Source organism: Glutamicibacter sp. NPDC087831 (assembly GCF_044742845.1).
In the GTDB taxonomy this organism is placed as follows: domain Bacteria; phylum Actinomycetota; class Actinomycetes; order Actinomycetales; family Micrococcaceae; genus Glutamicibacter.
The window spans coordinates 281,041-337,031 of sequence record NZ_JBIUVH010000004.1; the positions used below are offsets into that span (position 1 = coordinate 281,041).

The 55,991-nt window shown below is 58.9% G+C and carries 53 protein-coding genes, 3 tRNA genes and 1 pseudogene (2 of these 57 only partly in view); 30 read left to right on the forward strand and 27 right to left on the reverse strand.

What is annotated here, in order from left to right:
- The 4 genes from ACIOJF_RS14290 to ACIOJF_RS14305 form a co-directional block, all read right to left on the reverse strand.
- Positions 1-482, reverse strand: the 5' portion of a protein-coding gene (locus ACIOJF_RS14290) for a hypothetical protein (RefSeq protein ID WP_146112969.1). 301 nt of this gene lie to the left of the window's left edge; the window shows 482 of its 783 coding nt (coding positions 1-482); its start codon is at positions 480-482; the stop codon falls past the left edge of the window.
- A gap of 397 nt (positions 483-879) precedes the next feature.
- Positions 880-1,791 carry a GT-D fold domain-containing glycosyltransferase gene (locus tag ACIOJF_RS14295; protein WP_105662468.1) on the reverse strand — a complete coding sequence of 304 codons (912 nt, stop codon included), beginning with the start codon at positions 1,789-1,791 and terminating at the stop codon, positions 880-882.
- Between the two features lie 1,383 nt (positions 1,792-3,174).
- Positions 3,175-3,570, reverse strand: a complete 396-nt coding sequence (locus tag ACIOJF_RS14300) for a hypothetical protein (protein WP_146112352.1) — start codon at positions 3,568-3,570, stop codon at positions 3,175-3,177.
- Positions 3,531-4,457 carry a hypothetical protein gene (locus tag ACIOJF_RS14305; RefSeq protein ID WP_133833153.1) on the reverse strand — a complete coding sequence of 309 codons (927 nt, stop codon included), beginning with the start codon at positions 4,455-4,457 and terminating at the stop codon, positions 3,531-3,533. The genes ACIOJF_RS14300 and ACIOJF_RS14305 overlap by 40 nt, the downstream gene beginning before the upstream one ends.
- A 344-nt stretch (positions 4,458-4,801) precedes the next feature.
- Here ACIOJF_RS14305 and ACIOJF_RS14310 point away from each other — a divergent pair, with 344 nt between their 5' ends.
- The gene (locus ACIOJF_RS14310; RefSeq protein ID WP_402741783.1) at positions 4,802-5,113 is read left to right on the forward strand and encodes a transposase; all 312 of its coding nucleotides are present in this window, start codon (positions 4,802-4,804) and stop codon (positions 5,111-5,113) included.
- Between the two features lie 11 nt (positions 5,114-5,124).
- Positions 5,125-6,102: an IS3 family transposase gene (locus ACIOJF_RS14315; RefSeq protein ID WP_402741806.1), complete on the forward strand. Its 978-nt coding sequence runs from the start codon at positions 5,125-5,127 to the stop codon at positions 6,100-6,102.
- Between the two features lie 598 nt (positions 6,103-6,700).
- On the opposite strand, the gene ACIOJF_RS14320 is transcribed toward ACIOJF_RS14315, so the two are convergent.
- Both ACIOJF_RS14320 and ACIOJF_RS14325 read right to left on the reverse strand, forming a co-directional pair.
- Entirely contained in the window at positions 6,701-7,396 is a 696-nt protein-coding gene (locus tag ACIOJF_RS14320) for a fasciclin domain-containing protein (protein ID WP_105659206.1), read from the reverse strand.
- Between the two features lie 158 nt (positions 7,397-7,554).
- On the reverse strand, positions 7,555-9,417 hold the full coding sequence (locus ACIOJF_RS14325) for a long-chain fatty acid--CoA ligase (RefSeq protein WP_105659205.1): 1,863 nt from the start codon (positions 9,415-9,417) through the stop codon (positions 7,555-7,557).
- 551 nt (positions 9,418-9,968) lie between these two features.
- Between ACIOJF_RS14325 and ACIOJF_RS14330 the strand changes: the two genes are divergently transcribed.
- The gene (locus ACIOJF_RS14330) at positions 9,969-10,838 is read left to right on the forward strand and encodes a DUF1295 domain-containing protein (protein WP_105659204.1); all 870 of its coding nucleotides are present in this window, start codon (positions 9,969-9,971) and stop codon (positions 10,836-10,838) included.
- A 394-nt stretch (positions 10,839-11,232) separates the two neighbouring features.
- Here the strand turns inward: ACIOJF_RS14330 and ACIOJF_RS14335 are convergent, their stop codons facing one another.
- The 7 genes from ACIOJF_RS14335 to ACIOJF_RS14365 form a co-directional block, all read right to left on the reverse strand.
- The gene (locus tag ACIOJF_RS14335) at positions 11,233-11,973 is read right to left on the reverse strand and encodes a type 1 glutamine amidotransferase domain-containing protein (RefSeq protein WP_105662471.1); all 741 of its coding nucleotides are present in this window, start codon (positions 11,971-11,973) and stop codon (positions 11,233-11,235) included.
- A 237-nt stretch (positions 11,974-12,210) separates the two neighbouring features.
- Positions 12,211-12,399, reverse strand: a complete 189-nt coding sequence (locus ACIOJF_RS14340) for a CsbD family protein (RefSeq protein ID WP_105659223.1) — start codon at positions 12,397-12,399, stop codon at positions 12,211-12,213.
- Between the two features lie 36 nt (positions 12,400-12,435).
- Positions 12,436-12,984, reverse strand: coding sequence for a hypothetical protein (locus ACIOJF_RS14345; protein ID WP_402741784.1), 549 nt, complete (start codon positions 12,982-12,984; stop codon positions 12,436-12,438).
- Positions 12,985-13,019: 35 nt separating this feature from the next.
- A complete protein-coding gene (locus tag ACIOJF_RS14350) occupies positions 13,020-13,571 on the reverse strand; it encodes a DUF6286 domain-containing protein (protein WP_105659221.1) in 552 nt (183 codons plus the stop codon).
- The gene (locus ACIOJF_RS14355; RefSeq protein WP_402741785.1) at positions 13,568-13,948 is read right to left on the reverse strand and encodes an Asp23/Gls24 family envelope stress response protein; all 381 of its coding nucleotides are present in this window, start codon (positions 13,946-13,948) and stop codon (positions 13,568-13,570) included. The genes ACIOJF_RS14350 and ACIOJF_RS14355 overlap by 4 nt, the downstream gene beginning before the upstream one ends.
- Entirely contained in the window at positions 13,945-14,121 is a 177-nt protein-coding gene (locus tag ACIOJF_RS14360; RefSeq protein ID WP_105658843.1) for a DUF2273 domain-containing protein, read from the reverse strand. Before ACIOJF_RS14360 ends, ACIOJF_RS14355 begins: the two co-directional genes overlap by 4 nt.
- A gap of 37 nt (positions 14,122-14,158) precedes the next feature.
- On the reverse strand, positions 14,159-14,665 hold the full coding sequence (locus ACIOJF_RS14365; RefSeq protein WP_286134380.1) for an Asp23/Gls24 family envelope stress response protein: 507 nt from the start codon (positions 14,663-14,665) through the stop codon (positions 14,159-14,161).
- 211 nt (positions 14,666-14,876) lie between these two features.
- Here ACIOJF_RS14365 and ACIOJF_RS14370 point away from each other — a divergent pair.
- The 3 genes and pseudogenes from ACIOJF_RS14370 to ACIOJF_RS14380 all read left to right on the forward strand — a co-directional run.
- Positions 14,877-15,320 (forward strand): annotated as a pseudogene (locus tag ACIOJF_RS14370) (RNA polymerase sigma factor); the annotation flags it as partial.
- Positions 15,321-15,583: 263 nt separating this feature from the next.
- Positions 15,584-15,886 (forward strand): hypothetical protein, encoded by a 303-nt coding sequence (locus ACIOJF_RS14375; protein WP_105658840.1) that lies wholly within the window; start codon positions 15,584-15,586, stop codon positions 15,884-15,886.
- A 525-nt stretch (positions 15,887-16,411) separates the two neighbouring features.
- The gene (locus ACIOJF_RS14380) at positions 16,412-17,002 is read left to right on the forward strand and encodes a GNAT family N-acetyltransferase (RefSeq protein ID WP_105658839.1); all 591 of its coding nucleotides are present in this window, start codon (positions 16,412-16,414) and stop codon (positions 17,000-17,002) included.
- 14 nt (positions 17,003-17,016) lie between these two features.
- Here the strand turns inward: ACIOJF_RS14380 and ACIOJF_RS14385 are convergent, their stop codons facing one another.
- Both ACIOJF_RS14385 and ACIOJF_RS14390 read right to left on the reverse strand, forming a co-directional pair.
- A complete protein-coding gene (locus ACIOJF_RS14385; protein ID WP_402735357.1) occupies positions 17,017-18,210 on the reverse strand; it encodes a M20 family metallopeptidase in 1,194 nt (397 codons plus the stop codon).
- 202 nt (positions 18,211-18,412) lie between these two features.
- Positions 18,413-19,372: a YafY family protein gene (locus tag ACIOJF_RS14390; protein WP_105658837.1), complete on the reverse strand. Its 960-nt coding sequence runs from the start codon at positions 19,370-19,372 to the stop codon at positions 18,413-18,415.
- Between the two features lie 104 nt (positions 19,373-19,476).
- Here ACIOJF_RS14390 and ACIOJF_RS14395 point away from each other — a divergent pair, with 104 nt between their 5' ends.
- A complete protein-coding gene (locus ACIOJF_RS14395; RefSeq protein WP_105658836.1) occupies positions 19,477-20,022 on the forward strand; it encodes a DinB family protein in 546 nt (181 codons plus the stop codon).
- Here the strand turns inward: ACIOJF_RS14395 and moaA are convergent.
- Positions 20,019-21,059: a GTP 3',8-cyclase MoaA gene (gene moaA, locus ACIOJF_RS14400; RefSeq protein WP_105658835.1), complete on the reverse strand. Its 1,041-nt coding sequence runs from the start codon at positions 21,057-21,059 to the stop codon at positions 20,019-20,021. The two genes, ACIOJF_RS14395 and moaA, sit on opposite strands and share 4 nt — an antisense overlap.
- A 137-nt stretch (positions 21,060-21,196) precedes the next feature.
- Here moaA and modA point away from each other — a divergent pair, with 137 nt between their 5' ends.
- The 8 genes from modA to ACIOJF_RS14440 all read left to right on the forward strand — a co-directional run bounded on the left by modA (position 21,197) and on the right by ACIOJF_RS14440 (position 28,297).
- The gene (gene modA, locus ACIOJF_RS14405; protein ID WP_105658834.1) at positions 21,197-21,976 is read left to right on the forward strand and encodes a molybdate ABC transporter substrate-binding protein; all 780 of its coding nucleotides are present in this window, start codon (positions 21,197-21,199) and stop codon (positions 21,974-21,976) included.
- Complete coding sequence (locus ACIOJF_RS14410; RefSeq protein ID WP_332499125.1) at positions 21,969-22,775, forward strand: ABC transporter permease; 807 nt, start codon at positions 21,969-21,971, stop codon at positions 22,773-22,775. The genes modA and ACIOJF_RS14410 overlap by 8 nt, the downstream gene beginning before the upstream one ends.
- Positions 22,772-23,524, forward strand: coding sequence for an ATP-binding cassette domain-containing protein (locus ACIOJF_RS14415; protein WP_332489267.1), 753 nt, complete (start codon positions 22,772-22,774; stop codon positions 23,522-23,524). The genes ACIOJF_RS14410 and ACIOJF_RS14415 overlap by 4 nt, the downstream gene beginning before the upstream one ends.
- On the forward strand, positions 23,521-24,768 hold the full coding sequence (gene glp / locus ACIOJF_RS14420; RefSeq protein ID WP_105658831.1) for a gephyrin-like molybdotransferase Glp: 1,248 nt from the start codon (positions 23,521-23,523) through the stop codon (positions 24,766-24,768). Before ACIOJF_RS14415 ends, glp begins: the two co-directional genes overlap by 4 nt.
- Positions 24,765-25,643: an NTP transferase domain-containing protein gene (locus ACIOJF_RS14425; RefSeq protein ID WP_105658830.1), complete on the forward strand. Its 879-nt coding sequence runs from the start codon at positions 24,765-24,767 to the stop codon at positions 25,641-25,643. Before glp ends, ACIOJF_RS14425 begins: the two co-directional genes overlap by 4 nt.
- Before the next feature lie 602 nt (positions 25,644-26,245).
- Positions 26,246-26,401 carry a hypothetical protein gene (locus ACIOJF_RS14430; RefSeq protein WP_166650883.1) on the forward strand — a complete coding sequence of 52 codons (156 nt, stop codon included), beginning with the start codon at positions 26,246-26,248 and terminating at the stop codon, positions 26,399-26,401.
- 53 nt (positions 26,402-26,454) lie between these two features.
- A complete protein-coding gene (locus tag ACIOJF_RS14435; RefSeq protein ID WP_105658829.1) occupies positions 26,455-26,997 on the forward strand; it encodes a YaeQ family protein in 543 nt (180 codons plus the stop codon).
- 97 nt (positions 26,998-27,094) lie between these two features.
- Positions 27,095-28,297, forward strand: coding sequence for a glycerophosphodiester phosphodiesterase family protein (locus tag ACIOJF_RS14440; RefSeq protein ID WP_105662481.1), 1,203 nt, complete (start codon positions 27,095-27,097; stop codon positions 28,295-28,297).
- 1,272 nt (positions 28,298-29,569) lie between these two features.
- Here the strand turns inward: ACIOJF_RS14440 and ACIOJF_RS14445 are convergent.
- Positions 29,570-29,800, reverse strand: a complete 231-nt coding sequence (locus tag ACIOJF_RS14445) for a tyrosine-type recombinase/integrase (protein ID WP_402741786.1) — start codon at positions 29,798-29,800, stop codon at positions 29,570-29,572.
- Positions 29,801-30,039: 239 nt separating this feature from the next.
- Here ACIOJF_RS14445 and ACIOJF_RS14450 point away from each other — a divergent pair, with 239 nt between their 5' ends.
- From ACIOJF_RS14450 to ACIOJF_RS14460, 3 genes are read left to right on the forward strand one after another with little or no spacing between them, the layout of a single operon-like run.
- On the forward strand, positions 30,040-30,789 hold the full coding sequence (locus tag ACIOJF_RS14450) for a hypothetical protein (RefSeq protein WP_146112334.1): 750 nt from the start codon (positions 30,040-30,042) through the stop codon (positions 30,787-30,789).
- Between the two features lie 12 nt (positions 30,790-30,801).
- Positions 30,802-31,494 carry a hypothetical protein gene (locus tag ACIOJF_RS14455; RefSeq protein ID WP_105658824.1) on the forward strand — a complete coding sequence of 231 codons (693 nt, stop codon included), beginning with the start codon at positions 30,802-30,804 and terminating at the stop codon, positions 31,492-31,494.
- Positions 31,495-31,515: 21 nt separating this feature from the next.
- Positions 31,516-31,731, forward strand: coding sequence for a hypothetical protein (locus ACIOJF_RS14460; protein WP_133835086.1), 216 nt, complete (start codon positions 31,516-31,518; stop codon positions 31,729-31,731).
- A 386-nt stretch (positions 31,732-32,117) separates the two neighbouring features.
- Here ACIOJF_RS14460 and ACIOJF_RS14465 read toward each other — a convergent pair.
- A tRNA-Ser gene (locus ACIOJF_RS14465) sits at positions 32,118-32,208 on the reverse strand.
- A 94-nt stretch (positions 32,209-32,302) separates the two neighbouring features.
- Positions 32,303-32,779 carry a tRNA adenosine(34) deaminase TadA gene (tadA, locus tag ACIOJF_RS14470; RefSeq protein WP_402741787.1) on the reverse strand — a complete coding sequence of 159 codons (477 nt, stop codon included), beginning with the start codon at positions 32,777-32,779 and terminating at the stop codon, positions 32,303-32,305.
- 169 nt (positions 32,780-32,948) lie between these two features.
- On the opposite strand from tadA, the gene upp reads away from it, so the two are divergent.
- Positions 32,949-33,596 (forward strand): uracil phosphoribosyltransferase, encoded by a 648-nt coding sequence (gene upp, locus ACIOJF_RS14475; protein WP_105658822.1) that lies wholly within the window; start codon positions 32,949-32,951, stop codon positions 33,594-33,596.
- Positions 33,597-33,631: 35 nt separating this feature from the next.
- On the opposite strand, the gene ACIOJF_RS14480 is transcribed toward upp, so the two are convergent.
- Together ACIOJF_RS14480 and ACIOJF_RS14485 are read right to left on the reverse strand one after the other, a co-directional pair.
- Positions 33,632-35,143 (reverse strand): cell wall metabolism sensor histidine kinase WalK, encoded by a 1,512-nt coding sequence (locus ACIOJF_RS14480; RefSeq protein ID WP_105658821.1) that lies wholly within the window; start codon positions 35,141-35,143, stop codon positions 33,632-33,634.
- The gene (locus tag ACIOJF_RS14485) at positions 35,140-35,880 is read right to left on the reverse strand and encodes a response regulator transcription factor (RefSeq protein WP_105658820.1); all 741 of its coding nucleotides are present in this window, start codon (positions 35,878-35,880) and stop codon (positions 35,140-35,142) included. The genes ACIOJF_RS14480 and ACIOJF_RS14485 overlap by 4 nt, the downstream gene beginning before the upstream one ends.
- Positions 35,881-36,494: 614 nt before the next feature.
- Between ACIOJF_RS14485 and ACIOJF_RS14490 the strand changes: the two genes are divergently transcribed.
- From ACIOJF_RS14490 to ACIOJF_RS14505, 4 genes are all read left to right on the forward strand, one after another.
- A complete protein-coding gene (locus ACIOJF_RS14490) occupies positions 36,495-37,280 on the forward strand; it encodes a winged helix-turn-helix domain-containing protein (protein ID WP_105658819.1) in 786 nt (261 codons plus the stop codon).
- A gap of 69 nt (positions 37,281-37,349) precedes the next feature.
- Positions 37,350-37,877 carry a SixA phosphatase family protein gene (locus ACIOJF_RS14495; RefSeq protein ID WP_402741788.1) on the forward strand — a complete coding sequence of 176 codons (528 nt, stop codon included), beginning with the start codon at positions 37,350-37,352 and terminating at the stop codon, positions 37,875-37,877.
- 227 nt (positions 37,878-38,104) lie between these two features.
- The gene (locus tag ACIOJF_RS14500; RefSeq protein WP_402741789.1) at positions 38,105-39,232 is read left to right on the forward strand and encodes a DUF1611 domain-containing protein; all 1,128 of its coding nucleotides are present in this window, start codon (positions 38,105-38,107) and stop codon (positions 39,230-39,232) included.
- An 8-nt stretch (positions 39,233-39,240) separates the two neighbouring features.
- Entirely contained in the window at positions 39,241-40,854 is a 1,614-nt protein-coding gene (locus ACIOJF_RS14505) for an ABC transporter transmembrane domain-containing protein (RefSeq protein WP_402741790.1), read from the forward strand.
- Here the strand turns inward: ACIOJF_RS14505 and ACIOJF_RS14510 are convergent.
- The 3 genes from ACIOJF_RS14510 to ACIOJF_RS14520 are packed head-to-tail and all read right to left on the reverse strand — an operon-like array spanning position 40,851 to position 44,575.
- Entirely contained in the window at positions 40,851-41,462 is a 612-nt protein-coding gene (locus ACIOJF_RS14510) for a TetR/AcrR family transcriptional regulator (RefSeq protein WP_105658815.1), read from the reverse strand. The two genes, ACIOJF_RS14505 and ACIOJF_RS14510, sit on opposite strands and share 4 nt — an antisense overlap.
- Positions 41,459-43,789 (reverse strand): YhgE/Pip family protein, encoded by a 2,331-nt coding sequence (locus ACIOJF_RS14515; protein ID WP_402741791.1) that lies wholly within the window; start codon positions 43,787-43,789, stop codon positions 41,459-41,461. The genes ACIOJF_RS14510 and ACIOJF_RS14515 overlap by 4 nt, the downstream gene beginning before the upstream one ends.
- A gap of 3 nt (positions 43,790-43,792) precedes the next feature.
- On the reverse strand, positions 43,793-44,575 hold the full coding sequence (locus ACIOJF_RS14520) for an ABC transporter ATP-binding protein (RefSeq protein ID WP_105658813.1): 783 nt from the start codon (positions 44,573-44,575) through the stop codon (positions 43,793-43,795).
- A gap of 221 nt (positions 44,576-44,796) precedes the next feature.
- On the opposite strand from ACIOJF_RS14520, the gene ACIOJF_RS14525 reads away from it, so the two are divergent.
- The 6 genes from ACIOJF_RS14525 (at position 44,797) to ACIOJF_RS14550 (ending at position 53,041) form a co-directional block, all read left to right on the forward strand.
- Complete coding sequence (locus ACIOJF_RS14525) at positions 44,797-46,713, forward strand: ExeM/NucH family extracellular endonuclease (protein WP_402741792.1); 1,917 nt, start codon at positions 44,797-44,799, stop codon at positions 46,711-46,713.
- Positions 46,714-47,040: 327 nt separating this feature from the next.
- The gene (locus ACIOJF_RS14530; protein ID WP_332727510.1) at positions 47,041-48,369 is read left to right on the forward strand and encodes an extracellular solute-binding protein; all 1,329 of its coding nucleotides are present in this window, start codon (positions 47,041-47,043) and stop codon (positions 48,367-48,369) included.
- A 96-nt stretch (positions 48,370-48,465) separates the two neighbouring features.
- Positions 48,466-49,629 (forward strand): carbohydrate ABC transporter permease, encoded by a 1,164-nt coding sequence (locus ACIOJF_RS14535; RefSeq protein WP_402741793.1) that lies wholly within the window; start codon positions 48,466-48,468, stop codon positions 49,627-49,629.
- Positions 49,622-50,509, forward strand: coding sequence for a carbohydrate ABC transporter permease (locus ACIOJF_RS14540; RefSeq protein ID WP_041648380.1), 888 nt, complete (start codon positions 49,622-49,624; stop codon positions 50,507-50,509). The genes ACIOJF_RS14535 and ACIOJF_RS14540 overlap by 8 nt, the downstream gene beginning before the upstream one ends.
- A complete protein-coding gene (locus ACIOJF_RS14545; protein ID WP_402741794.1) occupies positions 50,509-51,927 on the forward strand; it encodes a GH1 family beta-glucosidase in 1,419 nt (472 codons plus the stop codon). Before ACIOJF_RS14540 ends, ACIOJF_RS14545 begins: the two co-directional genes overlap by 1 nt.
- Before the next feature lie 100 nt (positions 51,928-52,027).
- Positions 52,028-53,041 (forward strand): LacI family DNA-binding transcriptional regulator, encoded by a 1,014-nt coding sequence (locus ACIOJF_RS14550; protein WP_402741795.1) that lies wholly within the window; start codon positions 52,028-52,030, stop codon positions 53,039-53,041.
- A gap of 76 nt (positions 53,042-53,117) precedes the next feature.
- Here the strand turns inward: ACIOJF_RS14550 and ACIOJF_RS14555 are convergent.
- From ACIOJF_RS14555 to ACIOJF_RS14565, 3 genes are all read right to left on the reverse strand, one after another.
- Positions 53,118-53,194 (reverse strand) — tRNA-Arg (locus ACIOJF_RS14555).
- A 101-nt stretch (positions 53,195-53,295) separates the two neighbouring features.
- Positions 53,296-53,871 (reverse strand): GNAT family N-acetyltransferase, encoded by a 576-nt coding sequence (locus ACIOJF_RS14560; RefSeq protein WP_332488285.1) that lies wholly within the window; start codon positions 53,869-53,871, stop codon positions 53,296-53,298.
- Between the two features lie 59 nt (positions 53,872-53,930).
- Positions 53,931-54,007: transfer RNA gene (locus ACIOJF_RS14565), tRNA-Arg, on the reverse strand.
- A gap of 317 nt (positions 54,008-54,324) precedes the next feature.
- On the opposite strand from ACIOJF_RS14565, the gene ACIOJF_RS14570 reads away from it, so the two are divergent.
- On the forward strand, positions 54,325-55,991 hold the 5' portion of the coding sequence (locus ACIOJF_RS14570; RefSeq protein ID WP_105658807.1) for a phosphoenolpyruvate carboxykinase (GTP). The gene runs 166 nt beyond the window's last position; the window shows 1,667 of its 1,833 coding nt (coding positions 1-1,667); it begins with the start codon at positions 54,325-54,327; its stop codon lies beyond the right edge, outside the window.

The window sequence follows — 55,991 nt, forward strand, 5'->3', positions numbered from 1 at the left end:
GAGGCGAGAGAGTTGAGAACATCGTCAGAGAAAGCATTCTTATGCCCAGACAGTACCTCGACCGAAATATCCCGTCTATTCTCATTCGTCTCAAGTCCAACAACTCCACTTAGGCCCTCTGATGGGAGCACACCGGAATTGAGATTCTTTAGCTGTTGGAGCGGAACGGCAAAATCAACATGTGCTAGAGGACTAGAACTTGCAGATCGAAAAGTATCGGCTAAAACAGTCAATGCGTAGCATGGAAGAGTTGCGTTAGCCGCAGCAGCTCGGACACCTACCTGGAACCAATAATCCGGCGCGTTCACCGAGCTGTGAAAGTCATCCCGGCTACCCGCATCGTTGACCAGCCATGCACGTTCCACTGACTCATCTTCAACGCCCCACAGTAACTCGGAGTAGTCGTTGAGGAAACCAACTGGGTCGGATAAAGACCTATCGGCCGGCACGCTCGATTTGGCTTCCCAAATGCCAATGAACATCGGCTCTGAATAATTTGACGAGAACAAACTTGAACCCTAAGTGTGTGAATAGGATCTAACGGTTTAGTTAGAGAACACGGCAGTTCACATCGGCCTGCATGCGCTTGATCTCAGTGGTACCGATTCGGCCATCAGCATCTACATCAACATGGTCCCTCCACGAAACCCACCACCAGGATTCAGCTTTGTCTTCTTGGAACAGTTTTACGTTCCCAGTATCCCGAGCCCTTGTAATTGGTGTAGTACTCGTAAAAGCATGAGATCACGTAAGAGAGTGCAAGTGCGATCCGTTGTCCTCAAGTCAGCTCGATTTATGCACGAAATTGGATGGCGTTCCAGCAAGTGCAAATGGGGAACGCGCTGCTTCACGGAGGCGGCATTGGGGCAACGGTGCGGGCTATTTGCGTAGTTGCCGCGTTGCGGGAGTATGTTCCGGACGTGCGTGTCCTTGCACCACGTTGAGGTAACTGCTGCTCAAATGGCCAATATCAAGAGCTCGGATCCCGCGTTCGGAGAGTTTTTTGGCCAAAACGGTTCCGGCCGGGCCCAGGGAAATAATGGCAAGGTCCGGATTCTTTTCCAGGGTCTCGGAGACAACTCGCTCCAGATCGGTAAATGCGTCCTTGGGAGTTGAATGGATAAAGTCTGCGGTTTTCAGGTTATCGAAAAGTGCCGGGACCAAATCAAACCGTGAGCCCTCGCCGGTGATGATGACGGCATCTTTCCGGTCCCAGACTTTGCGCCATAGCTCTACTGCTTCCTGGCCCAGGACTTCAAACACTCGGGGCCTGGTGATATGGGCATTGATGTATTTTTGCTGAGGGTTAACCAGTGGCTTCAAGCTGGGCCACAGCTCGGCATACACGTTGGACCAGTGGGCATCTCGGAATAAGAAGGGGAAACCGATGAGCAGGTCTTCGGATTGAGTTTCAAAGACTTCCCGGAGCTGATACTGGAGCTCCTTGGAGTTGCTTTGGAAGCCTAGGTTGAACTCTGGGCGGAGCATGAGCCGGAATTCGCCATCTCCGAATCGTGCGATGGAGGCGTTAGACGCGGCCAGTAGCTCCAGAGACTCCTTAAAGGGCAGGACTTGGTGCGCGTAGACTTCTGCCACTTCGTCCATGAACCGGCCAGTGGTGGCAGTGCGAATCGCGGTCAGCTCGTTGCGATTTTTCTTCAGTTCGGCGATCACTTGCTTGAGCAGTGCCGGCAGTTCCTCGTGGCCGCCCATCTTGACAGGAATGGGTTTCTTATTCCGGATCTCCACGTGGAAGGTGCGATTCGCGATTTCTTTGATCTTTGACAGCAAAACTAGTATCCGTTCTCGCGGAGGAGCCGCGTTATCCCGCACTGCAGGGCCGCAGGGTGATGCGCAGAGGCTGCAATGTATTGCATTGATTCTATGCGTCTGGATTCATCTTACGATGCGCGTCGATGCCAGGTCAGGGCTGTGGTCGTGTCGCTCAAACAATTAGATGGATGGATAAGCGAAGTGTCTGCGGTTCAAATGTGGGCAATTATCCTTTTACGAGTCTGCAGTGGACGCGCAATGTTAAAGCGATTCCAGGGGCGACGCGCGTCTTACCGTCTAGCTGGGAAGGATCGAATGCTGTGATCGCGGTGGACTACTCGACCAATCCGATGCGGGAAGATTCGGTGTACTGGGTTCCTGCGGTCAAGGTAATTGCAAGGTACGGGATGCCTATTGCTACTAGCGTGAGAGCCATTTCGAAGCCCCATGTAACGGGAAGCAAGATCGCGACTGAGAAGCTCACTGCCAAAATCGATGCTATCTATTTCCCATGCAGAGTTTCCAAGGTATGCCCAGGGGAGCCCTAATGCTGGTGCCACCGGGTCAACGTTCATTCCCGGTGCTGAGTTCGTTGGTCAGAACTGTCACGAGTGAGTCTACGGGCAAGGTCGTTCCAGCGAAGCTGAAAGTAGCAAAGCCGCCTGCGACTACTGGCAAGCCACTGGCAGGGAGATCAAAGTAAGCGCTGGTACCTAAAAGGCGAAGGACGTGAAATTTTCGTATCAGTGCCCGCGCTCGGAAAAGATTATCGGCGAGGCCCCCCGGACTATTGGCTAAGCGGGGGCAAGACACCATGCCGAGATTGGTTGGCCGACAGCTCCTATGCTCCTCGGAGATAAGGAGCTGTCAACAATATAACGGGTCTTTGGTGAAGTTGATACCGGCACGGGAGAGCAACTGCATGCGTAATCCGTCGATGTTCCAGCTCACCCATCGGGCGAACTTGCGTGATCGGCTCAACGCGAGGGAGAAGTGGGTGTAGTCGATGACGGGAGAGCCGTCGAGCTGCACGAGATCTTCGGCAATCTCGGCGTTGGCGGTGGGGAGGTCAAGGCCGTGGTGAGGAAGTGCAGGTGAAATCCCGCGGACTCACTGGACAATTCTTTCTACCGACTCATGGATGGCACGTGCGATTTTTCTGGATTCGGCATTAAACATGGAAGCATCCTGCAAAGACCGCGGGATGCTTCCATGCGAAAGAGTCTGTTGAGACATGAACAATCATTGCCACCCTTGTTGCAGATGAGGTCTCTCCCTCATGGGGATTCAGCAATCCTGGACGGCTCCGACGATATCAACCATCACCAGCACCGCGACAGAAACCTCAGCCGTGTGATGCAGACGATCAGAATAATCAGGGGTTTGACCTCAGACTTTTCTCTATAGTTCGGTTACTCTCGCTATTTCATCAAACTTGATGGTGACTGACTCCGCTGATCCATCACTTATCATCAGATCGGCTGTCTTCTCAAACGAATTCCAGCGTGCCGTCACTTGAACAGCACCGACAGATTCCAAAGCCACTGTCCCAGACCCGTTGGAAGATGGAATGCTCACTTCATGGCCGTTGACCGTTACTGAAAGGTTCGCAGGAACTTTTACGGTAAAACAATCATTTTTTGCACAAACATCCATGACGGCATCCACAGATAGTGACTGGGATGTATCTGAAGTTGAGCAACCAGCTGCGATCAGAACAAATGATGCAAGGGCTAATCCCTTTGCCCAGGTGCGTCCTAGCATCGGTAAGACCCGGCTTGGCTTGATTTCTGCCATAGATTTGAGCTCGTATTCCATGAGATTCCGATTGAAGACTTACCTATACTAAAACCGGTCAGCTTTGTAGAGTTCCAAGAATGCCCATATTTCGCAAAAGCTTGAAGGCATTTAGTTGAACTCGTGGTTAGCGTATAGGTCAAAGTTCCTTTATATGTAGGACTGTGTCCGTAAAGCGCGCCGTAGCCCCAATCCTGGAACGCCCAACCCGCACCATATTGATTGTTGGTTTCCAGCCATCCAGTTTTCTCACACTTGTTATAGCTGTTGCACCCCACAAAGGAAACGCCCTTGTTGGTGACGGCGCGGTTGAACGTAATTGCTAGCCCGTCGGGTCCACCGATCTGAGATTTGCCGCGTGGACACTCGGAAAAGGGTGCATTCTTCCAATTGTATCGAGCATACGCATAAATCTTTGTCCCAGATTTTACAATCTGGGGGCGAGAAATATTTATGTCACCTGCACTCGACGAAGGCTTGGTAACACGGCACCCGAGCTTGGCCGGTTCAGCTACCCCAAGAAGAAAATCGCTGGGTTTTACTGTCACTGGGATTGTCGCCAGAGTTTCTGCCGGCTCCGAAAGGCCCAGCTCATTCATCTTGGCTGACGTTAGCTGATCGAGAGTTACCAACAATGACACTTCACTGCGGAATGCTTCCTCTTCAGCACTCGTACGGTCGTCTGCACTGAAAGGTACAATCACCCCGTTTGATAAAGTGATCGTCTTCGATGACGGATCGTCTTTCAGAAGAGACGCAGATTCGGCTGCTGGAATAGGCGAAGCGCTCTTGACATCGCTTAGGTTTAGATCCGTATCTTGTGATGCGTAAGAAGGCATCGCAGCCATGGTCAGCGCCAATGTCAGCCCAGAGACAAGCATCGTCATTAGTCCCTTCAAAGGGCCCTCTTTCAATTGATAGCCAATTCCAAGTAGGGACCACGTCCGCTAGTGCAAGTTCTGACTGCAGGTGGCGCCTCGGAATACGAACGTATTAATGCATTCTGATTTATATGCATTGCATATGATCATATCTAGTAAATTCGCTTTTCACTTCGATGTTGCCAAAAAGTTAGAATTAGACGCATTCGCGCCTCGCTCTCGTGGCTGCAACCTCACGATCCGGGATCCACGCTGTGTCCACAACGGGTTTGGAGCAGGAGTGGGCAAGAGCCCCCACAGATTGAATCGTCCCGGGTTTTATGCCGCTTTCTATTGAGAGAATGGAAAGCATGCCCAAGCAGTACACCCCCGAAGTCAAAGCCCGCGCAGTGGACTACATCATGGAACGACTTGACCGCTATAAGTCGGTCTACGCAGCCTGCAATGACATGGCTCCAAAGCTGAACGTCGGTAAAGAAACCCTGCGCCGCTGGGTGCTCCAAGCCCAGGTTGATTCCGGTGAACGAACCGGACCGACCAGCGAAGAACTCGCCGAGATCAAAGCGTTGAAAGCCAAGGTCCGGGACCTTGAAGAAGCCAACGACATCTTGAAGTCATCAGCGATTTTCTTCGCGAGGGAGCTGGACCCTCGCCGGCACTAATCACCGAGTTCATCGACCAGCAACGCGAACACGGCTACGCAGTCCAGCAGATCTGTCAGGCCCTGAATACTCAGGGCCTGAAGGTTTCTGCCCGCACGTATCGCAGTTGGAAAGCAGCTGAACCAGCACCATGGGTCGTCACGGACGCACTCATTTTGAACGTTCTTCATGACCTGCAGAAACCTGATGAAAAGACGGGGAGACCGAAGCCCGAGGTTCTTTATGGGCGGAGGAAAATGCTGGTCTGGTTGCAGCGCAACGGCTTCCCTGACATCTCAAAACACACCGTGGATCGGCTGATGCGTGTGGCTGGGATGAATGGGCTGGTGCGGGGTCGGAGAACGACTACAACGATCCGCGCTAAAGATAAAATCCGGGCGAAAGATCTATTGAATCGGAACTTCTATACTGATGCACCTAACAAGGTGTGGGTCACTGATTTCACTTATGTTCCGATTCGTGGCGGGTTCGCCTATGTGTCCTTCGTGATCGATTTGTTCTCACGCCGGATCTTGTCCTGGGCTTCGTCGACCTCGCATGACACCGAGTTTGTGGAGGAAGCTCTCCAACTGGCCCTATGGCAACGCCGGATTGAGCAAAAAGCGCATGTGAGATCGGCCTTTGGCACCATCCACCATTCAGATGCGGATAGTGAATATACCTCTCAGAGGTACACGCAGACGCTGGCGATGGAGGGGCTGGTGCCGTCGATCGGAACGATTGGGGACGCGTTCGACAACGCGGCCGCCGAAATGGTGATGGGGTTGTTCAAGAACGAGGCGGTTGCTAAGGATTCACCGTTCCGCACTGGAGTCTTGGCTACCAAGGCGGACGTGGATGACGTGGTCGTGGAATGGGTGCACTGGTACAACAACGACCGGTTGCACTCGACCCTCGGATATCGGGCTCCGGTTGAATTTGAAGAACTCTATTATGATGAAATGAGCGGCTCGTTACCCGATGAAGCCGCCAGTAAACTGGCGGCGTAATTTCCGGGACGGTTCATTGCGCTTCAGTCAGTTGGTAGAGAGCTTCGATCATGCGTTTGACCTCATCAGGACGTACCGCTCTTCCCTGCAATGGTTGATGCCTTGCTTAAGAGGTTTCAACAGCGATTCCCAGCACAGGTTTCGGGCGCTCTGAAGTGAAGCGGATCTGTCCAACGGCAGACTGGTGGACGATCTTCAGCAGCCAAGTTAGTGCGGTAGTTCGCACAGTGGCGAAGCCATCAACATGTCGTTAATCGTCTGAAAATATTCATTGTGCGGCTTCCTGCCTTTGGACTTCATCGCTCAGTTGACGGGCGTCAAAACCGAACACCCTTGGGACAAGTCCGCCATAAGGCTGCGTAGCTGCTTCATCTCCTTGTGCGGCTTGAAGCAAGAGAGCCTCATCCGGCGCTGAACCGTCGGTGATTTCGACTGCCCAATTCGGGATCTTGGGTTCAACGACCCCATACCGTCAAGGACATTGCTCTCGTTCAGGGCAGTAGCTGCAGGTCAAATCTTGGGTAGACGGAAGCCAGGGAACGGGCCCCCAAATCGTGCATCGCCCGTCCCCTGGCTTCTTCAGCTTGATGCTGTAGTACTACTTCTTTGCCGGTGGCATCAGCACCGAATCAACGAGGTAAACGGTGGCATTGGCAGTCTGCACGCCACCGCAAATGACCTTGGCATCGTTGACCATCAAGTCATCGCCGCTGCCGCTGATCTTGACCTTGTCACCTTCAACGGTTTCCAGATCACCCTTCAACTCATCGGGAGTTATCTGGCCTGGGACCACATGGTAGGTCAGCACCTTGGTCAGCATGTCAGCATCCGACACAACAGCGTTCAGGTCTTTTTCTGGAATGGCCTTGAATGCGTCATCCACAGGTGCGAAGACGGTGAACTCATCGCCGTTGAGCGTGTCCACCAGATCCACGTCCTTGTTCAGCTTTCCCGACACGGCCTTGGTCAGGGTGGTCAGCAACGGGTTGTTGGACGCTGCCACGGCTACCGGATCCTGGGCCATGCCAGCAACGGAGCCGTCACCTTCGGGCACTGCTTCTGCGTACGCCGCACATCCTGAACCAACAAGGTTGGCGGCTGGATCCATGGCCGATTCGCTGGCCATGCCCGAATCCTCAGATGCTTCCGGGCTGCTAGAAGCCATGCTCGATGCCGAACTTTCGCTGCTGGGAGTGGACTCGGCGCTGTTGTCCATCGAGCAGGCGCTCAATCCGAACGCGGCTACCGCGGCAATCGAGAGCAGTCCTACCGTCTTGCGCTGCATGGTTTTCATGTCGAACTCCTTACCTGGCGACCCCGTTGGGCCAGTTGGTTTTCCAAACCTCTTGGTTTGGGTTTTCACAGGGCATTCGGGGCAAAGTGGTTCGCGGATTGGAACTTATTTAAAGATTTTCTGTTCCGCACATTAGGGGCTCATATCATGACTGATTGCTAGCGCTTAGCCGAGGCATAGAGCTCGTTGACGAAGCCGTTTGCTCTCTCAAGAAACTTACTTCGCTTGAGTTTCAAAGTCGGTGTCAGCAGTTCACTGTTTTCCCCTAAATCGGTAGAAAGCATAAGAAACTCTTTGACTTGTTCACTTCTTGCTACCCGCTTATTGGCTGAGCTGACGGAGTCGAGGACGACTTGAAACAAGAGCCCGTTTCTAATCCTGTCAATTGACCCTTCTGTGCGAGGCTGAAAAAGGGATGCGTCTGTAATCCCTTGGCTAGAGGCCCACTGTTTGACTGCTTCCGGGTCAATCAGTACGAGGCATCCCAAGAACGGCTTACCTTCTCCAACCATTACCGCGTGGGCAATCAATGGCTCAGTTTCGACGTATCCTTCCCATATGCTGGGGGATATTGTCTTCCCTCCCGCAGTTACTATGACATCTTTGATTCTTCCCTTCAGCGTGATGCGCCCAAGGTTGTCCAAGGATCCCAGGTCTCCTGTGCGGAAGAAGCCATCGGTGAAAGCGTCGGCGTTGTCGTCGGGATTGGTATATCCAGCAAATACGCCGATTCCTTGTGCGAGCACCTCACCGTCGTCCGATATTCGTACAGTGGTCCCAGGCATCGGAACTCCCACGGTTCCAGACTTGATCGACCCGGGCATATTTCCCGTTAGCGGCGCTGTAGTTTCTGTCAGCCCATAGCCCTCGATTACTGGCAAGCCAATACCCCTGAAAAAGAGGGAAACTTCTCTATCTAGGGTTGCAGCTCCTGATAGCAGGTACTCAAGACGACCGCCGACTACTTTTCTTAGACGCGAGTAGAAAATCCGATCAAAAATGAAATGTCTCATCCTAAGGCTAGGAGAAGCTTGCTTCGACGAAGCGGTATCGTGTCCCTCAGCCATCGCGCCCCACTGCGTTGCCGTGTCGCTGGCCCACTTCCAAATACGATTCAGGCGTTTCTGATTGGCGGCCTGTGCTGCGGAGTCTTGGATCTTCTGTAGCACCCGTGGCACTACTACGAGAAATGTGGGTTTGAGGAATTCCAAAGACGGTATTACTTCTTTGGGTTCTGAGAGATGCGCGATGCGCATCCCGTTAGCCAAACAAATCAGCTGTAGACCACGAGCCAGAACGTGGGCCATGGGAAGGAAAATAATCGTATTTCCTGTCTCCTTAACCACTTCAGTGTAAGCGGCAGCAACATTGAGTACTAAGCCAACGAGGTTACCGTGCGTAATTAAAGCGCCCTTGGGTGCTGCCGTCGTTCCCGAAGTGTAGACGATAGTCGCTATCGTCTCTGACGTTGCCAACAATCGTCGTTCTTCAACAGCACCATCGGTGATAGATTTCCCTTCGTCAACAAGATCCTCAAGATCGAGATCGTTCCGGGTGTCCATTGTCCAGATTCTCGACCCGCATATTCCCGCGCCACTTAGCCCGCGCTCGAGAATCGAGGCGTGGTCGGTGCTTCCAGCAACTATAAATTTTGGGGAGCAATCGGCAAGTATGGCTGTGACCTGATCAAGCGACGAAGTTTCATAAATAGGGACCACGACCGCACCTGCAAACCATGCCGCCATATCCACCTGAGCCCATTCGTAGCGTGTAGGTGACATAATCACAAGCTTGTTTCCAGGTTGCAGCCCACTAGCGATGAGCCCCTTAGCCAATGCCTGCACTTCGAGAAAAAATTCTCGAGTAGTTATTTGCTTCCAGGGGGCAGCAACGGGACCATCAGCAGATCGAACTTCGAATGCTATATGTTCAGGCGAATTCTTCAGGCGCTCCATCAAGAGATCGGTGGCATTCCTGTGCATGTGCGAAGTGGCCAATAGCGGCGTCGCAAATTCCCTCATAGCTCGTCCTTCCGGGCAGGGGTAACGGTGGATATCAAATACGGACAGGACTAGCCTGCTGTGGACTACTTCTCGGTCAGGCGTCATTCAAGGTAGGCATTGTTGGGCGCTATCATCTCAGATAGGCAGCATAAGCAGGGACGAGGCAAGGTTCGCATAGCTTGGTTTCAAGCTTGTTTAATGTGGGGCTTGAAGCCAAGCTATGCGTTCCGTTTCGACGTAACAACTAGTCAATCGAGATTAGAACGGTTTTCGTCCAGCATTCAGAATGCTTGATTTGTTCAGTCCGGCCAATTTACAGGTCGTGAACAGTTCTGGGGACGAAAGCTGTTTCTGCGATCCTCCGCCAACAGTAAGCATCTCTTAGACGATAGCCCCGCGAAGAGATGCCATGAGAAGCGTCAAGCCGCGATTCCGTCAAAAGCTTTGGCTCAACCTGTGTCCAATAGTATTGCCCGGTCCCAGAGAATATGATGAGGCGACTCTTGGATAAAAGTATCGCAGGATCCCTGGATTGTCTCTGAGGGAAATTTAACGGAGGAAACCTCATAATGAAGAGCAAGGAACGCAAGGCGCTGACCGCTATGCCTGTAGTGCTTCTGCTAGGTGTGCTGCTTGCATTGTCCGGTAGTGATGGCGGGATTACATGGGGTTCGATGCCCCTCTTCGCTCTGGCTGTACTGGCGTCCTTTATAGCCCAATGGATCGCATTCATACCTTCATTCCTAAGGCAAACAGAGAGATTCTACGACCTGACCGGAACCCTGACCTATACAGCAGTCACATTGCTCCTGCTTCTCTTAGTCCCTGAAGTTCATTCAAGATCGCTACTACTGGCATTCATGGTCCTGGCCTGGACTCTTAGGCTGGGAATCTTCCTCTTCAGCCGTGTCACTAGGGACGGCAAAGATGATCGCTTCGACCAGATCAAACCGTCTTTTATCCGGTTTCTCAGCGTCTGGACCATTCAGGGTCTCTGGGTCTCTTTCACTGCTGCTACTGCTTGGGCTGCTATGACCTCGGAATACTCTAGTGAATTGGACGGATTCGCACTGGTCGGACTCGTCATCTGGGCGATTGGGTTGGGTGTGGAAAGCCTAGCCGATCACCAGAAATCAATTTTCAAACGCGACCCGCAAAATCAAGGGAAATTCATCTCCTCCGGACTCTGGTCCAAATCTCGCCATCCCAACTATTTCGGAGAGATTCTGCTTTGGATCGGCGTGGCTGTTGTGGCCGCTCCGGCGTTGCAGCACTGGCAGTGGGTTGTGATGATCTCACCGGTATTCGTCGCCGTGTTGCTCATCAAGATCAGCGGAATCCCGCTGCTTGAAGCGAAAGCTGAATCAAAATGGGGAGGCCGCGCCGACTATGAAACCTACAAGGAAAACACGCCGGTGCTTATTCCTAAGTTCTGGTAGGAAACGGTTTGCTGAAATAGTTGCTGATGCTCTCTAGACTCTGGCACTTCTAGAATTTGCTCTATGTGAAGTCGTCGAGATGCAAAACGAATCTAGACCAGATAAAGCGGGCTGCGCATCGTCGACAGGCGTAGGTTGCCCTGCATCGCAGGTGACAGCGCGGGCCAACCTGGCCAGTGCGAATCTGCCAACCGGCCATGCTGGATAGTGGGTCTGATTGCCACTGCGATGCTGAGCCTCGGAAATTTATGATGCTTCCGCCACTAAGCGGAAGGCGCGAATGCTTTAACGGAAAATTCCTCGTAGGCCTCTGTCGACCTACGAGGAATTTTGGCCGGATGCAGCCGCTTATGAGATATCCGCAGGGGTAGGGAAGCGCTACCCACAGATGTTTTTAGTCTTCCTCGGACTGGGCAGCGTCATTTTCTGAGGAAGCTTCCTCCCTGGCCTTTTCTTGATGGATCACCGCGGCCAGCAGTTTTTCCATTTCCTTTGCAACACCGGCAGCCGAGGCAGGGTTCTGACCGGTGACCAGACGCTCGGATACCTGGACATTTTCCTCGAAATCATCGGCGGCGATATGGTTGGCCCCCTGCTCAACAAGTTTGTCGGCCAATGAGAATGGAATGATCTTGTCCTTGCCGACCGCGACTTCTTCATCGTTGGTAAAGACAGCAACATCCTTGCCGCTCAGCAACTTGATTCCGTGGTGCAGTTCTACATCCAGTAACCCTGCCGGACCGTGGCATACTGCGCCAACTATGCCTCCACTGTTGTAGACGGTCCCGATGAGCTTTTGCAAGAATTCGTTGTTGGGGAAGTCCCACATGGTGCCATGACCACCGACAAGATAGATGGCATCGTACTGGTCCGGATCAACTACCTCGACCCTGGCCGTGTTGTAGAGGCCTGCTCTCGTGGTTTCGTCTTGGGTGAACTGCACCTGAATCGGATCATCGGTATCGACCGTATCTTGTGGCGGCTGCCCGCCCTTGATGGAGGCGAAGTCGACGAAATGTCCCGAATCCCGGAAAACCTTCCAGGGATGAGCCGCTTCTGCGACGTTGTATCCGGTGGGTTCCCCTCCTGCACCGAGTTCGGAAACGCTGGTGAGGACCATGAGGATTTTCTTCACGTTAATGACCTTTCATAAATTTCGGCTCCCCAGTTTCCATTTCCTATGCTGAGGGGGAATCTGTGGAAGATATCGTGAATCTTGTTCTGAATCGTGGTCTCGCTCCGTGCTGTAGTCTTGCAGACCGCGGAAGACTTGCAGATCTGCTGCTGGCTTCTCACGCTGTCAAGCTACACGCATGAGGGCTGATTCTCGAAGTGTTTTAGCGCTTGAATCAGCGATCACAGTTTCTTTAGCCTAAGATTGTTTTTTGGCATCTTTGATAGAGTCCTTGACGTCCTCCGCCGATTGCTTCGCCTTTGCTGCGGCTTGGTCCTTGAGCCCTTCGGCTTGCAGGTCCTTGTTGTTGGTGGCATCGCCCATGCTTTCTTTGGCTTTGCCGGATACTTCCTGGGCTTTGTTCTTGATTTTGTCTCCGAGTCCCATGATGCTTCCTTTCGATTGGGTGACTAATACAAACTATTAGGTCAGGGTCGTTCTAGCGGATGGCCCGGATTTTTTGGGTTGGAAATCAATGTTCACGTGTTTCTCCGCGAACTGGGCACCGAGAGCTTGCTCCGTCTGAGGAATAAGAACGTCCCGAATCAGGCCTATGCCATCGATTGGCCGGGCATCTGCACGCAAAGTGAAGCGTGCGTAGAGTACGGGGTTCTTCGCTGTTCCATTGATGCGGATATCTGCGCTGTCGACCTCGGGGGTGCTTTCAGCTGCTTCCTCGGCGGCCATGGAGACGGTCCTCGAATCAACGGTGGAGACACCAGTGCCATTATCGGAACGGTAGATGAAAGTTGGTTTGCCTGGTTTCTTAGGTAGAGCTGACATCATTACAAAGAGCAAGATGATCGTCATCATGGCTAGTGCGCCGGCTAAGTAAATGCCTAATTCTGGCATTTGTGCAGGGAAAGTATCGATTAAACGCGTCTGTGCGAGTCCGTTTCGAGTTGAATCCCAGCTTAGCCAGGCCACGGCAGCACCACTTGCCATAAGAAGCAGCCCGAGAAGCGCCAGCATGACTCGTTGCCGAATACTGTTGGGTTTCCACAAATCTACTGCCCTCCTCGGGTAGTTGCTTTGACGCTGACTCTTATCGAATGTGCCAGCGGGATTGCGGATAGCTTTTTTTGGACGTTCGCTTGCACCGACTGTGAAATATCGCTGGTTTCATGCACCGGAGTGAAAACGCTGACATGCAGCTTCTTACCCCGCAATGTCGGCGAGGCGCTACCCACCCCATCAGTGCGCTCTGCTTCATAGCGGGCCAGGTTGGCCAAGCCGCGGTTTTCCGCAACCCACTCTTCTTGTTCGTCGACTGAGTCCCATTCAAGCAACGCTGTTCTGTGCTTTCCCGGGACTAAGGCAACAATGAACAGAAGCAGTCCGAGAATTGCAACGCCCACAGCTACGGCGATCAAATTGTTATTCGCCCAAACAATGTTCTTGGCAGAATCCAGAAATCCGGTTACCCAGCTCGGCCAGGAACCGCTGTCCAGTCTGATCAGGCAAATCACCAGGGACGTAGTTGAGATGCCTAATAGCACTATGCAGGTACTGAGCAGGGTTGCAGTTCTGGCACTGCGGACATGCCAAAATCTGCTCATAACAGACTCCTCTCCCCAGCGTTTGCTGAAACTGCATGAAGCCAAGCAACGTCGATGTCGACTTGGACAGACGAGACCCCCAAGAATTGAACGAGCTCATCTGTCACTTGTTGACGTATGGCCTCGCAAGTTTGCTGCAGGCTCAACGGATATCGGATGCCGACTTTCAGCTTGACTGCTACGGTACCCCCGAGAACGTCGGCCGTAGCAGCAGGCTTCCCTGCGATAGCGCGAGGTTTGCCCAATTGCAACAGGCCGCCAGAGCTGGCTCCGACTCCAGGGATCTTGGAGGCGGCTTTGGCTGCGATCTTGGAATAGATCTGGTTATCCACAGTAGTAGCACCCACAGTGGCACTTTTTGTTTCCACCCTGGTCACCGCCTACGGGTAATGAATACACGCTCCCAATCGACGCGGGTCTGCAGGAACCAGCCGACCACACCACCGATGAGCACGAAGAATGCTACGACTATGAACTGGGTGAATGAGCCGAACGCTATGAGCAGTCCGGCCACTAGCCCTATTGCCAGTCCCCACCTGAGCTTATCCATGGGTATTCCTTTCGTTGCCCATCGGCAGTGTTGTGGCCTACTTCAAGTCTTCGCGCGGCTCGTCGTCTTCGTCATCTTCTGGCAGGTGGACGTCGGTGACATCGATGTTCACTTCGATGACTTCCAGTCCGGTGGCACGTTCCACCTGGGAAACAATGTTCGCGCGGATGTCCTCGGAGACCTCCACAATTGAGAATCCATAGGAGACGACGATGGAGACGTCGATCGCGGTCTGCTGCTCGCCCTTTTCCACGCTCACCCCGCCTGAGGTGTTCGCCGAGGCACCTGGGATGCGTTCTGCCAGGGAATTGAAAGTTCGGCGCGCAGCGTTGCCCATTGCGTATACCCCGGGCACTTCGCGTGCTGCGATGCTGGCGATCTTCTGAACAACCCGGTCTTCAATGGTCGTCTTGCCCAATTCGGTGTGCAGTGGGCCCGTAAGGTGCTCTTCCTGAGCATCCTGGTTCCCCTGGCGCTTGGCTTGACGTTCCAGTTCCTCGCCAGTTGGCTTGATTACCTTGTCGTTCGACATTGGCTGTGCCATGTTCTTCACTCCTATATCGAGGGAAACTTTTTCGCTTACACTCATACAGACGAGGTCCGTACCAATATCCTCACACATAATTTAAGTGATCTACATCACAATAGGGGGATTGTGTGGATGAATTAAAACGGTTAGCGGTCGTGGGCCGGTCCCGTGAGGGTGATTCAGAAGCTTTCGGAATGCTCGTTGCCGAACTGACCCGGGGCTTAGGAGATACTGCCGTTCCTTTTTTGAGAATTGGCAAGATGCGGATGACGCGGTGCAGGAAGCTTGGATCAAAGCCTGGAGAAGCATGCACACCCTCCAGCAGAATGGCACCTTCAAGACGTGGCTTTTTCGAATGACAAGGAATATTTGCCTGGACCGAGTTCGTTCAGCCCAAAGTCGTGTTCACGTAGTTGATGCCGAAGAATTCTCCGGGCAGCCGGCAGCGGAGCACCTTTCGCCCGAATACCTAGCTGTGCAGCGAAGTGAGGTTGATAGGGCGTGGAATATCGTCGCCAAGCTACCATCGACCTTGAAGCAGGCTTTTGTTCTGGTATGCCTTGAGGACATGACCTATGAGCAAGCAGCTACAATCGCCAACACGTCAGAATCAACTATTCGAGGACGGGTCGCGCGGGCCCGCAAGGCAATTATCGAGGCGGTGTCATGAAAACCCTTCCCTGCGGACGCACGATAGAAGACATACTCCACAAGCTAGATGACTCACCAGACCCTCATGAGCTCGAATGCCGCTGGTGCCATCAAGAACGGCGCCACTTAAAGGACCAAACCAGAATCGTTCTGGATCAGCTTAGAAGCGAAGATTACTCTGCGGGCAGCAGAGACTTAAGTAGCAATGTTCTGAACAGGATTTCCAAACTACGACCCACGCAGAGGACTTGGGAAGCAGTCGTACGAGAAACAGGAGACGATGTGCGCATTTCCTCAAGCGAGATTATCAGCGACATCAGGCAGCAGTTCTCGCGATCCCAAACTGCGCAATTGAACTACGCCGAAGTCAAGGCCACGGACGCGAGAATCCCCCATGTTCAGTGGCTGGTCCGATGCACCATCAGCATGCTCAGCGAAGCAACTGTCCAGCAGATCGAGCAAGAGATCTTGGAATATGTTCAGGTCGGCCTCAGTACACGTTTGCTCGTAGAACAATTACGAGTTGAGATAACGGTGGAAGATGTCCATGGAGAAATTCTCAGTTATACGGAAATTACACGCTGATTCCCTCGGCCCAAAGGTAGACCGCGGATCCTAATATAGCTGCCCCCGATGTTACGTCTCAGTGCCCGACAAGCAGCGCTTCGGCCGAAGCGCAAAAGTTCACCTATCCGGCGAATCATCAGGAGAGTTTCTTCGATGGCGCTGTAGAAAGTGGATCGCGCGGGACACACGAAATCGCCAACGAGCTGAGCCAGGGCTATCTGGTAAATGCGACCACTTATCTTGACACCGGAACTAGATCAGGCTGATGTCTGCATAGCTATAGAGAACCCAGCTGAATTAGTTTCGGCGTAAGGCTAACCCCGTAGAGCGGGACGTTACCCGAAGCTTCGTTATGTGCGGCAGAAGCAAATTGAGTATTTACTGCTTTACAGAACTCCAATTGAATCGTCCCGGGTTTTATGCCGTTTTCTATTGAGAGAATGGAAAGCATGCCCAAGCAGTACGCCCCTGAAGTCTAGGTACGCGCAGTCACCAGGGGGTGAGGACCGCGTTTATCGCGAGAAGAACGATAGCTCGGTACTCATGTTCGTTTCATTATTTGGCACCGGGGTTTTGGTTGCTCCTTCATGGGCGTTAGAAGCTGGCAGAGAGCTACCCGATTCTGAACTGGCCAGCCACGCGAAACTTTTGGAACTCAGCACTCCCTATGGTGGGCGGGCTCTGGGGGTGGCGAAGCTGTACTTCAGTGATTCAGCTCCATCATTGCCAAACCCAAACCCAAACCCAAACGCCGAGCTGAGCCGTGCACGAACGGACGCTGTTGATCTAGAAACAGCCTGCCCAGACGAGGACACCGCGGAAGTCGGATTGAGTGAGATGGAGAATACCTTCATATTGCTCAGCGAATCAGAACGTGATTCGCTTCCTGTGGCGGGTGCTGGCTATGACGTGTGGGAAGAAAAGCTGGCCCACCTCGGCGCGCTCGTAGCACCTACCAATCGTCGAAGTGGACTCGGTTTTCAATCTGTCGCTTTTGCTCAGAAGCATGCAATGGACGCCGGCCTGAGTCCTCAATGGCGCGTGCACGTTGATAATGCAGCGTCAATCAGAACGGCGCTGCGCGCCGGGTTTAAGTATGCGGGGACCCAAACCACCGTAATTCTCAAGAACTAGCGCAGCTCCTATGTTCAGTGGGCGGTGCGTTTGAAAGCGATGGCAGCCAGAGCTGCGGCCTGAACTGCGAGCACCGCGTCATCAAAGACGACACGTGGCGAGTGATTCCACTCTGCTTCCGACGCGCTCAATTCCGGTGGAGTGGCCAGTAACGCGATGAATGTGCCGGGAACTTCATCGAGCACAAAAGCGAAATCCTCAGATCCCATCATTGGTGATGGCATGATCGCCACACGCTGTTCGCCGTAGATTTCGCGCATCGTTTCCAGTGCCGCTTCGGACTCAATCGGATCGTTCACGGTCACCGGGTAGAGCGTTTCAAAACTCACGTCTGCGGTGAGCTCATGGGCTGCTGCCACACCATTGATGACACGTGGCAGGCCTTCCTCCAAAACAGCCAGCGATTCGTGGGACATGGTGCGGATAGTGGCCGCCAGCTCGACACTTTCCGGGATGACGTTGATTGCACCGTCTCCGGTGGACAGTCGGGTGATCGAGAGGACCACCGGGTCGAAGGCATTGAACCGTCGAGTCACGAAGCTCTGCAGGGCCAGGACGAGCTCGGCCGCGGCAGGAACTGGATCCAAGGTGTGGTGGGGTTGTGAGCCATGTCCGCCGCGCCCTTTCAGCTTCACGGTTAGCTGATTTGATCCAGCAGCTACGGGGCCGCTTCGTGTTGCAAAGACTCCTCGCGGGCCGGGGCCCACATGGATCGCGTAGGCGGCAACTGGAGGTTCTCCGGCTGCGGAGAGCAGTCCCTCTTCGAGCATGATCTTGGCGCCGCCGTGGCCTTCTTCGCCTGGCTGGAACATGAAGATGACCGAGCCACGAAGTTCACTTTGGCGAGATGACAGCAACTTAGCTGCGCCAACTAGTCCTGCAGTATGCAGATCATGGCCGCAGGCGTGCATGTTGCCGTTGGCAGAGGCAAAGTCCAGATTGGTTTCTTCGGTGATCGGCAATGCGTCCATGTCGCCACGAAGCAACACCGTCGGGCCGGGCCGTTCTCCTCGAAGTACTGCGGTGACCGAGCTGGTGCGCGTGCCGGTGGTGATTTCCAATGGCAGCCCTCCGAGCGCGTCGAGCACCTTTTGCTGGGTGCGGGGCAGATCGAGCCCGAGTTCGGGGTCCGCATGCAACGCGCGGCGCAGTTTAATCAGTTCGGGAAGTATGGTTTGCGCATCAGCAGTAAAGTCGGCAGTGGTCATGAATCAGCCTTTCGTAGGCGTCGTCGACGGACGGGCAGGGCGCCTCAGGATGCGAAGAGTTGACTATGCTGATTATTCAAAATTTAAGTATTCACTAATCAAAGCGTTTATTCCGAACGATTTGAATGTTATTAGCACGCGAGTGAGTATACGCCTCGCAGTTGTGCCATCGTCAAGTTGCCAAGACGCTTTTTGCTGCATCTCACAACTTTCCAGATTGAGAGGAAAAATTGAACGACCATAAGTCGAGCAGTTTCCGCAGTTCCCTCGGATACACCTCGCTGACCCTGGCCTCGCTCATCGCAAGGCCGAACGCCGCCCAGCGCAGATCCATATTCTCGGTGCGCACGAGGCAGCTGTTCTCACCGATCTGCTGGATCTGGAACCAGCGGCCAATGAGCGGCTCCAGCTTTTCGGCGCTTGCCTGAATCCGAGCGCTCACTTCTGGTTGCCCGCTGCCGCGCAATCCTACGCGCACAAAGGCCGCCGCATCGCCACCTGGCACTTCACGCGGCGCAAACCGCAATGCCCTGGGTGAGGGGTTCAATGCGCGATCCACCCGGAAACTGCGCCAGTCATCGCGGTCCAGATCAAAGGCCACCAGATAGTAGCGGTTTCCCACGTTCACTAGCTGGACCGGTTCTACGCGGCGCGAGGTTTCTGCTGACTTGGCATCCTTGTAGTCGAAGGCGATTCGTTCATGATCGCGGCACGCCTGGGCCAATGCCACCAGTACCGCCGGATCCACCGGATCCGTTGCGGAGGACTGGGAATTGAGCGGGACAGTGCTCGCGGTCAGCGCCTGCGCCCGCTTCCTCAATCTGGCTGGCAGCACGGGCACAACTTTTCCCATGGCCCGCAACGCGGCCTCGGCCAGCGCAGAAGAACCGCTGTGCACGGTGGATTGCAATGAGACTACCAGCGCGACGGCTTCCTCATCGTCGAGCACCAAGGGAGGCAGCGCGGTGCCGGAGGCCAGCTGGTAGCCGCCGCCCACGCCGCGATCAGCCTGCACCGGATAACCGAGATCGCGCAGCCTGTCGATGTCCCGGCGAACGGTGCGCAGGCTGACATCCAGGCGTTCGGCGAGCTCGTCTCCTGACCAATAGCGATGGGTCTGCAGCAGCGAGAGCAGGCGCAAGAATCTGGTGCTGGTACTCATGCAACAAGTCTGCCTTGATTTAGGACAAAAACTGGCACTTTTCACTTCTACTCTGGTTACTACCAGCTGGAAATACCGGCTGCAGCTTATGCCAGGAGGCAATCATGAGCACCATGTCCATCACCAACACCACCCTCACCGGGGAACGCGCGGACCTGCTCCAGGCTCTGGCCAACGCGAGGCATTTCCTGCGTTTCACTGTCCAGGGCCTGAACGACGAGCAGGCATCGCAACGCACCACGGTGAGCGAGCTGACCCTCGGCGGGTTGATCAAGCACGTGACCGCGGTCGAAAAGCAGTGGCAGGGATTCATCGTCATGGGCCGGGCGGCCATGGCCTGGGACGGAGCGGATTTCAGCCAGATGCCGCCCGAGGCGGTCGAAGCCTTCCTCAATGAATTCCGCATGCAAGACGGAGAAAGCCTGGAAGAGCTGCTGGAGAACTACGCGCAGATTGCCGACCGCACCGACGCGCTGCTGGCAGAGGTGGACCTGGATACCGTGCATGAGCTGCCCTCGGCCCCGTGGTTCACCGACAAGCAGTGGTCGGTGCGCCGCGCCTTGCTGCACATCATTGCCGAGACCACCCAGCATTCGGGGCATGCGGACATCATCCGCGAATCCCTGGACGGGCAGAAATCGATGGGCTAGCCCCCGATGTAGGACATCTCGATGCGCTTGCGGTTGCCTGGGGTCAGCGCGGCGCGCAGCTCCGAGTAGTTGTCATCGCGCTTGCGCCAGTGCCCGGTCAGTGCCTTGGCAAGATCCTCATCGCTGATCCCGTCGCGCATGAGCTGGCGCAGGTCGTAGCCGGAGCCGGCGAACAGGCAGGTGTAGAGCTGGCCTTCGGCCGAGACCCGGGCGCGCGAGCAGTTGCCGCAGAAGGCGTTGGTGACGCTGGAGATCACACCGATCTCTCCGGCGCCGTCCTTGTAGCGCCAGCGGTTGGCCGTTTCACCCGGTTCGGTTTTAGTCACCGGTTCCAGCGCCCAGCACTTATTGACCATGGCCACGACCTCGGAGGAGGGCAGCACCTCATCCAGCTTCCAGCCGTTGGTGGTGCCCACATCCATGTATTCGATGAAGCGCAGGATCGCCCCAGTGCCGCGGAAGTGCTCGGCCAGCGACAGGATCTCCGAGTCATTGACCCCGCGCTTGACCACGGTATTGATCTTCACCGGGCCCAGGCCCACTTCACGGGCCACGTCGATGGCGTGCAGTACCCGGGAGACCGGGAAGTCCACGTCGTTGATGGCCTTGAACTTCTCGTCATCCAAGGAATCCAGGGATATGGTCACGCGGTTCAGCCCGGCTTCCTTCAACGCAGGTGCGAGCACCGGCAGCGCCGACCCGTTGGTGGTCATTGCCAGATCCACCGGCTGGCCCTCGGGGGTGCGCAGCTTGGCGAGCATGCCCACCAGGTCCACGATGCCACGGCGCAGCAGCGGCTCGCCGCCGGTCAACCGCAGCTTGGTGACCCCCAGCGAAACGCTGACGCGGGCCAGCCGCTCGATCTCCTCGAAGCTGAGCAGCTCGGAGCGCTCGCGGAAAACGAAGTCGCGGCCGAAGATCTCCTTGGGCATGCAGTAGACGCAGCGGAAATTGCAGCGGTCTGTCACCGAAATCCGCAGGTCATGCAGGGGCCGTCCACGGGCATCGCCCAGGGTGCCGGCCGCTTGTGCTTTCATACACTCCACAGTAGCCCCCGGCACCGTTGCGTGGAAGACGGTTAACCTGAAAGTAACAAATCAAGTACGCAAAATGGATCGGCCCCGGTTGGCTCGACGGTAGCATTGGCACCAGCCCCCGATTTCAAGGAGATCCCATGCAGCACCGCCCGTTTCCACGGTTCCGAGCCCTTGCCGGGCTCGCGGCGGCCGTGCTGGCTTTGGCGGGCTGTTCGGCCAGCGGCTCTTCCGATCAGGCCGCGTCCGAACCCATCACCATCTCCGCGGCAGCCTCCTTGCAGAGCGCCTTCGAACAGATCTCCGAGGAGTTCACCGCAGAACATCCGGAGGTGCAGATTGCCGGCATCTCCTATGACGGCTCTTCGACCCTGGCCACGCAGATCCTTGAAGGCTCAAACGTGGATGTCTTCGCCTCGGCAGATGAACGCAACATGCTGGAGGTGACCGAGGCCGGGTTCGGCCACGAGCCGGTGATCTTCGCCAGCAACACCATGGTGATCGCGGTGCCGCAGGAGAACCCGGCGGATATCGATTCGCTGGAAGACCTTGCCGGGGCCACCACGGTGCTGTGCGCGCAGCAGGTGCCGTGCGGCTCGGCCTCACGCCAGCTGCTCCAGGCCCAGGGCGTCGAAGTGGTCCCGGCCAGCGAGGAGCAGAATGTCACCGCGGTGCTGCAGAAGGTGGCCGCCGGCGAAGCGGATGCCGGACTGGTCTACGCCACCGATGTACTGGGTGACGAAAACGTCGCCGCGATCGTTCCGGAAGGAGCCGACGAGGTCGTGAACACCTATCCGATCGCCACGCTGGGCCAGAACCCCGGCGCGCAGGCGTTCGTGGACTTCGTGATCAGCGAGCGCGGCCAGGAAATCCTGGCAGAGCACGGTTTCGGCACCGGGGCTGCGCAGGCCAATGGCTAGCGATACCGGGGTACGGGTTCCAGGCTTCGCCATTGCCCCGGCCTTGCTGGGCGTGGGATTGCTGGTGCTGCCGCTGCTGGCGCTTCTCACCCGTGCCAGCTGGTCCACGCTGGTGGCCGATGCCACCAGCCCCCAAGCCCTCTCGGCGCTCTGGCTGAGCTTGCGCACCGGGGTGGCTGCCACCGCCCTGTGCGTGCTGCTCGGCGTGCCGCTGGCGGTGCTGATGGCCCGCAGTTCGGCCCGGGTTGCCCAGCTGTTGCGGGCCTTGATCGCCGTGCCGCTGGTGCTGCCGCCCATGGTCGGCGGCGTGGCCCTGCTCTTCCTCTTCGGGCGCACCAGCCCCATCGGCCAGTTCATCGATTCCCTGTGGGGGATTACCCTGCCCTTTTCCACCGCCGCGGTGGTCATTGCCCAGAGCTTCGTGGCCCTGCCCTTCCTGGTGCTCTCCGTGGAAGGATCGCTGCGGGCCGCCGGCGCCGGGTACGAACAAGCCGCCGCCACCCTGGGCGCCGGGCGCTGGATGGTGCTCACCCGCATCACCTTGCCGCTGGCCGCCCCCGGACTGGTGGCCGGCGTGATCCTGTGCTTCGCGCGGGCCATCGGCGAATTCGGGGCCACCGCGCTATTCGCCGGCAACGCGCCGGGGGTTACCCAGACCATGCCGCTGGCCATCTACACCGCGTTCAACGGGGCTGGAACTGGACGCGACTCGGCCGTTGCCCTGTCGATCCTGCTCCTGGCCACCGCGGTAGTGGTGCTGCTGCTGGTGCGCGCCTGGCGTCCGGGGGCCTTGAAATGACATTGAAGGTTGCGCTGCGCGTGCCGCGCACCGGATTCGACGTGGCCGTTGAATTCGAAGTGCCTGCCGGCAGCACGCTGGCGATGATGGGCCCTAGCGGCTCGGGCAAGTCGACCATTGTGCATGCGATTGCCGGGATCCAGAAGATTGCCGAGGGGCGCATCGAGCTTTCCGGTTCCCTGCTGGCTGACGCGAAGCAGCACCGCCCGCCGCACCTGCGCGAGGTGGGCCTGCTGGGCCAAGACCCGCACCTGTTCCCGCACCTGGATGCGCTGAAGAATATCGCCTTTGGCGCCCGGGCCGGGGGACTGGACAAGGCTGCCGCCAAGGCCGTGGCCGCCGAATGGATCGGGCGGCTGGGACTGGAAGAAATCGCCACCCACCGGCCCGAGGCCCTCTCCGGCGGGCAGCGCCAACGCATTGCGCTGGCCCGGGCCTTGGCCGCCCAGCCCAAGATCCTGCTGATCGACGAGCCCTTCGCCTCGCTGGATGTCGAAGCCGCCATGGACATGCGCGCATTGGTGCGCGAAGAGCTGGAACGCACCGCGACCAGCGCCATCGTCGTCTCGCATTCGGCCGCCGACACCTTGGCGCTCGCCGATGACCTGCTGGTGCTGGAACGGGGAAGCATCATTGCGCAGGGAACCGTCGAGCAGGTCTTCGCCGATCCGGCCAACCGTTTTGTGCGCGCGGTGGTGGCTACCTTGCCAGCGCAGCACCCCAGGAGCATCCAGGGAGAGCAGCCATGAGCACCGTCAATGAACCCGTGGAACTTGAAGTGCACCGCGCGCGGCTGCTGTCGCAGGTCGTGCCGTTGGCCCCGCAGCAGATCGAGGTGGCAGGCGGTTTCGCCCTCCTGCACGGCGCGGTGCTGGCCGAGGATGCCACCTCCACGCACCCGTTGCCGCTGTGGGACAACTCGGCGATGGACGGCTATGCGGTGCGCTCCGAGGATACCGCTGAGGCGCCAATTGCCCTGGAAGTCGTCGGCGAAGTGCCCGCGGGCAGCGGCTGGGACCCGAAGCTGGAACCGGGCCAGTGCGTGAAGATCATGACCGGTGCTCCGATCCCGACGGATGCCGATGCCGTGGTGCGCATCGAGGACACTTCAGCCGCTGCAGATGGCTGGGATGCCGCCACCGTGCAGATCCATGGGCCGGTGCCAGCAGGCAAGGACATCCGCCGCAGCGGCGAGGACAAGGCCGCCGGTGACCTGGTGGCCTATGCCGGCGAGCAGCTCACCGCGGCCCGTCTTTCCGCCTTGGCGGCAGCCGGTGCCAGCAAGCTGTCGGTGCGCACACGGCCCAAGGTGGCCGTGCTGGTCACCGGGGCGGAATTGCTTGCGCCCGGTGAACGGCTCTCGCGCGGGCAAATCCCGGAAACCAATTCGCTGCTCATGGCAGGGCTCCTGGCTGAATCCGGCATACAGGCAGCTACCGTGGTGCACTGCGTGGATGACACTCAAGCGGTCCGCGAACAGCTGGAGGTGCTCGGCTCCACGCATGATGCCATCCTGAGCACTGGGGGAGTAGGCCCCGGCGCCTACGATGTGATGCGCCAGGTGCTGGAAGCCGAACCGGCAGTGCAGGCGGCCCGGGTGAAGATCCGCCCCGGCCAGCCGCAATGCGCGGGCCGTTTGGAGGCCGGTGCGATGGTCTTCGCCCTGCCCGGCAACCCGGTCAGCGCAGCAGTCAGCTTCGAGCTGTTCGTGCGCCCGTGCCTGCGGGCCATGCAAGGCCACCGCGAGGTGCTGCGCCCGACTTTGCGCGCCATCGCCGCGGTGGGATGGAAAGCCGCGGCCGGACGCATGCAGGTCATCCCGGTAGTCTTCGAGCCTGGGGAGCAACTGCGGTGCGCCCCGGCGGTTCACGCCAGCAGCATTTCCCACTCGGTGGGCGGGTTCGGCGCTGCCCAGGGCTACGCGCTGGTCCCGGCTGGCGTCAACCAGATCCACCCCGGCGATGAAGTCGAGGTACTGGGGATGATCCCATGAGCACGCGGCAGCTCGCCAACTTCAATGCCCTGGTGCTCGCCGGCGGCAGGGGCTCTCGGCTGGGCGGCGAAGGCAAAGCCGAAATAGAGCTGCACGGACAGCGCCTGGTTGACCGCGTGGTCGCCGCGGCCCGCACAACCGGCGCACTACGCGTCGTTGTGGTCGGCCCGGATTCCGCTGGTGCCAAGGCCGATTCCGTTCTCCGGGAGGATCCGCCATTCGCTGGTCCCTTGGCAGGCATCGCTGCCGGGCTTGCAGAACTAGCTGCCAGCGCAGGCAGTGAATGGACCATGGTTCTGGCCTGCGACCTGCAACGGCCGGTCGCGGTGGCCACTGCGTTGATCAACGACTTTGGGCAACGCGCAGCCGATGGCTTGCTGCTGGTTGACGCGCAAGGCCACACCCAATGGCTGGCTGGAATCTATCGCACCTCGGCACTGGCTTCGGTCTGCGCAGAGCTGGGCGGGAACCTGGTCAATGCCCCGGTGCGCCGAGCCTTGAATCAGCTGCAGCTGGCGCGGGTACCGGTGGATGATGAAACCAGCAGCGACATTGATACCCCGCAGGCACTGGAAAGCGCCCGCCAGAATGAAAGGAAAGCCATGGCACAGCATCTGCCACCCGAAGCACTGAACGATTGGCTGGAAGCAGCCGCCAAGGAATTGGGTCTGGACTCCGGCGAAGTGGATATCGCTACCGTGCTTGATGTTGCCAAGCATGTAGCTCACGAGGTGGCCCGACCAGCAGCACCCCTGAGTACCTTCCTGCTCGGACTTGCGCTGGGCAGCGTCAAGGGAGACTTGTCCGGGCTGTCGGAGCAGCTGGTTTCCCGGGCGCATCGATGGGCCGACGAGCATCCGGAGGGCGTTGCATAAGTAGCACCGTGTTCCCTTCGCCTCAGCAGGGACCGGCCGTCATGGAAGGCCAGCTGCACCGGGTGGTCGACGGAAGCGGATTCCGGATTACTCACCAGACCCACCTGTTATCTGGGACTTTGCAACCAGCGTGAGCGGAGGCCAGAGGGCCCACCGGACGGGCAGTTCGCGGCGCGGGGATGTTCAGGCAGATGTATGGCTATGGACCAGCTTCTTGCGCTGCGCTGGTTAAAGGCCCGTCGATGGCAGGCCGGCGCTCCAGATATCCCGGAAGCTCATCGGATCCCCAGCAGGTGGCCAGTGGGCCTCAGTGTAGACCATGCTGGCAGGATGTGAAGCCCAAGAAGAATCGTGGCGTCGGTAGCGGTTCCGTGTGCTTGGGTCGGGCGCACCACGAGGTGCGCGTGCACCTCGTACTGGTTTTTCGGTATCAGCCGGTGGATAGCGCGACGCTGGCTGCCAGATGATAATGAACGGAGTCCCGGTAGCTGCATGCCCGATACTGTTGAGCGCTTTTGCCAGTGGCTCAAGGGCTGAGTGGAAAAACTGCCACCGTCTGGATATGTCTTTTATCCGCGAGCTGTATCAAATAGGATTTATTTATGAAGACCCTGTTCGTTGTTTCTACCATTCTTTTTGCTGTTTGTTCGGTGCTTTCCTTTAGCGGAAATCCGATGGTTGGCATCTTTGCGGCCGTGGCCAGCTTGTCATCGCTGGCGGGATTCTTCGTGGTTCGAAATCGCGAGGCGAAGGCTTAGCCCACGTACCTCTCGTCGATGGAGCCGTGGCGTTCACGGTAAACTCGAGAACTATGGCTATCGGCGCGACTATACACACCTTTGAAGTTCAACTTGCTGATGTAGATCGCGGGGTTTACGAGGATCTTTCGCTCCGTGTTGCGCAGCATCCGTCAGAAACCGATGCCTACATGGTCACCCGTGTGCTGGCCTACTGCCTCGAATATGAAGAAGGCATCGCCTTCTCGGCCGGAGGCGTTTCCACCGGGGAAGAGCCAGCCATTTTGGTCAAGGACCTGACCGGACTCATCACCGCGTGGATTGAAGTGGGCGCCCCCGATGCCCAACGCCTGCATTTGGGCAGCAAGCGGGCAGACCGCACCGCCGTCTACACGCACCGCGATCCTGCCAAGCTTCTGGCTTCTTGGCGCGGCAAAACGATCCACCAGTCGCAGGAGATCATGGTGCGCTCCTTCGACCCCAAATTCATTGATGCAGCGGCCCAAGCATTGACCCGCCGCAACACCATGTCCGTCTCGGTGACCGAGGGGCAAATCTACCTTGAATTGAACGGGACGAATCTGGAAACCCAGTTCAGCACGCATGAGATTGAGTAGAAAAGCTTAATCTCTGTTTCAGCTCAGTGTGGGGTCGCAGTCATCAGCGCGCTGAAACATGGCCGGTGTACACCAATGACACCGACGGAAGTGCTCCATGAAACTGCGCAATATCACCCTTGGCACGGCAACTCTGGCTTTGGCCGTCACCCTGGCAGCTCCCGCCGTGGCTGCTCAGATCGAACCGACTGGATCTGATCCACTGATCATCGGCCACCGCGGAGCAGCAGGCGTGGCACCGGAGAACACCTTGGCTGCCATCAAGGCAGGCAGCCAGTCCGGCGCCGAATTCATCGAAATTGATGTGCAGCTGTCCAAGGACGGAGTACCGTTCATCTTCCACGACGGTACGCCCTCCCGCACCACGAACGTGGCAGAGGTCTTCCCTGACCGCGTCAATGACCCCATCACGTCATTTACCTGGGAAGAACTGCAGCAGCTCGATGCCGGTTCCTACTTCTCAGACGAGTTCGAGGGAACGAAAATTCCCCATTTCGATGAGGTTCCAGGTGCACTGACCGGTGGCACGGGAGTATTCATCGAAATCAAGGATCCAGCCAAGTCCCCTGGCGTGGAGAAGCTGGTAGCCGACGCGCTGGCTGAGGATCCTGAATGGAAGGCACTGGCAGAGGCCAACAAGATCGAGGTCCTTAGCTTCGACGCAGCATCCAACCAGATCTTTGCCCAACTGGCACCTGAAGTACCACTGCAGCAGCTGACCGGAACCGTGCCTTCTGCCGCGGAACTGGCAACCTACGCGACCTACGCGGATTCTTTCGGCACTAGCTACCGCACCCTTGACGCCGCCGGTGCGCAGCGCGTGAAGGACGCAGGCTTGGGCCTGGGCGTCTACACCGTCAACGCCGTCGAAGCAGCCGATGCTGCACTGGCCCTGGGTGTTGAGCGAATCACCGGCGACTTCCCAGCACAGGTGAACCGCCACATCGCTGGCCAGAAAGATTTCCCTGCCAACAATGGCGTGGTGATTGCCAACGCGATCAATGACGTGCCGGGAGATGACATCGCCCCGGAAAATGGCGAGCACGTTATCCTGGAGAACACCGGAAAGCGCACCATCGATGTCAGCGGCTACATCATTCGCGATGCCGCTAACAACATCCTGGAAATTGGAGAAGGATACGAGCTGGAGACAGGAGATCAGCTGCGCGTGTACTCGGGTCCGGGTACCAACAGCGAAGAAGCCTACTACGTGGACGGACCGGGAATCCTGAACAACGGTGGCGACTCGCTGGCGCTGTGGGATGCCAAGGGCAAGCTCACCGATACCTTCGCGAACTAGCTCTAGGTAGAGCGAACCCCCGGGAACCATTGTGGACTGCTCCCCAGAATTTGGATAGGGAAACCAGTACTACTTCCGGGGAGCAGTCTACAAAAATGGGGCGGTTTTCCGTATTAAGGCAGGCAACCCGCCAGCACTTGGGGGACGCTGACGGGTTTCACCAGCGTGAGGCCGCTCTTGGGGAAACGAACTCAATGCCTGACTGGTGACTTTTCGTAATTGGCCTAGGCCAATAGCTACTGTAGTTGCAGGAGAGTGAAAGGTGAAGTGGGCGGGGATAAAATAAAAACTTTTCCCAATTCCAAAAATTCTCTAGGCGTTATGGGCTTGACGAAGTATTCTGTGCATAGGTTTCACGCCGGACTGACGTTTTTTGGGGAATCGGAAGTCTTTGGGGAGATGGATGGGGATCCATCGCCCAGCGCAAAACTCGCAACCAGCCCTCGTTGATGATCGAATCAGCGAGGGCTGGATTAGTTTAAGTGACAACACGCGGGTGGATTCTCACGAGCAACAAGGCCGCACTCCCCAGTACGGGTCGGGATTTGAATCTGTTGTGGATTCCCAATGAATCAGACCAGCCTCTTTGCCTACACCTCGCTCGACGCTAGGGTGATTGATAGGCGGCCTGACCCAATGCACCGGGAAGGGTCCGCTGTGATCGGTTGCACCGTTTGTTTGCCTTCTTGCTTACCGTTTGTTGGCAGCAACTGTAGCTGGGAACCCCTATCGGTGGTTCCGGTGTTGTAGTAGGCTCCGGGACCACCGCCAGCTTGGAACGCGGACACTAGCTGTTTGGATTCAGCTAGTATGAGAACGACGGTCATGGATGCCGTCAGTTTGGTGATCCGTAAGTGCAAGCGAAACTGCGACTGCGATCTTTCGCCTTGTCTTCGTCATTGTTGTATGTACGTTGTTGGAGAGTTCCATCCGGTTCCCGCCAAACGACTCGATAACTGTAACCGTGCTTTAGCTCTCGTCGTTGTACCGTCGCCACTTCTACCTTTAACCCGGTTGTTCTATCTTTAATGCAACAGATCCGGAGTCTAAGGCAACAAGCCGATTTGAGATAAGAAAAACCCCGGAATCACAAGGATTCCGGGGCTATTCAACGCGGTGACGGTGGGATTTGAACCCATTATCCTATCCGCGCCATTACTGCTAGCTCCCGAATATCCCTTGTGTTTACTGGCATCTGGGCTCATTGGCTCACAGGTGCGCACCACGTCCCACAGGTATTCCTGCACCAAAATGCACCACAGTGCACCACCGTTAGAGCTGTTCGGCGCGCTGCTTGCTGAGGGCTTCGACCACGTTGTCGAGGTCGTCGGGGAGCAGTGCCGCGTAGGTGTCCAACGTGACCTTGGCCGACTTGTGGCCGAGCATGCGCTGTACCACCTTGACGTTGGCCCCGGCGCTGATTGCCAGCGATGCCGCCGTGTGCCGCAGGTCGTGGGGCGTGACCCTGCGGAACGACTTGTCGGACGCCTGGGCTCGCTTCACGGCTCCGGTGAACCATCCGGTCTTGGCGTTGCCCGGGTTCGCCCCTCCTACTTAAGTAGTATTTACGCCGTTCTTATTTAATGGTGATTATTAAACGTGCTCGTATCTGAGGCAATTCGATCCAGACCGAGGACTTTTGTTGCGGAGGCTCGATTTCGGTCGACCCCCGCTTGGCACGGCAGATGATGCGCCGATCTTTACGAAGATGTAGATTTCGATTCATTCAAAAGGTGATAGTCGTGAAGCTCAAACTTCACTCGATTGCGGACAGGTCAAATGAAGACCACTGTATTCCAATCCCAACATCAAGACAACAATCCAGCTCCGGGGTCACGTACCTCGCGATCGCGTTCGTGGCAATCGCTTCCCTGGTCCTGAGCCTGAGTACGGCTTTGACTAAGCCAGCGGCGGCCGCTTCGTCTCCGGCTGTGACCAGCATCGCCAGCTTCGGCGAGAACGCAGAGATTCTGTCGAAGTCGGAGGCCCTCCAGTTGGCCAAGAATGCCGATCTTCCAACAGAGTCGCTCTCAGGTCTGAAAGTTGACCGTTCCGGCGTCCAAGCATGGTCGATGTCAGACGGGACATCGTATGTGAGCTACCCGCTCGTCGGCGACGGCGTCCAGCTCGCCACAGTCGGTGCACTCCTGGACAACTCAGGCAACGTTGCGCAGCGCACAGAGATGGCTTTCGTTGGCGACGATGCATCTGGTCATGCCCGCATGTGGGTTGACGGAAATCTGACCATGGACAAGCAATTGACCACTGCTGACGCGGCAAACAACGTCACCACATATGCCGGTTTCTGGGACAAGCTCAACAACTGCCTTGCCAACGCGGGCATCCCTGGCTGGGTTATTACCGCCATCACTATCGCCTGCGCGGCGGTCTGCGTAGGAACCGTTGGGCTCGGCTGCGTGGGCTGCATCGCGGCAGCTGCGGGCGTCTGGGGCGGCCAGGTCGGCTATTGCATCGACCAGGCCCAGAAATAGGAAGTGGTCAACATGAAAAAGATTTCGAAAGCAATCATCGCGATGGTTGCAGGCTGGGCGATGCTCTTCGCGGTTGCTAGTCCGGTCAACGCTTCCGAAAGCTCGTTCTCAACCAACCGGCCGCTTTCGGATTCAACTGTTGAGCGAGCGATCGCAATAGCTGAGCCGAGTTTCGACGCTCAGCTGCGAAACGGCGCAGAAGTCGATATCAAGCAGGCAAACGTCGCCCGGATCAATGGCTCCAGTTCGTTGATGGTGGCAGTGGCTACGTCTGGCGACGGCCACAACGAGGGTTCGTTCGCCGTTGCCGTCGTCGACGCCGCGGGAGACGTTGTCCAGAGCTTTGCGCAGGTTCAAGCTACGTACACCAGCGACAGCACTGCCGATGTGAAGCAGTGGGTCGATGGGAGTCTCCTTAAGCAGTGGACTGTTGAAGCCACTCCCGAAGCTGAAGCTCAGGCTGCGAAGGCTTTGAGCGCCATGTCTCCTGCAGACTCGTCGGTGGGCGTTGCGGCCGCTGGTAACGAGGGTGTGATCAAGTGCCTCAACGCGCTGGGCATCTCCACCATGGCGGCGCTCGTGATCATCTCCACCTGTGCGGCATTCTGTGCTGTTACCGTTGGAACAGGCTGCATCATCTGCGTGGCTGGGTTCACCGCTGTCGCTGGCGCATCCGTAGGACAGTGCCTGAGCGGTGCCAGCTAGGCACGAGAAAGGAAACGGCAAATGACAAAGCAACCTAGCAATTCGTCTGCCGCCAGGAAGAGTACCGTGGTGGTGCTTCTGTTCCTTGCGGTAGCCGCGATCAATCTGCCTCGCGTCCCTCAGCTTACTGACTACGCCGTGGTTGGATGGGCTGTCGGCGGAGTGCTGCTGCTCGCAGCACTGATCCTGGCATTCACCAACTACCGCCACCACTCGAAGACCAGCACTTCACGATAGTAGGTAACGCCGGCTCGTTCGTCGAATGAGCCGAGACGAGCACGTCCAGATCCGCTGAGCCTAACCCGAAGAGATCCCCTTGCTGCATCCAGCAGCAGGGGGATCTTTCTCTGTGCCCGGCTTCCTGAGGGCAAGCGCGCGTAGCGCGTGCGGCAGCCCGCCGGGAGGCTATTGGTTCGCAGCGTCCTGCTTGCGCGATGCCCAGTAGGGGCACTCTTCACCGTGGTTGCCCCGGTCGCAGGCGTGCGGGCCGGCATGGTGGTGGAAGCCGTGTTCGCAACGCATGACGACCATGTTGCGACGTCCCTCCGCTGAAATATGCACCACATGTGCACCACGCCAGTTCTTTAAAGGAAGAAAACCCCTGGCTGACCAGGGGTTTTCATTGGCGGTGACGGTGGGATTTGAACCCACGGTACGGGGTTACCGTACACAACATTTCGAGTGTTGCACCTTCGGCCGCTCGGACACGTCACCAGACCTGATAACTCTATAACGAACATCAGGCGAAAACAAAAACGAGAGCGCTGTTTTTGGCCTGAAGTGTTCCGAAACACATCAACGTCGGTTTCTAGCCGCGCTTGCTCCGGAAGAATTCACGCAACAGGTCACCGCATTCTTCTTCCTTGACCCGCGAGTACACCTCGACCCAATGGTTCAATCGCGGTTCACGGACGATATCGAAGATCGAGCCGCACGCGCCGGCCTTCTCGTCCCAGGCCCCGAAGACCAATTTGGGAATGCGCGAAAGGACTATTGCCCCGGCGCACATGGCGCAGGGCTCAAGGGTCACCACCAGGGTGCAGTCGGATAAGCGCCAGCCATCATCTTGTCCCTTGGCTTCCAAGGCCTTGACCGCATTGCGAATGGCGACCACCTCGGCATGCGCCGTGGGGTCCTTGATGGCCTCGCGCTCGTTGCGTCCGGTGGCCAGGACTTCGCCTTCGGGGGAGAGGATGACGGCGCCGATGGGTACGTCATCAGTGGCCAGCGCTTCGCGCGCTTCAGCCAAGGCGAGGTCCATCCAAGCATCAAATTCGTGCACCATAGTGCTTTCACTTTACGTGTTTTGGGACGGTAGCCGGGCGCTCGGAGTGTGGTGCACTGCGCACTGCACTGAAGTTTGCTGTTTCCTTGGGCACACCAAAGTGCTTTAACGGCGGGAAATCGGGGATATCTCTCGATTTGCCTGAGTCGGTGCTGATAGATTTCTACTTATGCGCGTACAGGTAGTCGACCACCCACTGGTGGCACACAAGGTTTCGGTTCTTCGTGATAAGAACACCCCATCCTCGATTTTCCGCCAGCTGACCGACGAACTGGTCACCCTGCTGGCTTATGAGGCAACCCGCGAGGTGAAAACCGAAAACGTTGAGGTGCAGACCCCGGTCGCCACCACCACCGGTACCTCCATTGCCAAGCCGACCCCGCTGGTTGTCCCCATCCTGCGCGCCGGCCTGGGCATGCTCGAAGGCATGACCCGCCTGGTTCCGACCGCTGAGGTCGGCTTCCTGGGCATGGCCCGCAACGAGGCAACCCTGGACATCATCACCTACGCTGACCGCGTGCCAAATGACTTGGCCGGCCGCCAAGTGTTCGTGCTGGATCCGATGCTGGCCACCGGCGGCACCCTGGCCGAGGCCATCAAGTTCATCTTCGAACGCGGCGCAGAATCCGTTACCTGCATTTGCCTGATCGCTGCCCCTGAGGGCATCGAGCGTCTGAAGGAAATCCACGGTGGCGATCATCGCGTGCACATCGTGCTGGCAGCGATGGACGAAAAGCTGGACGAGAAGTCCTACATCATCCCAGGCCTGGGCGATGCCGGCGACCGCCTGTATGGCGTGACCCCGCCCATTGCCTAGTTCCAGCTAAGCGATGTGCCCGAAGGCTGCGGTGACTACACCGCAGCCTTCGGCGTTTCTTCATCGGTTTCGGGCGTGTCCAACGGAAGCCGGACCTCGAAGACGGTATCTCCTGGCTGGGAGGTGACCGTGACGGTGCCCCCGTGGGCTTCGACGATGCTCTTGGCGATCGGCAGGCCCAGCCCGGTCGTGCCATCGGAGCCAGAACGCGCCTTGTCGGCGCGGGTGAAACGTTCGAAGACCCGAGGCAGGAATTCCGGGGCAATGCCCTCACCGGTGTCGTGAACCCGGATGATGGCTTCATCGGTGTCTTCGTCTTGGTCCACCGAAACGGTGACGGTGTTTCCGGCCGTCGTGTGCTTGCGGGCGTTGGCCAAGAGGTTGGTGATCACCCGGCGAAGCGAGGCCGAGTCGCCATTGACAATGGTCTGCGGCGCCTGGCAGTCGAACTCCCAATGGTGGTCGCTCGCGGTGAGCTTGAAGTCCTCGGTGATATCCGATGTCAGCGAGCACAGGTCAATTTCGCTGCGCTTGAACGCATTCTCCTCATCCAGCCGAGCCAGGAGCAGCAGATTCTCAACCAGTGAGCTCATTCGGCTGCTTTGCTGCAGAACGCGGTCCACCGAGCGCTGCCCGTCCGGGGAGAAATGCTCGGTGGCCGAGAGCAGCTCGGTGTAGCCGCGGATCGCCGAGAGCGGAGTGCGCAGTTCGTGCGAGGCATCGGCGACAAATTGGCGCATCTGGGCCTGGGACTTCTCGCGGGCGGTCAGTGCGGTGGCGACGTTGCTGATCATCGCGTTCAGCGCATTGCCGACATTGCCCACCTCGGTACCGGGGACTGCATCTTGCGCCGGGACGCGCTGGGTCAGGTCCACCTTTCCTGAATCAAGCTCTTCGGCGGCAACCGAAGCAGCCACGGTGGCCACGCGCTTCAGCGAGGCAAGCGAGCGGGAGATCAGCCACGAACCGGCCAGGCCCGCACCGGCGATCAGGATCAAGGCGATGAACAGCGTCAGCCAGGCCATGCCGCGCAACGCCAGATCGGTGCTGTGCAGGGGCAAACCGACAATCAGGATGCCGTTGGATCCAGAGTCCTTGACTGCGACGAGGTAATAGTCGCCCACAGTCAGGTGGGCACGTACCGGCTTGAACTGCCCGCCGGCACGCAACGTGCTCAGCTCCAGATCCACCATCGGGATGGCATCTTCCTGGCTCAGCTGCTTCAGCACGCCGGTGCGTTCGTCCAGCACACCGCCGTTGAAGACGTATTTGTCGACGAACCGCGCGGTCAGCGTGCCGGCGGACTGGCCGGGGGCATCAAGCCGGGAGTTCACCGCTGGTGCACCCTGCGAATAATTCAGCGCGCGTTCGGTGGTGAGCCGCAGCTGGCTGTTGAGCTGGTCCATCAAGGTCTGGCGCATGCCCGCGTTATAGAGCAGGCCGAGCAAGACAGATACGGCGGTGACCGAGGTCAGCAGGATGAGCAGCAGTTTGCGCTGCAGCGCGTGCGGCGAGCTCACCCTGGTGTTCGGGGAAAAGAAACTCATGCAGCCGGCTTCAGCACGTAGCCAACGCCACGCACGGTGTGGATCATCGGCTCCGCGTCAACGTCAATCTTCTTGCGCAGGTACGAGATGTACAGTTCGACGATGTTCGCCTGGCCGTCGAAATCGTAGTGCCAGACGTTGTCCAGGATCTGCGACTTGGATACCACGCGGCGGGCGTTGTTCATCAGGTAGCTGAGCAGGTCGAATTCGGTGGCGGTCAGCGAAATTTCGCGGCCTGCGCGGGATACGTCGTGCGAGTCCATGTTCAGCACCAGATCGCCGACGACCAATTCAGCGGAATCCGCAGTGGCCGCACCGGAACGTTCCACGAGTCGGTGCAATCGGATCAGGACCTCTTCGAGGCTGAAGGGCTTGGCGACGTAGTCGTCTGCACCGGCCCCCAGGCCCTCGATACGGTCTTCAACCGCGTCCTTGGCAGTGAGGAAAAGTACGGGGATTTCAGGGAAGTGGGTGCGCACCTTGCGCAACACCTCGGGGCCGTCGAACCCAGGCAGCATCCAGTCGAGAACCAGTACGTCCGGCGCTAGGGAGCGAGCGGTGGCTACTGCTTCGGGCCCATCGTGGGCCATCGTGGCTTCCCAGCCGAGCATGCGGGTTCCCATGGCGACCAATTCCGCCAATGAAGGTTCATCATCGACCACGAGAACTTTGATTGCCGTGCCATCAGGGTGAGTCAGCCGGGGCAATTGCGAAGGGGAGAATCGTGATTCATTCATGTTAATCAGCTTGTCCTATTGCCATGGGCCGAGAATATGTTTTTGCTGTGTGCCAGCTATGACTATAAGTCGATTTTATGCGGGGAAAACCCGAACCGATAGTGGTTAATTTGGTCAACCCCCAAGAACGACGAATGATTGAAGCGTGGACGGACCATAGTGATGAATGAATATTCAGGCCTATGAATGGACCGGACATAATGACGAAGTTCTATTGATATGTTGACCATATTGTTTAGTTAAGCGCTTAGGTAGCCTAGAATTGTCTAAAGTGTTGTGCGTCACGTTTGGAAACATTCGTCTCACTATGTGGACGCAGGTGTTCATTGTTACTTGCAAGTTGCCAATGTTACGAGGAAACTAGAGGTGTGAGTACGGCGCAGGACGGTAAAAGCACCTCGGATTCCAACATCGAGTTGCCCAAGATCGTCCTCAACGAATGCTCGGCGTCCATGGCCTCCAAGTCGAATTATGAGTGATTTGTAATCCGATTTTGGGAGTTATTGACGGGAAACCCAACTGCTGAACGTGGACGAAGGCCGCGAACAGCGCAAGCAAAACCCGAAGCATGAGCGCCAAACCACTTGGCCTTCGCACTAAAAGAGGAAAAGATTATGTCGGCTGGTTCCGGATACGTCCACGTTTCAATTCGCAATGCGCAGAACCGCGCAGCAGCTGCGCAGCGTTCAGCTTCTGGCAGCTATGCACCAGCGGGTTACCGTCCGCTGCGCGCGGTTTCCAATGTTCATGAAACACGTGATGCATCGCATCAGCCGGCTAGCACTCCAGTGCAGTCAACAGGCCAGCCAAGCGCCGACACCTCCGCACGCGGCTTCGTGCTCTACGTGGGCCTGGATGAAACTGCCGCCCAGGCGCAGGGCACCTCGCTGGGCAAGCTGGCCACCCAGGTCCGCGCCTTCCTGGCCACCTTGTCGCCGCAAGCGCAGACCCATGCCGCCGTGGCACTGGCTCCAACTAGCGCCCAGGGTGAGCCCATCGATGTAGTTCGCCAGGCTTTGGGCGATCCGACGATTTCCCGCCGGCCACGCGCTGAAGCCCGTCCATCCACCCCGCGCCCATCTGGCGTGCTGATCGACCTCTCGCGCCGCGAAGTCTACCTGGATGGCGAAACCCTGAACCTGACCTTCAAGGAATTCGAGCTGCTGAACTTCCTCGTGGAAAACGGCACCCGCACCGTAGGCCGCGAAGAGCTGCTGGAAAACCTGTGGCGCAATGCCGAAGAAGTCCCTAACGAACGCACCATCGACGTGCATATCCGTCGTCTGCGTTCCAAGCTGGGACGCCTGGCCAATACCGTGCGCACCGTACGTGGCCAGGGCTACCGCTTCTACGAGCACCCAGAAGTTGTTGTCTGGGCAGCTCCGGAATACTCCATCTAGCATCAGCTGGCAGCAGTGGCGGGCAAACCGGGTTCGGTTTGCCCGCCACTGCTGTCTTAAGCTGGAACAATGAACACCATGCATTCCCGCAAGCTCATGCTGATGCGCCACGCCAAAGCCGACTACCCGCTGGGCGTCGCGGATCACGACCGGCCGCTGGCGGCCCGCGGGCACCGCGAAGCCCCGGCCGCCGGAGCCTGGCTTGTGGAGAATGGCCTAATACCGGACTACATCATCTGCTCCGACGCGCTGCGTGCGCGCTCCACCTGCGCCTGGGTGCTTTCCGAAATCGGCGAGAAGGGCCCGACCCCCTATGTCGATTCGCGCATTCTCACCGCAGGAGTCTCGCAGCTGTGCTCCATCATCAATGAAGTTCCCGATACGGTCAGCAACCTGCTGGTGATCGGGCACCAGCCGGTGCTCCAGGAATTGGCGCTGCGCTTGGCGGCAATGGACTCGGATGAAGAAGCCGTTTACGAGCTGGCGATGAACTATCCGACCCTGGGAACCACGGTGTTGGAAACCAAGCATCCGTACTCGCACCTGGATGCCCGTGATGCGCGCGTCACGCATTTCACCGCACCGCGGCCCGCATGAGAGAAGTCTCATCAAGTTTTTTCTAATGCACTAGTCAGCCTGTAAATAAGCGGTGATCTGCCTTTATGAGAAGCAGATGATAGGCCTCTCATCGAATACACCTCGCCGCCTCATGAACCGTTCACTTTCAGTTAACCATTGCTCGTTTCACTGGGAATCGTTGGCAGCACGGCCAGCACCGGCAAACCGCAACGGCGGGCCGGAAACACTGAAAGAGGAATAGGCAGATGGCCATCATCGCAGAATCACTTCCAACGCAGACCCCCGCAGCGCGCAATGAAGTGCAGCAGCAGATCGATGCACAGCGCGCCCGCACCATCCGCGCTGCCTACACCACCCGCTTCGTTGCAGCCGAGCTGCAGCGCAATCCGCAGGATTTCGAGATCGTGCGCCGCGCAAACATGGTGCCGCGTGCCGGTGACGTCGTCATCGCGGCTGTGACCGAGCTAGGCAAGCACACGCGCCTGCAGTCCCCGGTTTCCCGACGCCAGCTGATGTTCGTCGGACAGGAAATCATGGTCGCCTACGGCCACCGCTACGCACCAGACCAGTTCCTGGCCCATGTGCCGGATAACCTGGGTCCATGCCAGCTGGTTGCAGGCGGCGGTGTCGCCAGCGAAGTCATCGAACAGCACGCCTCGATCGATATGGCGACACAGCTGCAGCCCGCAGGCCTGCTGATGCGCCACGGCAAGGTCGTGAACCTGGTGGACTTCGCTCCACTGGGCATCGAGAACGCATCGCCGCGCGCAGCGCAGGTTGCCGCGCCGCGCCCGCCGATGATCGCAGTGCTGGGCACCTCGATGAACTCCGGCAAGTCCACCACCCTGGGATGCCTGGTCAACGGACTGGTCAACTCCGGCATGGAAGTTGCCGCAGGCAAGGCCACCGGCACGGGTGCCGGCAATGATCCGAACCTGTTCACCGATGCCGGCGCCTTCAGCGTCTGCGACTTCACCGACTTCGGCTTCCCAACCACCTACCGCTTGGACTACGAAACCGTGCGCGACCTGCTGGTGGCGATGATCCGCGAGCAAAGCGCCACCGGCGCAGACGCAGTGGTCATCGAGATCGCCGACGGGCTGTTCCAGGGCGAAACTTCCCGCTTGCTGCGCGACCCGATTTTCGCCGAGCATGTAGACCGCGTGCTGTTCAGCGCCCAGGACGCTTTGGGTGCCCAGGCCGGAGAGCGAATCCTGCGCGAAGCAGGCCTGGATGTTGCCGCGGTTTCCGGGGTGCTCACGGCCTCCCCGCTGGCCGCGATGGAAGCCCAGGCGCAGCTGTCCACCCCGGTCATCGGGACCTTCGACCTGTGCCAGGCAGAGGTTGCCGCCGCCCTGCTGCCAACCCGCTAGGAGCCAAGATGCTGGACCAGAAGATCGCCGTTGAGCAGCCGGCGCAGCCTGGGCGCCTGCCGGCCCTGGTAGCGCCCGGGCGGCGGATGCTGCTGGCCGGATTGCTCAGCCTGGGCATTCTCGCCGGCTTGCTCTCGATTGCCATCGGCTGGCTGATCGGACAGCTCTCGGCCCGCATCAGCTGGGCAGCTCTTGGCGCGGTCCGGGGCTTGGTGGGATGCTTCTTCCTGGCCAAGTACGCTGAACGGGTGCTGGCCGAGAAGCTCGGCCAGCATTATGTGGCCCAGCTGCGCCGCGGGCTGGTCACGCACGCTTTGCGCAGTGCACGCGGTCCGTCCATGGGCATCACCATCGCCCGTTCCACCAACGACCTGTCCTCGATCCGCAACTGGATTGTGCAGGGCATGGTCCCGCTGGTCGCCGGCTTGCCATTGCTGATTGTCAGCGGTGCGGGCCTGTGGTTCCTGCATCCGCTCCTGGCCCTGAGCTTGGCCGCGACCCTGGTGCTCGAGGGCGTCCTGCTGGCGGCCTTGGCCGGGGGTACTTTCCTGAGCGCCAGGACCTTGCGCCGGCACCGTGGGAGCCTGGCCTCGCGCATTGCCGATACCGTCGCGGCGCGGACAGCTATTGCGGCCGGCGGCGGCGTGGAACGTGAAGTGCAAAGGGTGCAGGACTCCTCGCAGAAGGTGATCGATGCTTCGGTGCATCGCGCCCGGTTCGCCGCCGCCCTGCGTGGCGGGGCGCTGGCCATTCCGCTGCTGGGTACCGCGCTGGTTGTGGCGGCGGCCTCGATGGCGCAGCTTCCGCCAGCCGCCGTGGCGACCGCCCTGACGCTGATGGGAATTTGCGCAGGAACCCTGGGCGAGTGGGGCCGCGTGGTGGAGTACCGGCAGAATTACAAGGCGGGCCGGCGAATCATCGCGCCGCTGCTGGCCGAGCAGGAACGCTGGCGGGCCCGCGAAGAATCTTCGGCAAGCACCCGCGATGCCAAGGAGCTGATGCTCCAGCCTTCCTCGGTGCGCATCCAGGTGCCCGCAGGGATGGCCGACCAGTTTTCCACCCTGCGGGCACAGCCCGGGGAGCGAATTGCGCTGCGTGGAAGCCAGGGCCAATGCGCGGCGCTGCTTTCGGCCATTGCTACCGGCGCCCTGGTGCACGGCGCCGACCCGCAGGCCGGGGTGTGGATCGCCGAGGGGCGCAGCGAGGATCTGCCTGCTGCCGGCCGCCGCAAGCTCGTGGGCTCCGCGTTGGAATCCATGGTTCCCGAGCGCGGAAGCGTCGCCCGTGCGCTGCGGTATCGCCATCCGGGCGCTTCGCTGCGCAAGGCCGTGGCGCTGGCTGAAACCTGCGGTTTGAAGATGGCCGATTTGCCCGGTGGAGCGGAAGCCCGCTTGCGCCGGGGCGGCGAACCGCTTAGTTCCGGGCAGCAAGCATCGTTGCTGGTGGCACGGGCGCTGTTGCGCGAACCGCCCTTGCTGGTGGTCGATTCGCTGCTGACCCGCTTGCCCGATGGAGCCTACGGCGACGTGGCCGAACTGCTCAACGGCTATCCCGGGGTGCTGCTCTTCAGCGCCGGACTGCCTGGCATCAGGGAAACCGCCAGCTGGGACGCGCAGGCCTAGGAGCCGGCCGCCGGACGGGTAGCGCGAAGCCCATCCACGGTGAGCAGCACGGCGCGCACCGTTTGCCCGCGATCCAGGCCGGTCTGCCCCGAGGCGCGCATCCGGGCGGTAAACAAGGCGGCACCGAAAATACTGGTGGCTACCGAGAGCTTCTGGTCGGGCTCGAGCACGACCAGGCGTTCGAGCACCTCGATGATCAGCCCGGTCACCTGCGTGTGCAGCGGGGTGCTGGCGAACGCAGTGGCGGTGTCCGCGCTCAGCTGCTCCTGCATCCACAGATGGGCAAAGGAGGGGTAGCTGGCGACGAAGTCCATGGAGAATTCCACCATCTGCCTCAGCGCAAGGTAGGGGTCTTCCCCGGAGGCCGCACGTGCCAGTTCGCCCATGAGCTTGTGCGCGCCGTAGCTGAGGATCTGGCTGACCAGCTCGTCTTTGGAACCGAAATTGTAGTAGACCGTGCCCTTGGAAACGCCGGCCGCGGCCGCGATCTCGTCCACCGAGACGGACTCGGGGGAGCGCGAACCGAGCAGCTGCATGGCCGCTTCGAAGAGCTTCTCCTTCGAATCCGTGGCCCGCACACGGCGGCGTTGGCCCGTTGGCGTTGTCATTCTTTCAGCTCCGGTTGCAGTGTTTTCAAGCTCCAGGTCTTGTTCTTGCGTACCGCAAGCATACTCAAGACTAGTCCAATGGCGGTGTAGAGCAGCAACGAACCGGTAACCGATGGCAGCACTCCCAGATCCGCGCCGTACATCAGGTGGCGCATGCCGATCACCACATTGCTCATGGGCAGGATCCGGTGCAGCAGGTGCAGCGAATCAGGCAAGGTCTCCCAGGGGAAGGTGCCGCCTGAGGTGACCAGCTGCAGGACCATCAGTACCAGCACCACGAACTTTCCAGCGGTGCCCAGCAGCGCGAAGCACCCCTGGATCAGCGCACTGAAGCATAAGGCAGAACCGGCCAGCAAAGCCCAGATCAGCCACGGGTGGGCGGCATGCAGTCCCAGCCCGAATCGCACCACCGCGTAGAGCAGGCTGGTTTGCAGCACTGCGATGGCGGCGAAGGGCAACCAGCCGCCGATGGAAATTTTCCAGTTGCTGCCGTTGGAAGCCAGCGCGCGCTTGGTCATCGGGCGCATCACCTGGGTCAGGATCAGCACGCCGATAAAGGTCGCCAGGGTCATGAAGAAGGGGGCAAGGCCTTCGCCATAAGCCTGCGCTTCGGCCTGCTTGCTATTGGAGACAGCTACCGGATTGCCCATGACTTCGGCCAGTTGCCCGCTGGTGGACTTATCGGGGTTCGGCACCTTCCCGGTGCCGTCCTCCAGGCCGGCGGCCAATTCATCTGAACCGTCTTGCAGTTCTTCGGTGCCGTCCGAGAGCTCGCCGACTCCATCGGAGAGCTGCACCAGTCCGTTGTGCAGGGCTCCGGTGCCGGCGAGCAGCGTGCCGGCACCCTGATCCAGTTGGCTTGCGCCGTCAGCCGCGTTGGTGGCGCCATTCAATGCGGACTGCTGGCCCTCGGCCAGGGTCTTTGCCCCGGTGTGGGCTTCGGCGGCGCCGGAGGCGAGCTTCGCCGAGCCTTGGGCTGCCGAGCCGATGCCCTTCGCGAGTGCAGGCATGGCGTCATCCAACGCCTTGGTGCCATCCGCGAGGGTGCCCAGGCCGGTGGCCAGCTGCTGGTTTCCTTCGGCTACCTGCGCCGATCCGTCGGCGAGGGTGTGCAGCTGCGTTTGCAGGGTAGATAACTCGGTATTGACCTGGGTCACTTTGGTATCCAAGGCATTGCCGAGCGTAGAATTCTGCACGCTTTGGCTGACCGTGTTCTGGATGGAATCAGCCTGGTCCTGGGTGAGCACGCCACTGCTGACCAACTCGTCCAGGCGCCGCTGCGTATCTTCCTTGACGCTATCCAGCTGCGTTTTCGTGTTGGCCTGCAGCTGGTCGATTACCGCGATGGCGTCATCTGCCGTGCTGGCCAGCTGCTGGTTGCCGTCTGCGACCTGCTGTGAACCGGCAGCAAGCTGGTCGGCGGCTTCTTTCGCGCTGGCGGCGCCCTGATCCAGCTTCGAGACGGAACCGGGCAGCGCTTTGGTCTGCGTCTTCAAGGTGTGCAGACCGTCGCTCAGCTCTTTGCTGCCGTCGGCCAGCTGCGCGGTGCCGTCGGCCAGTTCGGCGCTGCCGTCGCGCAGCCGGGTTTGGCCGTCGACCAGTTGGCCCAACCCTCCCGACAGGTCGGCGGTGCCATTCTTCAGGGTCTTGGTGCCCGAGTTCAGCTCGGTGCTGCCATCGACGAGCTTGGTGGTGCCATCGGCCAAGGTGACCACGCCATCGCCCAGTCGCAGGGTGCCATCGTAGAGCTTCCCGGCGCCGTCTGCGGCTTCGCCCATCGAATCGTGGATGTCCACGAATCCGGCGATCATCGCCGAAGCCGTTTCGGTTCCCACTTCCTGGGCGACCGAGGTGCGCACCGTGGTAGCCAGCGTTTTGGCGAAGTTGGAAACCATGAAGTTATTGGCATCGTTGGTCAGCAGCTCGATATTGGCCTGTTCGGCATCATCGAAATCGCCCGGCGAGACCAGGGCCGAGGAAAAGTCCTCGGGCAGGATCAGCGCAAAGGCGTACTGGCCGGTGGCCACGGCCTGCTCGGCTTCCGCCTTCGAATCCACGTGCGCCCAGCTGAAGGTGCCGTCGTCTTCCAATTCCTCGACGACGTCGTCGCCGACTCGGGTTTTCTCGCCGTCCTGTTCAGCGCCTTCATCCAGATTGACCACGGCGGCCGTGACCTTGTCGAGGTTTCCCTGGGGGTCCCAGTTGGCGTAGAGGTAGAGCGCGCCATAGAGCAGCGGAACGCAGGTGACCGCGATGAGCGCCAGTTTGGGCAAGGTGCCGCGGCTCATCCGCTTGAGCTCGGAGAGGGCAAGTCGCAAAGTTGTCATGGGCTATTCCTTTGCTTCGCACTGAACAGCGTCAGCAAGTTCGTCGGCTGGGAGGAAGAAATCGTGGTTGTCCGCGATGCCCTCGGCCATGGCCAGGTGATCCAGGCCCAGATCGAGTTCGCCTTGGATGAACCCGGTGGATGGATCGGGCAGCGGGAGCACTGCTGGTTCCGGGTCGGCGGCCTGCCCGGTTTGCGGCTGCCAGCACTGGGGCAGCCGGCTGACGATAGCCAGGACTGCGAATTCCCGATGCGAGGAAGCGAAGTTCTCCAGGGTCTCGAGCCAATGCTCGTCTTCCAGATCGTGCCGGTCCGGTGAATCGACGATGAGCAATTCAAGACGGGGATTCTCGGCAGCCAGCAGGAGCTGGAGCTCGAAGAGGCGGCCCGGATCGATGGCATCGCTCCAGCAGCTGGCGATATCGTCGAATCCATGCTGCGCCATCCACTTCCTGGCGCCGGGCTTGCGCCAGCTTGGCCCCGGGATCAGCCCCAGATCTTCTGCGACAAGATCGCAAACCTTCAAGTGGGATTCGGGTTCATTGATCCCCGGCGAATCGACCAGAGCGCTGTGCTTGCGCAGGGTTCGCAGCTTCGGATCCGCATTCCACACCACCGTCCCGGAGCTGGGTGCCATGCGTCCGCTCAGTACAAGGGCCAGCGCGGTCCGGGAAATCTGCGGCTCGGATACCAGCAGCTGCAGTTCACCTCTTTGCAGTTGCACGGAGGTGGGCCCCACGAGCTGGTCGTGGCGTCCCTTGACGGTAATGGAATCTGCGGTAAGCACAGTTAAAGACTAATTGAACTGACCAGTCAGTTCAATTAGTGAAAAGGTTCCTTTAATCACTACTGGACGTAAAGCGTTTGATGACCTTTGATGGTTGTTGGGTACGTCACGAAAAAGCGGGGCAGAGTTCAGGTGCAGTTAATCGGGCTTTGCTTACCTTGGAACCAGGCCCATGCACGCGGCAGGGCCGCCGCTGCTTGAATATCTACCTAGGGAAAAACATGATCAATAGACGTCCCACTCGCATCGCTGCCGCGGTGCTGGGAACCGCGCTTGCGGTTTCGAGCTTCTCGGCGGCGCACGCCGATACTGCCGAAATCACCCCCATCGAACAGATCCAGGGGACCGGCGACAGCTCACCCATGGCTGGCCAGGACGCAACTGTGCGCGGTGTTGTCACCGGAGCCTACGCCGACGGCGGATTCCGCGGTTTCTATCTGCAGAGCGCTGGCAGCGGCGTAGATGCCTCGGGCCAGGCGAGCTCGGCGATCTTCGTGTACGCGCCGGACGAGGTTTCCTCGGTGAGCGTCGGCGACCATGTCCAGGTTTCTGGCGAAGTGTCCGAATACTATGGCTTGACCCAGCTCAAGGCCGGCAGCGTCGAGGTGCTCGATGAACCGGCACAGGGCGTCAAGCCGCTGGCGATTTCGCTGCCGAGCAGCGATGCCGAGCGCGAGCGCTTTGAATCCATGCTGATCGAGCCGCAGGGCGAGTTCACCGTCTCGGACAATTACTCGCTGAACCAGTACGGCGAGCTGAGCCTGGCCATGGGCACCAGCGAGATCCTGCCCGGCGAACGGCTGCTGCGCCAGCCAACCGATGTCTTCAAGCCGGGCGGTGCCCAGGCCAAGGCTCTCGCGGCGGAAAACGAGCAGCGCTCGATCGTGGTCGATGACGGGGCTACGCTGAACTTCTCCACCAGCAAGAACAAGCAGATCGCCCTGCCGTACATCGACGCGCAGCAGCGCGTCACCGTAGGCGCTGACGCATCCTTCATCGCACCGGTCATCTTGGACTACCGCTACGATATGTGGCGTTTGCAGCCGCAGGGCCAGGTGGTCGGCGCCGATGATGCCGATATCGCCGTGAACTTCGAGCAGGTCGACAACGACGCTCCGCAAGAGGTGGGCGGCAATGTCAGCGTTGGCAGCTTCAACGTGCTGAACTACTTCACCACTACCGGCGACATGCTCGATGGGTGCTCGTACTACACCGACCGCGAGGGCAATCCAATCAATGTCCGCGGTGGTTGCGATGCGCGCGGCGCGGCGACCGCTGAAAGCTTTGAGCGCCAGCAGTCCAAGATCGTTGCCGCACTGGGCAAGTTCACCGCAGACGTGGTGGTCCTGGAAGAAATCGAGAACTCGGCACGCTTCGGACAGAACCGCGATGCCGCCCTGGCTCACTTGGTCAACGAGTTGAACCAGGAAGCTGGCCAGAAGGTTTGGAGCTATGTCCCGACCCCATCGGTTGTGCCCGCTGACGAAGATATGATCCGCACCGCGATCATCTACCGCGACAAGTCAGTGAAGCCCATCGACGAGTCGGTCATCCTCGACGATCCAGCATTCGTGAACGCCCGGGATCCATTGGCCCAGGCTTTCCAGCGTGTTGGCGGAAACCAGAACACCCGCTTCCTGGTCGTTGCCAACCACTTCAAGTCCAAGGGCTCGGATCCTGCTGATGGATCGGGCAATGCCGACAGCGGCGATGGCCAGGGCGCTTGGAACGAAGCCCGTGTCGGCCAAGCGGAAGCGCTGGTTGGCTTCGCGGACGAGCTGAAGAAATCGCGCAATACCGACCAGGTGCTGCTGGCGGGGGACTTCAACTCCTATTCGGCTGAAGATCCGATGCAGGTTCTGGTTGAAGCCGGTTACGTGGACCTGGGCGCCGCAGCCGATTCCCAGAGCTACCTCTACGACGGCTTGGTGGGCTCGCTGGACCACATCTTCGCTTCGGAGAAGCTGGCGGGCAAGGTGACTGGAGAAGACATCTGGAACATCAACGCCCTTGAATCCGTGGGCTACGAATACAGCCGCTACAACAACAACATCACTAACCTGTTCGCGGCTGACCAGTACCGTTCCTCGGATCACGACCCGGTGCTCGTCGGACTGCAGCTGGATAAGAAAAACTGACTTTTCCCGCCTGCGCGGTGGCCGGGCGCTCTTCTTCCCTGAAGAGCGCCTGGCCACCTTCTTTTAACCCGCTTTGGGGAACCCAAAGGGGTGCTGGCTGCGGGGCGGAGAATTCTTTGGGGAAAAGGCTTGACAGAAAACTTCCATCGTGGAGAATTGTTGGAGAAGATTTGTGAGAGCGCTCACAAAATGTTTGGCAGAGTCGCTTTCATCGTTTCAGGCATCCAGGAAATCGCAGGAATTTTCTTTTTTGCCGTATTTTGAGAGCGCTCTCAAACTTGTTGGCGCTCGCCCGCTCGCACGATTCATATCCGAAATGGAGTCACCGTGAAACCCTCACGCAAATCCCCACTGGCACTGGCCACGGCCGTTGCCGGAAGCATCGCCCTGGTAGCAACCGGCTGCGCAGCCGACGCAAGCAAGGATGCCCAGCCGGCCTCGGCTGATAACCCGGTCACGCTGACCGTGACGACCTTCGGCACCCAGGGACTGGACCCGCTGTACGAGAAGTACCAGAAGGAAAACCCTGGAATCACCATCGAAGCCACCAACATCGACACCGGTGGCAACGCGTTGACCGACTGGAAGACCAAGCAGGCTGCGGGTGCTGGCCTGCCAGATGTCCAAGCAGTGGAAGAAGGCTGGCTGGGCCAGGTGATGTCGGTTGCAGATTCCTTCACCGATCTGCGCGAGTTCGGTGCCAATGAGGTAGCGGGGGATTGGGTTGACTGGAAGGTCAAGCAGGCCACCGACCCAGAAGGCCGCGTCATTGGCTACGGTACGGACATTGGGCCGATGGGCATCTGCTTCAATGCCAAGCTGTTCAAGGATGCTGGCATGCCCAGCGAGCGCGAAGAAGTTGCCGAGCTGCTTGGTGGCGACGACGCAACCTGGGAAGACTTCTTCAAGGCAGGCAACGAGTATGTGAAGAAGACCGACAAGGCCTTCTACGACCAGTCCGGTTTCGTCTGGAATTCCATGGTCAATCAGCTCGACGAGGGCTACTACAAAGCTGACGGATCACTGAATATCGAGGGCAACGCCGAACTGCGCGAGCGCTGGGACCTGCTCTCCGATGCTGCGTCCAAGGGGCTGTCGGCCAACCAGACCCAGTGGGACTGGGGCAAGGGCCAGGCCTTCGTTGACGGTTCCTTCGCCGTCATGCCTTGCCCGGGCTGGATGCTTGGCACGGTCAAGGGCCAGGTTGAGGGTGCCGGCGGAGACTCCAGCGCAGGCTGGGACTTCGCAGATGTCTTCCCGGGCGGCGCGGCCAACTGGGGCGGCTCGTTCCTGACCGTGCCGACCACCTCCGAGCACCCGGCCGAGGCTGCGAAGCTCGCCCAGTACCTGACCAGCGCATCGTCGCAGGCGACCTCATTCGAGGAAGCCGGCACGTTCCCTTCGAACCTGGAAGCGCAGAAGTCCGAGGCAGTGACCGGCACGAATGAGATGAGCGAATTCTTCAATAACGCACCGGTGGGCGAAATCCTGGGCAACCGCGCCAACGGCGTCCAGGCCCAGTACAAGGGCCCTCAGGATTCGGTGATCCAGGAGCAGGTCTTCGGCCCGGCTATCAAGGCGATCGATGCTGGCAGCGACAGCGAGACCGCCTGGAACAAGGCCCTCTCCACCCTGCAGGAACTGGAAATCAAGTAATCCCGTAGCCCGCTTCGAATCCAGGCAGGGGCCGCGGCACGCAACGAGGTTGCGGCCCATGCCTGGACAGCTACTGCAGCAGGAAAGATGCCACTGATGAGCACCACAACACACGATGCCCCGGAACAAGACCGGGACGCCAGCGCGCCCAGTCCGCAGCCCCAGCGTTGGAACAAGGGGAACAATGCCCCGGCCGGGGGTAAGACGGCCGAGACCAGGGACGAGCGCAAGACGCGCCGCCGGCACGTTCGCGGGCGGTGGGATTTCAAGTACTCCCCATATCTCTACATCTCGCCTTTCTTCATCCTCTTCGGCCTGGTGGGCCTGTTCCCCCTGATCTACACGTTCGTCGTCTCGATCAATGACTGGGATCTGCTCGGCGGAGCAGGAGCCTGGATCGGCCTGGAAAACTACAAAGCCGAACTGACCTCTCCGCTGTTCTGGAATTCCCTGTTCAACACCTTCAGCATCTTCCTGCTTTCGGCCATCCCGCAATTGGTGATCGCGACGTTCATCGCGGCCATGCTGGACCAGAACATCCGCGCCAAGACCTTCTGGCGCATGAGCGTGCTGGTTCCCTACGTGGTCACGCCGGTGGCCGTCACACTGATTTTCTCCTCGGCATTCGACGAGCAGTATGGCGTGCTGAACAACCTGCTGGCCGCCGTGAATATCGACCCGATCGCGTGGAAGACCGAGGTCTTCCCGTCGCATATGGCTATTGCGACCATGGTGAACTGGCGCTGGACCGGCTACAACGCGCTGATCCTGCTGGCAGCCATGCAGGCGGTGCCACGCGAACTGCATGAGTCGGCGGCCATCGACGGCGCCGGCGTGATCCGCCGCTTCTTCTCGATTACCTTGCCCAGCATCCGCCCCACGATGATCTTCGTGATCATCACTGCCACCATCGGCGGCCTGCAGATCTTCACCGAACCCAAGCTGTTCAACCCCAGCAGCTCGGTTCCAGGCGGCCCGGACCGCCAGTACCAGACCACGGTGCTCTACCTCTGGGACCTGGCATTCAATCGCGGGGACTTCGGACGCGCTTCGGCCGTGGCCTGGATCCTCTTCCTGATCATCATCGTGATCGGCGTGATCAATTTCCTGATCTCCGGATCCATCGCTTCCTCGGCCGACAAGAAGGGCGCCGGCAACACTGGCAGAACCCGAGCGGCACGTCGGGCAGCTGCCCGAGCCCAAGCCAAAGCAGCAAAGCCGGCCAACGGAACGCAGAGCGGAAGTGCAGCAAATGAGTAATGCAACAGTGGAACGCCCAGCGCGCCAGGTCCGTGCGCCCCAGCGCCGCGGCAAGAACTTCTCCATGGACCGCCGTCCTGGCTTCCTCACCTACGGAATCCTGCTGGCCTTCCTCATCGGCAGCACCTACCCGCTGTGGTACTCGTTCGTCATCGGTTCCTCCACCGGTGCGGTGTTCGCCTCGGCGTACCCGCCGCTGCTGCCAGGCGGCCAGTTCTGGACCAATGTCGCCGAGGTCCTGGACTCCGTCGATTTCTGGGCGGCCCTGGGCAACAGCATCATCGTCTCCTCGGTGATCACCTTCTCGGTGGTTTCCTTCTCCACCCTGGCAGGCTACGCGTTCGCCAAATTGCGCTTCCGCGGGCGCCAGGGGCTGCTGGTCTTCGTGATCGCGACCTTGGCCGTGCCCACCCAGCTGGGCATCATCCCGATGTTCATGATGATGAAGCAATTCGGCTGGACCGGCTCGCTGGGAGCCATCATCATCCCGACCCTGGTCACTGCCTTCGGCGTATTCTTCATGCGCCAGTACCTGGTGGAGAACATCCCCGATGAACTGATTGAGGCCGCCCGCGTGGATGGCGCCTCCATGATCGGCACCTTCTGGCATGTCGGGGTTCCAGCGGCTCGCCCGGCGATGGCGATCCTGTCGCTGTTCACTTTCATGACCGCCTGGACCGACTACCTGTGGCCCATGCTGGTGGCACCGCAGAACCCAACCTTGCAGGTGGCGTTGAGCCAACTGCAGTCTGCCCGATACGTTGACTACACCATCGTGATGACCGGGGCCCTGCTGGCCACGATCCCGCTGCTGGTGCTCTTCATACTTGCAGGCAAACAACTTGTATCCGGAATTATGGCAGGAGCTGTAAAGGGCTAATGATGAACCACCTATCCCAAAAATTCGCGTGGCCTAAGGAATTCCTGTGGGGCTCGGCTACGGCAGCAGCCCAGATCGAAGGCGCTGGCCATTCCTACGGCAAGGAAGATTCGGTCTGGGACGCCTTCGCCCGCAAGCAAGGGGCCATCGCAGGAGGTGAGAACCTCGAAGTCGCAGTGGACCACTACCACCGCTACCGCGAAGACGTGCAGCTCATGCGCGAACTGGGCCTGGACTCCTACCGGTTCTCCACCAGCTGGGCTCGCGTGGTCCCCGGGGGCCGCAGCGTGAACCCCGAAGGCCTGGATTTCTACTCCCGGCTGGTCGACGAGCTGCTGGAGAATGGCATCCTGCCGTGGCTGACGCTCTACCACTGGGATCTGCCGCAGGGATTGGAAGAGCGCGGTGGCTGGACCAACCGCGAGACCTCCTACAAATTCCTCGAATACGCGGAGGCTGTGCATGAAAAGCTCGGTGACCGCGTGAAGCACTGGACGACATTCAACGAACCGCTGTGCTCTTCGCTGATTGGCTACGCCGCCGGCGAGCATGCCCCGGGACGCCAGGAACCGGAAGCGGCGCTGGCAGCGGTGCACCACCAGCATCTGGCCCACGGGTTGGCCACCGCCCGGCTGCGCGAACTGGGCGCGGAGCATATCGGCATCACGCTGAACCTGACCAATGCGGTTCCGAATAATCCCGGCGATCCGGTGGATCTGGAAGCAGCGCGCCGCGTCGACGCATTGTGGAACCGCATGTACCTGGACCCTGTCCTGCGCGGTTCCTACCCCGAAGACCTGCTTGAAGACGTCCGGGGTTTGGGGCTGGCTGAAGTCATTGAAGCAGGGGACCTGGAGATCATCTCGCAGCCAATCGACTTCTTGGGCGTGAACCACTACCACGATGACAACGTTTCAGGCCATCCGCTGCCCGCCGGCCAGCCGCAGCCCGTGGTGCCTACCGATTCGCCGAAGTCTTCGCCTTTTGTCGGCAGCGAGTATGTGACCTTCCCGGCACGCGACCTGCCGCGCACGGCCATGGGCTGGGAAGTGAATCCCGAAGGGCTGCGCGTGCTGTTGAACCGGTTGAACCAGGACTACGCTAACCTTCCGTCGCTGTACATCACGGAGAACGGCGCTTCCTACACCGACACGGTGACGGAGGCCGGAACCGTTGAAGATCCCGAACGCGAGGAATACATCCTCAACCACCTTGATGCTGTGGCCCGCGCGATAGAAGACGGCGTGGATGTCCGCGGCTACTTTGTCTGGTCTTTGCTGGACAATTTCGAATGGGCTTGGGGCTACGCGAAGCGCTTTGGCATTATCCACGTCGATTACCAGACCCAGGTGCGAACGATTAAGAATAGTGGCAAGGCCTACGCAGGGTTGATTGCCGCAAACCGTACAATGGCATAACACCTGAGCATGATGGTCCGCAGCCTGCCGATGGTGCTGCGGACCATCATCGTGTTTCACCGACGGACTACTGCAAGGCACCTGGATAAAGATCATGATCATGCACGAAGCGCGGAGCCCGAAACCGACCCTCGAGTTGGTGGCAGAACGCGCAGGTGTCTCACGGGCTACGGTCTCCCGTGTAGTGAATGGCTCGGATCGGGTGAAGCCGGGGGCACGCAAGGCTGTTGAATTGGCGATCCGCGAATTGAACTACGTGCCTAACCGTGCCGCCCGTTCCCTGGCGCAGGGCCGGACCAATTCCATCGCCTTGGTGGTTCCCGAGAACACCGCGAAGTTCTTCGCAGACCCGTACTTCGCCAAGGTCGTCCAGGGCGCTGCCCAGTACCTGGCCGATACCGAATTCATGCTCACCTTGCTGCTGTCTACCGAAGCGGATCCGGTGAAAACCACCCGTTACTTGCAAGGCAGCAATGTGGATGGCGCGCTGGTGCTTTCGCACCACGCGGATGACCGTTCCTATGCGGATCTCGGAACTGTGCTGCCCATGGTTTATGGCGGACGCACCATGAGCACTGATCAAAAGGACATCTATATTGTCGACATCGACAACATCGCCGCCGCCAGGCAAGCGACTGAGGTCATCCTTGGCCAGGGGCGCACCAAGCTGGCAATTATTGCCGGGCCACAGGACATGGGCGCGGGACTGGACCGTTTGGTGGGATTCAAGCAGGCAGTTGAACGCGCGGGCCTGGAGCCTGCGGCTATTGAGATCGGCGACTTCACACCGGCTAGCGGACGGCGCATCATGCAGCAGCTGCTGGACGCGGATGTTGCGGTAGACGGCCTGTTTGCCGCCAGTGCCCAGATGGGCTTCGGAGCTTTGCAGGCCCTAGGGGAAGCTGGTGTGAAAGTGCCGGAGGACATTTCGGTAACGTCCGTTGATGATGACTCTTTCGCGCGAAGCTCGACACCGCCGTTGACGACCATTGCGCAGAACCCGGAGCGCCAGGGCGAAATCATGGCGGAACTGTTGATCAAACGCATCAACGGAGAACAGGTACCCGAGTGGAGCATCATGGACACGAAATTGGTGTTGCGCGCTTCGCACTAGTCTGTTGCGGCACCGCTGCCGTTCCCCGCCGGGATTTGACAAAAAATTCCCACTCGATCGAGTGGGAATTTTCAGTTGGTGCGCCCAAAGGGATTCGAACCCCTGACCTTCTGTTCCGTAGACAGACGCTCTATCCAGCTGAGCTATGGGCGCATATTCATTTATTAGCCGTCTTGACGACTTGAATAACTTTACACGAGATTTCCGGGGAGCAAGAACCAAAACAGCAAAAAGTGCCGTGATTCACAAAATAACTAGTCGACTACGGAATCACTGGGATTGGAAGCCGAATGATCGTGCAAGATCGCTTGGTAGAGGTTGTGGTTCTGCCAGCGTCCTTCGATCTCCAGATAGTTCGGCGCCATGCCAATTCGGACGAAGCCGTTCTTTTCAAGAACGCGCTGCGAGCCGTAATTGTGGGGGAGCGTACTGGCTTCCAGCCGGTGCAAGCCCAGATCGTTGAGCGCCACCGTGCGCAAGGTGGCCACGGCTCGGGAAGCCAAGCCCCGCCCGGTGTATTCATGATCGATCCAGTAGCCCAGGCTGGCGCTTTGGAATGCGCCACGGGCCACTCCGCTGATATTAAAGCGTCCGATGAGCGCATCCCGTTCGAAGAGCCCGAAGGGAAAGGCCAATCCGCTTCGGCGAGCTTCTGAGGCGGCTGCGAGGTGTGCCGCTTGCCGCGTCTCGGTGAAGAATTCTGCGGGGCGAGCCGGCTCCCAGGGCTCCAGGTGCTGTCGATTGCGCTGGTAGGACTCAGCGACTTGCTTTGCGTCGGCGACTTCCAGCAGGCGCAGGCTGAGCTGGCCGCCTAGAGCAAGCTGTGTCATCGGGCAATCCTTTGGGGGAAACAAAAAATTCCCACTCGAGCGAGTGGGAATTTTTCAGTTGGTGCGCCCAAAGGGATTCGAACCCCTGACCTTCTGTTCCGTAGACAGACGCTCTATCCAGCTGAGCTATGGGCGCATATTCTTTTGTGTGGCTTGTTCTCACGAACCTCGAATAACTATACAGGTCGATTTCGCGCTGTACAAATCGACGGGTAAAGCTAGTGGGTCCAGATGAACATAAGGTTATGTGAAGACGTTGAAAGGGTACCGGTCTACGTGACCTTCGTCACATAATCGAGTCAATTCGTTTAGACCAACCCCCGGAATTTCGGGAATTTTTTCCTTCTGGTCCTCCGGGTTTCACTTTCATGAGGTTTCGATCACACGGCGCTGGAGTTGAGCACCTAATAGCCTTGATTTATTGCAAGTTCAGCCCAATGGAGGGAATGGATAATGAGCACGAGCTCGGATCAGAACGTTATCAGCGCAGCACCTACTTCGCACGAGAAGTTGGCATCCTGGGTTGAGGAAGTTGCCGCACTGACGAAGCCGGATCGTGTTTATTGGGTTGATGGGTCAGCTGAAGAAAATGATCGCCTGACTGCCGAGCTGGTTGAAGCCGGCACCTTGGTCAAGCTGACCGATCCGAACTTCCCTAACTCTTACGCTGGTTTCTCGGACCCCAAGGATGTGGCCCGAGTCGAAGAGCGCACCTTCATCTGCTCCGAAAAGGAAGAAGATGCAGGCTTCACCAATAATTGGGAAGACCCAACCAAGATGAAGTCCATGCTCAGCGGCCTGTTCGATGGCTCGATGCGCGGACGCACCATGTACGTCATCCCATTCGTCATGGGCCCGCTGAACGCGGAAGTGCCTGCCTACGGCGTGGAGATCACCGATTCCGCCTACGTCGTTGCCTCGATGCGCATCATGGCCAAGATCGGCAATGAAGTACTGCGCAAGATGGAAGCCGAGGACGCATTCTTCGTTCCAGCGCTGCACTCGGTAGGTGCACCCCTGGAGCCGGGCCAGGAAGATGTTGCCTGGCCATGCAACGAAGACAAGTGGATCGTGCACTTCCCCGAAGAGCGCGCCATCATGTCCTACGGTTCGGGCTACGGCGGCAACGCGCTGCTGGGCAAGAAGTGCTACTCGCTGCGCATCGCCTCGGCGATGGCCCGCGATGAAGGCTGGCTCGCAGAGCACATGCTCATCCTGAAGCTGACCAGCCCGCAGAACAAGTCGTACCATATTGCCGCGGCATTCCCGTCGGCCTGCGGCAAGACCAACCTGGCGCTGCTGGATCCAACCATTGAAGGCTGGAAGACTGAGACCCTGGGCGATGACATCAACTGGATGCGCATCGGCAAGGACGGCGAGCTGCGCGGCGTTAACCCCGAATACGGCCTGTTCGGCGTGGCGCCAGGCACCGGCTGGTCCACCAACCCGAACGCGATGCGCGCCATCTCCAAGGGCAACAACATCTTCACCAATGTTGCGCTGACCGATGACGGCGGCGTCTGGTGGGAGGGCATGACCGACGAGGCTCCTGCGCACCTGACCGACTGGTTGGGCAACGACTGGACTCCTGAATCCGGTCGTCCGGCAGCGCACCCTAATTCGCGCTTCTGCACCCCGATCGACCAGGTCGACATGCTTTCCGAGGACTACTACTCGCCTAACGGCGTGAAGATCGATGCGATCCTCTTCGGCGGCCGCCGCAAGACCACCATTCCGCTGGTGACCGAAGCCCGCAGCTGGACCAACGGCATCTTCATGGGTTCGACCCTTTCCTCCGAGACCACCGCAGCCGCTGCAGGTGCGACCGGAGTGATTCGCCGTGACCCGATGGCGATGCTGCCATTCATCGGCTACAACGCAGGCGACTACCTGAACCACTGGGACAAGATCTCGAACAAGCTCAACCCAGAGCAGATGCCGAAGATCTTCCTGGTCAACTGGTTCCGCCGCACGGCTGACGGTGGCTTCGCGTGGCCAGGGTTCGGCGACAATTCGCGTGTGCTCAAGTGGGCTGTCGAGCGTATCGAAGGCACCGCGGACGCCCGGGAAACCATCATCGGAAACGTCCCGACCGGCGAGTCCCTGGATTTGGCTGGCCT

What these genes read in the sequence shown, in the direction of transcription:
- ACIOJF_RS14300 (WP_146112352.1), bottom strand. Translation starts at nt 3,570, where the DNA reads ATGGCAGAAATCAAGCCAAGCCGGGTCTTACCGATGCTAGGACGCACC.
- ACIOJF_RS14305 (WP_133833153.1), bottom strand. Translation starts at nt 4,457, where the DNA reads ATGACGATGCTTGTCTCTGGGCTGACATTGGCGCTGACCATGGCTGCG.
- ACIOJF_RS14310 (WP_402741783.1), top strand. Translation starts at nt 4,802, where the DNA reads ATGCCCAAGCAGTACACCCCCGAAGTCAAAGCCCGCGCAGTGGACTAC.
- ACIOJF_RS14320 (WP_105659206.1), bottom strand. Translation starts at nt 7,396, where the DNA reads ATGAAAACCATGCAGCGCAAGACGGTAGGACTGCTCTCGATTGCCGCG.
- ACIOJF_RS14325 (WP_105659205.1), bottom strand. Translation starts at nt 9,417, where the DNA reads ATGAGGGAATTTGCGACGCCGCTATTGGCCACTTCGCACATGCACAGG.
- ACIOJF_RS14330 (WP_105659204.1), top strand. Translation starts at nt 9,969, where the DNA reads ATGAAGAGCAAGGAACGCAAGGCGCTGACCGCTATGCCTGTAGTGCTT.
- ACIOJF_RS14340 (WP_105659223.1), bottom strand. Translation starts at nt 12,399, where the DNA reads ATGGGACTCGGAGACAAAATCAAGAACAAAGCCCAGGAAGTATCCGGC.
- ACIOJF_RS14345 (WP_402741784.1), bottom strand. Translation starts at nt 12,984, where the DNA reads ATGCTGGCGCTTCTCGGGCTGCTTCTTATGGCAAGTGGTGCTGCCGTG.
- ACIOJF_RS14350 (WP_105659221.1), bottom strand. Translation starts at nt 13,571, where the DNA reads ATGAGCAGATTTTGGCATGTCCGCAGTGCCAGAACTGCAACCCTGCTC.
- ACIOJF_RS14360 (WP_105658843.1), bottom strand. Translation starts at nt 14,121, where the DNA reads ATGGATAAGCTCAGGTGGGGACTGGCAATAGGGCTAGTGGCCGGACTG.
- ACIOJF_RS14365 (WP_286134380.1), bottom strand. Translation starts at nt 14,665, where the DNA reads ATGGCACAGCCAATGTCGAACGACAAGGTAATCAAGCCAACTGGCGAG.
- ACIOJF_RS14380 (WP_105658839.1), top strand. Translation starts at nt 16,412, where the DNA reads ATGTTCGTTTCATTATTTGGCACCGGGGTTTTGGTTGCTCCTTCATGG.
- ACIOJF_RS14385 (WP_402735357.1), bottom strand. Translation starts at nt 18,210, where the DNA reads ATGACCACTGCCGACTTTACTGCTGATGCGCAAACCATACTTCCCGAA.
- ACIOJF_RS14390 (WP_105658837.1), bottom strand. Translation starts at nt 19,372, where the DNA reads ATGAGTACCAGCACCAGATTCTTGCGCCTGCTCTCGCTGCTGCAGACC.
- ACIOJF_RS14395 (WP_105658836.1), top strand. Translation starts at nt 19,477, where the DNA reads ATGAGCACCATGTCCATCACCAACACCACCCTCACCGGGGAACGCGCG.
- moaA (WP_105658835.1), bottom strand. Translation starts at nt 21,059, where the DNA reads ATGAAAGCACAAGCGGCCGGCACCCTGGGCGATGCCCGTGGACGGCCC.
- modA (WP_105658834.1), top strand. Translation starts at nt 21,197, where the DNA reads ATGCAGCACCGCCCGTTTCCACGGTTCCGAGCCCTTGCCGGGCTCGCG.
- ACIOJF_RS14410 (WP_332499125.1), top strand. Translation starts at nt 21,969, where the DNA reads ATGGCTAGCGATACCGGGGTACGGGTTCCAGGCTTCGCCATTGCCCCG.
- ACIOJF_RS14415 (WP_332489267.1), top strand. Translation starts at nt 22,772, where the DNA reads ATGACATTGAAGGTTGCGCTGCGCGTGCCGCGCACCGGATTCGACGTG.
- glp (WP_105658831.1), top strand. Translation starts at nt 23,521, where the DNA reads ATGAGCACCGTCAATGAACCCGTGGAACTTGAAGTGCACCGCGCGCGG.
- ACIOJF_RS14425 (WP_105658830.1), top strand. Translation starts at nt 24,765, where the DNA reads ATGAGCACGCGGCAGCTCGCCAACTTCAATGCCCTGGTGCTCGCCGGC.
- ACIOJF_RS14430 (WP_166650883.1), top strand. Translation starts at nt 26,246, where the DNA reads ATGAAGACCCTGTTCGTTGTTTCTACCATTCTTTTTGCTGTTTGTTCG.
- ACIOJF_RS14435 (WP_105658829.1), top strand. Translation starts at nt 26,455, where the DNA reads ATGGCTATCGGCGCGACTATACACACCTTTGAAGTTCAACTTGCTGAT.
- ACIOJF_RS14440 (WP_105662481.1), top strand. Translation starts at nt 27,095, where the DNA reads ATGAAACTGCGCAATATCACCCTTGGCACGGCAACTCTGGCTTTGGCC.
- ACIOJF_RS14455 (WP_105658824.1), top strand. Translation starts at nt 30,802, where the DNA reads ATGAAAAAGATTTCGAAAGCAATCATCGCGATGGTTGCAGGCTGGGCG.
- ACIOJF_RS14460 (WP_133835086.1), top strand. Translation starts at nt 31,516, where the DNA reads ATGACAAAGCAACCTAGCAATTCGTCTGCCGCCAGGAAGAGTACCGTG.
- tadA (WP_402741787.1), bottom strand. Translation starts at nt 32,779, where the DNA reads ATGGTGCACGAATTTGATGCTTGGATGGACCTCGCCTTGGCTGAAGCG.
- upp (WP_105658822.1), top strand. Translation starts at nt 32,949, where the DNA reads ATGCGCGTACAGGTAGTCGACCACCCACTGGTGGCACACAAGGTTTCG.
- ACIOJF_RS14480 (WP_105658821.1), bottom strand. Translation starts at nt 35,143, where the DNA reads ATGAGTTTCTTTTCCCCGAACACCAGGGTGAGCTCGCCGCACGCGCTG.
- ACIOJF_RS14485 (WP_105658820.1), bottom strand. Translation starts at nt 35,880, where the DNA reads ATGAATGAATCACGATTCTCCCCTTCGCAATTGCCCCGGCTGACTCAC.
- ACIOJF_RS14490 (WP_105658819.1), top strand. Translation starts at nt 36,495, where the DNA reads ATGTCGGCTGGTTCCGGATACGTCCACGTTTCAATTCGCAATGCGCAG.
- ACIOJF_RS14495 (WP_402741788.1), top strand. Translation starts at nt 37,350, where the DNA reads ATGAACACCATGCATTCCCGCAAGCTCATGCTGATGCGCCACGCCAAA.
- ACIOJF_RS14500 (WP_402741789.1), top strand. Translation starts at nt 38,105, where the DNA reads ATGGCCATCATCGCAGAATCACTTCCAACGCAGACCCCCGCAGCGCGC.
- ACIOJF_RS14505 (WP_402741790.1), top strand. Translation starts at nt 39,241, where the DNA reads ATGCTGGACCAGAAGATCGCCGTTGAGCAGCCGGCGCAGCCTGGGCGC.
- ACIOJF_RS14510 (WP_105658815.1), bottom strand. Translation starts at nt 41,462, where the DNA reads ATGACAACGCCAACGGGCCAACGCCGCCGTGTGCGGGCCACGGATTCG.
- ACIOJF_RS14515 (WP_402741791.1), bottom strand. Translation starts at nt 43,789, where the DNA reads ATGACAACTTTGCGACTTGCCCTCTCCGAGCTCAAGCGGATGAGCCGC.
- ACIOJF_RS14525 (WP_402741792.1), top strand. Translation starts at nt 44,797, where the DNA reads ATGATCAATAGACGTCCCACTCGCATCGCTGCCGCGGTGCTGGGAACC.
- ACIOJF_RS14535 (WP_402741793.1), top strand. Translation starts at nt 48,466, where the DNA reads ATGAGCACCACAACACACGATGCCCCGGAACAAGACCGGGACGCCAGC.
- ACIOJF_RS14540 (WP_041648380.1), top strand. Translation starts at nt 49,622, where the DNA reads ATGAGTAATGCAACAGTGGAACGCCCAGCGCGCCAGGTCCGTGCGCCC.
- ACIOJF_RS14545 (WP_402741794.1), top strand. Translation starts at nt 50,509, where the DNA reads ATGATGAACCACCTATCCCAAAAATTCGCGTGGCCTAAGGAATTCCTG.
- ACIOJF_RS14550 (WP_402741795.1), top strand. Translation starts at nt 52,028, where the DNA reads ATGCACGAAGCGCGGAGCCCGAAACCGACCCTCGAGTTGGTGGCAGAA.
- ACIOJF_RS14560 (WP_332488285.1), bottom strand. Translation starts at nt 53,871, where the DNA reads ATGACACAGCTTGCTCTAGGCGGCCAGCTCAGCCTGCGCCTGCTGGAA.